The 56,102-nt window shown below is 66.7% G+C and carries 51 protein-coding genes and 1 riboswitch (2 of these 52 cut by a window edge); of the genes, 27 read left to right on the top strand and 24 right to left on the bottom strand.

Annotated features, from left to right (window positions below):
• The 3 genes from urtC to urtA form a co-directional block, all read right to left on the bottom strand.
• Positions 1–919: the 5' portion of an urea ABC transporter permease subunit UrtC gene (urtC, locus tag IE243_RS04515; protein WP_191318154.1), read on the bottom strand. It extends 338 nt beyond the left edge of the window; 919 of the gene's 1,257 nt are visible here — the first part of the coding sequence; it begins with the start codon at positions 917–919; its stop codon lies off the left edge, out of view.
• A gap of 82 nt (positions 920–1,001) precedes the next feature.
• The gene (urtB, locus tag IE243_RS04510) at positions 1,002–1,928 is read right to left on the bottom strand and encodes an urea ABC transporter permease subunit UrtB (protein ID WP_191318153.1); all 927 of its coding nucleotides are present in this window, start codon (positions 1,926–1,928) and stop codon (positions 1,002–1,004) included.
• Between the two features lie 113 nt (positions 1,929–2,041).
• Entirely contained in the window at positions 2,042–3,295 is a 1,254-nt protein-coding gene (urtA, locus tag IE243_RS04505; protein WP_191318152.1) for an urea ABC transporter substrate-binding protein, read from the bottom strand.
• Between the two features lie 414 nt (positions 3,296–3,709).
• On the opposite strand from urtA, the gene IE243_RS04500 reads away from it, so the two are divergent.
• From IE243_RS04500 to IE243_RS04470, 7 genes are all read left to right on the top strand, one after another.
• Positions 3,710–7,114, top strand: coding sequence for a hybrid sensor histidine kinase/response regulator (locus tag IE243_RS04500; RefSeq protein ID WP_191318151.1), 3,405 nt, complete (start codon positions 3,710–3,712; stop codon positions 7,112–7,114).
• On the top strand, positions 7,077–7,988 hold the full coding sequence (locus tag IE243_RS04495; RefSeq protein ID WP_191318150.1) for a response regulator transcription factor: 912 nt from the start codon (positions 7,077–7,079) through the stop codon (positions 7,986–7,988). The genes IE243_RS04500 and IE243_RS04495 overlap by 38 nt, the downstream gene beginning before the upstream one ends.
• 43 nt (positions 7,989–8,031) lie before the next feature.
• Positions 8,032–8,232: riboswitch (cobalamin riboswitch) on the top strand.
• A gap of 116 nt (positions 8,233–8,348) precedes the next feature.
• A complete protein-coding gene (locus IE243_RS04490; RefSeq protein WP_191318149.1) occupies positions 8,349–10,379 on the top strand; it encodes a TonB-dependent receptor plug domain-containing protein in 2,031 nt (676 codons plus the stop codon).
• A gap of 7 nt (positions 10,380–10,386) precedes the next feature.
• A complete protein-coding gene (locus tag IE243_RS04485) occupies positions 10,387–11,313 on the top strand; it encodes an ABC transporter substrate-binding protein (RefSeq protein WP_191318148.1) in 927 nt (308 codons plus the stop codon).
• Positions 11,310–12,317: a FecCD family ABC transporter permease gene (locus tag IE243_RS04480; protein ID WP_191318147.1), complete on the top strand. Its 1,008-nt coding sequence runs from the start codon at positions 11,310–11,312 to the stop codon at positions 12,315–12,317. The genes IE243_RS04485 and IE243_RS04480 overlap by 4 nt, the downstream gene beginning before the upstream one ends.
• Positions 12,314–13,150: an ABC transporter ATP-binding protein gene (locus IE243_RS04475; RefSeq protein WP_244642747.1), complete on the top strand. Its 837-nt coding sequence runs from the start codon at positions 12,314–12,316 to the stop codon at positions 13,148–13,150. The genes IE243_RS04480 and IE243_RS04475 overlap by 4 nt, the downstream gene beginning before the upstream one ends.
• The gene (locus IE243_RS04470) at positions 13,143–14,174 is read left to right on the top strand and encodes a DUF6925 family protein (RefSeq protein ID WP_191318146.1); all 1,032 of its coding nucleotides are present in this window, start codon (positions 13,143–13,145) and stop codon (positions 14,172–14,174) included. Before IE243_RS04475 ends, IE243_RS04470 begins: the two co-directional genes overlap by 8 nt.
• A 407-nt stretch (positions 14,175–14,581) precedes the next feature.
• Here the strand turns inward: IE243_RS04470 and IE243_RS04465 are convergent, their stop codons facing one another.
• Positions 14,582–15,367 carry an RES family NAD+ phosphorylase gene (locus tag IE243_RS04465; protein ID WP_191318145.1) on the bottom strand — a complete coding sequence of 262 codons (786 nt, stop codon included), beginning with the start codon at positions 15,365–15,367 and terminating at the stop codon, positions 14,582–14,584.
• Positions 15,327–15,710, bottom strand: a complete 384-nt coding sequence (locus IE243_RS04460; protein ID WP_191318144.1) for an MbcA/ParS/Xre antitoxin family protein — start codon at positions 15,708–15,710, stop codon at positions 15,327–15,329. The genes IE243_RS04465 and IE243_RS04460 overlap by 41 nt, the downstream gene beginning before the upstream one ends.
• A 468-nt stretch (positions 15,711–16,178) precedes the next feature.
• On the opposite strand from IE243_RS04460, the gene IE243_RS04455 reads away from it, so the two are divergent.
• The 4 genes from IE243_RS04455 to IE243_RS04440 all read left to right on the top strand — a co-directional run bounded on the left by IE243_RS04455 (position 16,179) and on the right by IE243_RS04440 (position 20,183).
• Positions 16,179–16,979 (top strand): 2-keto-4-pentenoate hydratase, encoded by an 801-nt coding sequence (locus IE243_RS04455; RefSeq protein ID WP_191318143.1) that lies wholly within the window; start codon positions 16,179–16,181, stop codon positions 16,977–16,979.
• 24 nt (positions 16,980–17,003) lie between these two features.
• A complete protein-coding gene (locus IE243_RS04450; protein ID WP_191318142.1) occupies positions 17,004–17,963 on the top strand; it encodes a D-2-hydroxyacid dehydrogenase in 960 nt (319 codons plus the stop codon).
• Between the two features lie 175 nt (positions 17,964–18,138).
• Positions 18,139–19,449 carry an ABC transporter substrate-binding protein gene (locus IE243_RS04445; protein ID WP_308432016.1) on the top strand — a complete coding sequence of 437 codons (1,311 nt, stop codon included), beginning with the start codon at positions 18,139–18,141 and terminating at the stop codon, positions 19,447–19,449.
• The gene (locus IE243_RS04440) at positions 19,440–20,183 is read left to right on the top strand and encodes an SDR family oxidoreductase (protein ID WP_191318141.1); all 744 of its coding nucleotides are present in this window, start codon (positions 19,440–19,442) and stop codon (positions 20,181–20,183) included. Before IE243_RS04445 ends, IE243_RS04440 begins: the two co-directional genes overlap by 10 nt.
• Positions 20,184–20,212: 29 nt before the next feature.
• On the opposite strand, the gene IE243_RS04435 is transcribed toward IE243_RS04440, so the two are convergent.
• The 4 genes from IE243_RS04435 to IE243_RS04420 all read right to left on the bottom strand — a co-directional run bounded on the left by IE243_RS04435 (position 20,213) and on the right by IE243_RS04420 (position 24,627).
• On the bottom strand, positions 20,213–20,947 hold the full coding sequence (locus tag IE243_RS04435) for a Crp/Fnr family transcriptional regulator (protein ID WP_191318140.1): 735 nt from the start codon (positions 20,945–20,947) through the stop codon (positions 20,213–20,215).
• Positions 20,948–21,121: 174 nt separating this feature from the next.
• A complete protein-coding gene (gene ilvD, locus IE243_RS04430; protein WP_191318139.1) occupies positions 21,122–22,810 on the bottom strand; it encodes a dihydroxy-acid dehydratase in 1,689 nt (562 codons plus the stop codon).
• 30 nt (positions 22,811–22,840) lie between these two features.
• Positions 22,841–23,563: a haloacid dehalogenase type II gene (locus IE243_RS04425; protein WP_191318138.1), complete on the bottom strand. Its 723-nt coding sequence runs from the start codon at positions 23,561–23,563 to the stop codon at positions 22,841–22,843.
• Between the two features lie 17 nt (positions 23,564–23,580).
• Complete coding sequence (locus IE243_RS04420) at positions 23,581–24,627, bottom strand: malate/lactate/ureidoglycolate dehydrogenase (RefSeq protein ID WP_191318137.1); 1,047 nt, start codon at positions 24,625–24,627, stop codon at positions 23,581–23,583.
• Positions 24,628–24,846: 219 nt separating this feature from the next.
• Here IE243_RS04420 and IE243_RS04415 point away from each other — a divergent pair, with 219 nt between their 5' ends.
• On the top strand, positions 24,847–26,007 hold the full coding sequence (locus IE243_RS04415) for an AraC family transcriptional regulator (RefSeq protein WP_191318136.1): 1,161 nt from the start codon (positions 24,847–24,849) through the stop codon (positions 26,005–26,007).
• Here IE243_RS04415 and IE243_RS04410 read toward each other — a convergent pair.
• Together IE243_RS04410 and IE243_RS04405 are read right to left on the bottom strand one after the other, a co-directional pair.
• On the bottom strand, positions 25,969–26,430 hold the full coding sequence (locus IE243_RS04410; RefSeq protein WP_191318135.1) for a PaaI family thioesterase: 462 nt from the start codon (positions 26,428–26,430) through the stop codon (positions 25,969–25,971). The two genes, IE243_RS04415 and IE243_RS04410, sit on opposite strands and share 39 nt — an antisense overlap.
• A 31-nt stretch (positions 26,431–26,461) precedes the next feature.
• Positions 26,462–27,718 carry a multidrug effflux MFS transporter gene (locus IE243_RS04405; RefSeq protein ID WP_191318134.1) on the bottom strand — a complete coding sequence of 419 codons (1,257 nt, stop codon included), beginning with the start codon at positions 27,716–27,718 and terminating at the stop codon, positions 26,462–26,464.
• A gap of 244 nt (positions 27,719–27,962) precedes the next feature.
• Between IE243_RS04405 and IE243_RS04400 the strand changes: the two genes are divergently transcribed.
• Entirely contained in the window at positions 27,963–28,589 is a 627-nt protein-coding gene (locus IE243_RS04400) for a TetR/AcrR family transcriptional regulator (protein ID WP_191318133.1), read from the top strand.
• 240 nt (positions 28,590–28,829) lie between these two features.
• Here IE243_RS04400 and IE243_RS04395 read toward each other — a convergent pair whose 3' ends face one another.
• On the bottom strand, positions 28,830–29,405 hold the full coding sequence (locus tag IE243_RS04395; protein WP_191318132.1) for a TetR/AcrR family transcriptional regulator: 576 nt from the start codon (positions 29,403–29,405) through the stop codon (positions 28,830–28,832).
• A gap of 102 nt (positions 29,406–29,507) precedes the next feature.
• Between IE243_RS04395 and IE243_RS04390 the strand changes: the two genes are divergently transcribed.
• Entirely contained in the window at positions 29,508–30,299 is a 792-nt protein-coding gene (locus IE243_RS04390) for a crotonase/enoyl-CoA hydratase family protein (RefSeq protein ID WP_191318131.1), read from the top strand.
• A gap of 166 nt (positions 30,300–30,465) precedes the next feature.
• Here the strand turns inward: IE243_RS04390 and IE243_RS04385 are convergent, their stop codons facing one another.
• Positions 30,466–31,788: an MFS transporter gene (locus IE243_RS04385; protein WP_191318130.1), complete on the bottom strand. Its 1,323-nt coding sequence runs from the start codon at positions 31,786–31,788 to the stop codon at positions 30,466–30,468.
• A 251-nt stretch (positions 31,789–32,039) separates the two neighbouring features.
• Between IE243_RS04385 and cyoA the strand changes: the two genes are divergently transcribed.
• The 7 genes from cyoA to IE243_RS04350 all read left to right on the top strand — a co-directional run bounded on the left by cyoA (position 32,040) and on the right by IE243_RS04350 (position 39,199).
• Positions 32,040–33,200, top strand: a complete 1,161-nt coding sequence (gene cyoA / locus IE243_RS04380; protein WP_191318129.1) for a ubiquinol oxidase subunit II — start codon at positions 32,040–32,042, stop codon at positions 33,198–33,200.
• Positions 33,201–33,214: 14 nt separating this feature from the next.
• Positions 33,215–35,221 (top strand): cytochrome o ubiquinol oxidase subunit I, encoded by a 2,007-nt coding sequence (cyoB, locus tag IE243_RS04375; protein ID WP_191318128.1) that lies wholly within the window; start codon positions 33,215–33,217, stop codon positions 35,219–35,221.
• A gap of 2 nt (positions 35,222–35,223) precedes the next feature.
• On the top strand, positions 35,224–35,856 hold the full coding sequence (gene cyoC / locus IE243_RS04370; RefSeq protein ID WP_191318127.1) for a cytochrome o ubiquinol oxidase subunit III: 633 nt from the start codon (positions 35,224–35,226) through the stop codon (positions 35,854–35,856).
• Complete coding sequence (cyoD, locus tag IE243_RS04365) at positions 35,853–36,230, top strand: cytochrome o ubiquinol oxidase subunit IV (RefSeq protein ID WP_191318126.1); 378 nt, start codon at positions 35,853–35,855, stop codon at positions 36,228–36,230. The genes cyoC and cyoD overlap by 4 nt, the downstream gene beginning before the upstream one ends.
• 383 nt (positions 36,231–36,613) lie before the next feature.
• Positions 36,614–37,354 (top strand): SURF1 family protein, encoded by a 741-nt coding sequence (locus IE243_RS04360; protein ID WP_210319793.1) that lies wholly within the window; start codon positions 36,614–36,616, stop codon positions 37,352–37,354.
• On the top strand, positions 37,351–38,673 hold the full coding sequence (locus tag IE243_RS04355; RefSeq protein WP_191318124.1) for an ATP-binding protein: 1,323 nt from the start codon (positions 37,351–37,353) through the stop codon (positions 38,671–38,673). Before IE243_RS04360 ends, IE243_RS04355 begins: the two co-directional genes overlap by 4 nt.
• Positions 38,663–39,199 (top strand): response regulator transcription factor, encoded by a 537-nt coding sequence (locus tag IE243_RS04350; protein WP_191318123.1) that lies wholly within the window; start codon positions 38,663–38,665, stop codon positions 39,197–39,199. Before IE243_RS04355 ends, IE243_RS04350 begins: the two co-directional genes overlap by 11 nt.
• Positions 39,200–39,302: 103 nt before the next feature.
• On the opposite strand, the gene IE243_RS04345 is transcribed toward IE243_RS04350, so the two are convergent.
• From IE243_RS04345 to IE243_RS04335, 3 genes are all read right to left on the bottom strand, one after another.
• Positions 39,303–39,638 carry an ArsR/SmtB family transcription factor gene (locus IE243_RS04345; protein WP_191318122.1) on the bottom strand — a complete coding sequence of 112 codons (336 nt, stop codon included), beginning with the start codon at positions 39,636–39,638 and terminating at the stop codon, positions 39,303–39,305.
• A gap of 226 nt (positions 39,639–39,864) precedes the next feature.
• The gene (locus IE243_RS04340; protein ID WP_191318121.1) at positions 39,865–40,647 is read right to left on the bottom strand and encodes a sulfite exporter TauE/SafE family protein; all 783 of its coding nucleotides are present in this window, start codon (positions 40,645–40,647) and stop codon (positions 39,865–39,867) included.
• 24 nt (positions 40,648–40,671) lie between these two features.
• The gene (locus IE243_RS04335; protein ID WP_191318120.1) at positions 40,672–41,250 is read right to left on the bottom strand and encodes a rhodanese family protein; all 579 of its coding nucleotides are present in this window, start codon (positions 41,248–41,250) and stop codon (positions 40,672–40,674) included.
• 100 nt (positions 41,251–41,350) lie between these two features.
• Between IE243_RS04335 and IE243_RS04330 the strand changes: the two genes are divergently transcribed.
• Positions 41,351–42,238: an MBL fold metallo-hydrolase gene (locus IE243_RS04330; protein WP_191318119.1), complete on the top strand. Its 888-nt coding sequence runs from the start codon at positions 41,351–41,353 to the stop codon at positions 42,236–42,238.
• A gap of 121 nt (positions 42,239–42,359) precedes the next feature.
• Here the strand turns inward: IE243_RS04330 and IE243_RS04325 are convergent, their stop codons facing one another.
• Both IE243_RS04325 and IE243_RS04320 read right to left on the bottom strand, forming a co-directional pair.
• Complete coding sequence (locus IE243_RS04325; RefSeq protein WP_191318118.1) at positions 42,360–43,232, bottom strand: thioesterase family protein; 873 nt, start codon at positions 43,230–43,232, stop codon at positions 42,360–42,362.
• Positions 43,233–43,391: 159 nt separating this feature from the next.
• Positions 43,392–44,195, bottom strand: a complete 804-nt coding sequence (locus tag IE243_RS04320; protein WP_191318117.1) for a hypothetical protein — start codon at positions 44,193–44,195, stop codon at positions 43,392–43,394.
• 84 nt (positions 44,196–44,279) lie between these two features.
• On the opposite strand from IE243_RS04320, the gene IE243_RS04315 reads away from it, so the two are divergent.
• From IE243_RS04315 to IE243_RS04305, 3 genes are all read left to right on the top strand, one after another.
• Positions 44,280–45,929: an acyl-CoA dehydrogenase family protein gene (locus IE243_RS04315; RefSeq protein WP_191318116.1), complete on the top strand. Its 1,650-nt coding sequence runs from the start codon at positions 44,280–44,282 to the stop codon at positions 45,927–45,929.
• An 83-nt stretch (positions 45,930–46,012) separates the two neighbouring features.
• Entirely contained in the window at positions 46,013–46,432 is a 420-nt protein-coding gene (locus IE243_RS04310) for a PaaI family thioesterase (protein ID WP_191318115.1), read from the top strand.
• Between the two features lie 332 nt (positions 46,433–46,764).
• Positions 46,765–47,679 (top strand): crotonase/enoyl-CoA hydratase family protein, encoded by a 915-nt coding sequence (locus tag IE243_RS04305; RefSeq protein WP_191318114.1) that lies wholly within the window; start codon positions 46,765–46,767, stop codon positions 47,677–47,679.
• A 176-nt stretch (positions 47,680–47,855) separates the two neighbouring features.
• Here IE243_RS04305 and IE243_RS04300 read toward each other — a convergent pair whose 3' ends face one another.
• Together IE243_RS04300 and IE243_RS04295 are read right to left on the bottom strand one after the other, a co-directional pair.
• Positions 47,856–48,638 (bottom strand): enoyl-CoA hydratase/isomerase family protein, encoded by a 783-nt coding sequence (locus IE243_RS04300; protein ID WP_191318113.1) that lies wholly within the window; start codon positions 48,636–48,638, stop codon positions 47,856–47,858.
• 314 nt (positions 48,639–48,952) lie between these two features.
• Positions 48,953–50,713 (bottom strand): acyl-CoA dehydrogenase family protein, encoded by a 1,761-nt coding sequence (locus IE243_RS04295; RefSeq protein ID WP_191318112.1) that lies wholly within the window; start codon positions 50,711–50,713, stop codon positions 48,953–48,955.
• A 75-nt stretch (positions 50,714–50,788) separates the two neighbouring features.
• On the opposite strand from IE243_RS04295, the gene IE243_RS04290 reads away from it, so the two are divergent.
• Entirely contained in the window at positions 50,789–51,685 is an 897-nt protein-coding gene (locus IE243_RS04290) for a LysR substrate-binding domain-containing protein (RefSeq protein WP_280514573.1), read from the top strand.
• Between the two features lie 9 nt (positions 51,686–51,694).
• On the opposite strand, the gene IE243_RS04285 is transcribed toward IE243_RS04290, so the two are convergent.
• Positions 51,695–52,285 (bottom strand): TetR/AcrR family transcriptional regulator, encoded by a 591-nt coding sequence (locus tag IE243_RS04285; protein WP_191318110.1) that lies wholly within the window; start codon positions 52,283–52,285, stop codon positions 51,695–51,697.
• A 220-nt stretch (positions 52,286–52,505) separates the two neighbouring features.
• On the opposite strand from IE243_RS04285, the gene IE243_RS04280 reads away from it, so the two are divergent.
• A complete protein-coding gene (locus IE243_RS04280) occupies positions 52,506–53,714 on the top strand; it encodes a YbfB/YjiJ family MFS transporter (protein ID WP_191318109.1) in 1,209 nt (402 codons plus the stop codon).
• A gap of 30 nt (positions 53,715–53,744) precedes the next feature.
• Here the strand turns inward: IE243_RS04280 and IE243_RS04275 are convergent, their stop codons facing one another.
• Positions 53,745–54,383 (bottom strand): TetR family transcriptional regulator, encoded by a 639-nt coding sequence (locus IE243_RS04275; protein ID WP_191318108.1) that lies wholly within the window; start codon positions 54,381–54,383, stop codon positions 53,745–53,747.
• A 546-nt stretch (positions 54,384–54,929) separates the two neighbouring features.
• Positions 54,930–56,102 (bottom strand): CaiB/BaiF CoA transferase family protein, encoded by a 1,173-nt coding sequence (locus IE243_RS04270; RefSeq protein WP_191318107.1) that lies wholly within the window; start codon positions 56,100–56,102, stop codon positions 54,930–54,932.
• Positions 56,099–56,102: the end of an enoyl-CoA hydratase-related protein gene (locus tag IE243_RS23840; protein ID WP_191318106.1), read on the bottom strand. 2,357 nt of this gene lie beyond the right edge of the window; only the last 4 of its 2,361 coding nucleotides appear in the window; the start codon falls outside the window, past its right edge; its stop codon occupies positions 56,099–56,101. Before IE243_RS23840 ends, IE243_RS04270 begins: the two co-directional genes overlap by 4 nt.

The raw sequence follows: 56,102 nt of genomic DNA, 5'->3' as shown, positions 1-56,102 counted from the left end.
CATACACCGCGCCGATCACCGACAGGCGGCCGCCGACCGCGCAGAAGATCACCATCTCGATCGACGGCACGATGCCGACGATGGTCGGCGACATGAAGCCGACCTGCAGGGTGAACATCGCCCCACCGACGCTGGCGAAGGCCGCGCCGAGGCAGAAGACGAAGGTCTTGAACGCGGCGACGTCATAGCCGGAGAAGCGCACGCGGTCTTCCTGGTCGCGCATGGCGATCAGGATGCGGCCGAGCTTGCTGCGCTGCACGAACAGGGCGAGGGCGGCGGCAAGCAGCAGCAGGCCGGCGCAGACGAAATACAGCGTGATCCTGGCGCTGTCCGGACGGATGTCCCAGCCGTGCAGGGTGCGCAGGTCGGTGATGCCGTTGACGCCGCCGGTGTAGCCCTGCTGGCCGATGATCAGGATGGTGGCGATGGCGGCGATGGCCTGGGTGATGATGGCGAAATACACGCCGCCCACCCGCCGCCGGAACATGGCGGCGCCGATGATGAAGGCGAAGAGCACCGGCAGGGCGATGATGGCGAAGAGGGTGAAGGGCAGCGAGTGGAACGGCTCCCACCACAGCGGCAGCGCCTTCAACTGGTTCCAGTCCATGAAGTCGGGGATGCCGGGCGTCGACTGGATCTTCGTCGCCTCGGGCGTCGAGGCCTCCAGCTTCAGATACATGGCCATGGCGTAGCCGCCGAGGCCGAAGAACACGCCCTGGCCGAGGGAGAGGATGCCGCCCATGCCCCAGCACAGCACGAGGCCGATGGCGACGAAGGCGAAGCACAGATACTTGCCGAACAGATTGAGCCGGAAGGCGTCGAGGCCGAGCGGCAGCGCGACGAGCAGCAGGGCGGCGAGGATGGCGAGGCCGATGAGCTGGCGCCTCAGGCCTGGGTCGGATGCGGAAAGGAAGCGCATGGCGGTCTCCGGAACAGGCGTTCGGTGAATTTGGGATCCCGGGCGGCGGTCCGCGTCGTCCGGGAAGGGACTCATCTGCCGTTCACTTGCGCAGCTTGAGGGCGAACAGGCCCTGCGGGCGCAGCATCAGGATGACGACGACGGAGAGCAGCGTGAGCACCTTGGCCATGGAGCCGGAGAGGAAGAACTCAAGGATCGACTGCGCCTGGCTGATGGTGAAGGCGCTGGCGATGGTTCCAAGCAGGCTGGCCGCGCCGCCGAACACCACCACGAGGAAGGTGTCGACGATGTAGAGCTGGCCGGAGCTGGGGCCGGTGGAGCCGATCATGGTGAAAGCGGAGCCGGCCACGCCGGCGATGCCGCAGCCCACCGCGAAGGTCAGCCGGTCGGTGCGCCCGGTGTCAATGCCCACGGCGCCGGCCATCGTCCGGTTCTGCACCACGGCGCGCACCTGGCGGCCCCAGGACGAGCGGTACATCATCACGCCCACCGCGATGGAGATGGCCACTGCGATGCCCATCACCAGGACGCCATTGACCGGAACCTCGATCGCATCGGTCAGCTTCAGCGAACCCATCATCCATTCCGGCATGGTCACGCCGACTTCACGCGCCCCGAAAATGGTGCGGTAAAGCTGCTGCAGGATCAGCGACAGGCCCCAGGTGGCGAGCAGGGTGTCAAGCGGCCGCTTGTACAGGCGCCGGATCAGCGCCCACTCCACGAAGGCGCCCAATGCGCCGGCGACGAGGAACGCCGCGACCATGGCCACGGGGAAATAGACGTTGAACAGCGCGTGCGGCAGTTGGCCGAAGGCGCGCGACACCAGATAGGTGACATAGGCGCCGAGGATCATGAACTCCCCGTGCGCCATGTTGATCACGCCCATCTGGCCGTAGATGATCGCCAGACCCAGCGCCATCAGCACGAACACCGAGAACAGGATCAGGCCCGAAAAGCCCTGCATCGCGAAAATCGACGCCAGTTCGGACAGGCTGTATTCACCAAACATCTTCCGTCCCCTTGTTCCGTCCCCCGGCATTGGCGAGACGCGCCGGCCGGGCGATGCTCCGGCCTGGCGGTGCATGAGGTGGCGGCGCCGATCAGACCGGCGCGCACGGGCGCTTACTGGTAGCCGGCCGGGAAGGGGTTGGGCTCGATCAGATCCTTCGTTTCGAACACCACCTCGTACTGGCCATTCTCCAGCGCCTTGCCGACGCGGGTTTTCGACCAGAGGTGGTGGTTCTTGTGGATCTTGATCACGCCTTCCGGCGCATTGGTCATCTCAAGGCCCGGCGAGGCGGCGCGCACCTTGTCGACATCGAAGGATCCGGCCTTCTCCACCGCCATCTTCCACAGCCACGGGCCGAGATAGGCGGCCTGGGTGACGTCGCCGATCACCATGTCCTGGCCCCACATCTTCCTGAACGCCGCGACGAAGTCCTTGTTGGCCGGGTTGTCGATGCTCTGGAAGTACTTCATGCAGGCGTAGGCGCCCTTGACGTTCTCGCCGCCGATGCCGCGGATCTCGTCCTCGGTCACCGAGATGGTCAGGATGATTGGCTTCTCCTTCGCCGGATCGATGCCGGCGGCGATCAGCTGCTTGTAGAACGACACATTGGAGCCGCCGACGACCACGGCGTAGATCACGTCCGGCTTGCGCAGCTTGATCTTGTTGATAACGCTGTTGAACTGGGTGTGGCCGAGCGGATAATACTCCTCGCCCACAACCTTCAGGCCCAACTTGTCTTCGATGTGCTTGCGGGCGATCTTGTTTGAGGTGCGCGGCCAGATGTAGTCGGAGCCCAGCAGGTAAAACGTCTTGGCGCCCTTGGTCTTTGTCACCCAGTCGAGGCCGGCGATAATCTGCTGGGTCGCCTCCTGACCGGTGTAGAAGACGTTCGGCGACTCCTCCAGGCCCTCATAAAATGTGGGGTAGTAGAGCAGGCCGTTGTTCTGCTCGAACACCGGCAGCACCGCCTTGCGCGAGGCCGAGGTCCAGCAGCCCATCACCGCCGGAACCTTGTCGTTGACCAGCAGCTTGCGCGCCTTCTCGGCGAAGGTCGGCCAGTCCGAGGCGCCGTCTTCCTGAATGAACCTGATCTGCCGGCCGAGGACGCCGCCCTGGGCGTTGATCTGCTCGATGGCCAGCTTCTCGGCCTGCACTGAGCCGATCTCGGAGATGGCCATGGTGCCGGTGACCGAGTGCAGGATGCCGACGGTGGCCTCCTTGTCGGTGACGTTGAGGCCGGTCGTGTTGATCTTCGCCGTCGGGAAATCCTGGGCCCGCAGGTTCTTCGGCATGAACAGGGCGGCGCCAAGCGCGGCGCCGCCGAACATCATGGCGCGACGCGAGGGACGGAAGGTTTCGTCGGTCATGGAGGCTCTCGCTGGCTCTGGCCCCGGGGCTGCGTTGCCTGGCGACGTTTGGCTGGCGACGCTGCCGCGGGGCGATTGATGCGATCCGGAACGACTGCTCTGGATTGATCTCATGCTGCCCGAGCCGCTGGCGGCCGCGCATACGTGAAATTGCGTAGCCGGCCGGGCGTAAGTTGCTGAAATTCAAGAATCACGCAGCCTCCCGCCTAAATGGCAGGCGCCGCACTTGGCTGTTCACGGGGGTTTTCAGCGCGAAGGGGGCAGGCCACGGAACAGGCGCCGTTTTGCTGGCGCGCCTGCACAAATGTTCATCACCGGGGGCGGTGGGGCGCGCCTGCCGCCCGGCTATGGTCGAGGCGAAAACGGACGCGCGTCGCGCCCGCGCAATCTGCCGTGAGGCCCGCGAAATCCGCCATGAGGCCCCTGGAAAAGCCATACGCCATCGGAGCCTCCCGGCATGTGGCCGCGACGCGGGAGCGTCGGCGCTACAACCGCTGGGTCGCCGACGAGACCATGGAGGATTTCGCGCTGCGCTTCACCGCGCGGCGGGCCCGGCGTTGGCCGGCTGGCCGGGTCGCGGCCACGGCGCTCGGCTCCATCAGCTTTCTGGCGCTGGAGGCGATCGGCGCGGCGCTGACCCTCGCCTGGGGCGCGGGCGTCGCCGTCAGCGCCATTCTCACCGTCAGCTTCATCCTGTTCGTTCTCGGTCTGCCGATCTGCCGGGCGGCGGCCCGCGCCGGCGTTGACGTGGATCTGCTGACCCGCGGCGCCGGCTTCGGCTATCTCGGCTCCACCCTGACCTCACTGATCTATGCGGGGTTCACCTTCATTTTCTTCATGCTGGAATCGGCCATCCTGGCCGAGGCGCTGCGGCTGTTTCTCGGCGTCCCGGTCTGGGCCGGTTTCCTCGCCGGCACGCTGGTCGTCTTTCCGCTGGTGGTCGGCGGCGTCAACCGCATTTCGGCGCTGCAATCGGCCACGCGCTGGCCGTGGCTGATCCTGCACGTCATTCCCTTCGCCGCCCTTTTGTTCGCCGGCGTGGCGCCGGACGCGCAAACCTGGCTGGCCTGGCGGCCGGAGGGCGCGCCCGTGTCGCCGCTCATCGCCTTCGGCTCGGCCTGCGGCGTGCTGTTCGCGCTGGTCGGCCAGATTGGCGAGCAGGTCGATTACCTGCGCTTTCTCCCCGAGGCGCGCGACGCCGCCGGGCGCAGGCGCTGGTGGGCGGCTTTGCTGCTCGGCGGCCCCGGCTGGATCATTCCTGGCGCCGTCAAGCTGTTGCTCGGCTCCTTCCTCGCCGTCATGGCGCTGAAGCTCACCGGCGTCGCCACTTCCGACCCCTCGGCGCTGTATCACACCGCCTTCGCCACGCTTGACCTGCCGGCTGGCGTGATCGTGCTGCTCACGGTCAGCTTCGTCGTGCTGTCGCAGATCAAGATCAACGTCACCAACGCCTACGCCGGCTCCATCACCTGGTCGAACTTCTTCGCCCGGCTGACGCGCAGTCACCCCGGCCGCGTCGTCTGGCTGGTGTTCAACGTCGCCATCGCCTTCGTGCTGATGTGGGGCGGGGTGGTGGAAACCCTGGAGCGGGCCCTGCTGGTCTACGCCCATTTCGCCCTGGCCTGGATCGGCGCGGTGTTTGGCGATCTCGCCATTTCCCGGCCGTTGCGGCTGGCCCCGCCCGGGGTCGAATTCCGGCGCGGCTATCTCTACGACGTCAATCCGGTCGGCGTCGGGGCCATGGCCCTGGCCGGCGTCGCGGCGTTGGCCGCCGGCAGCGGCCTCGCCGGAGAAATCGCCCAGGCGTTCTCGTCATTCATCACCCTTGGCGTGGCGATCGCCGCCGCGCCGGCGATCGCCTGGGCGACGCGTGGCCACTACTACCTTGCCCGCCAGCCAGACGCGGCGGCCATCGGCGAATCGCGCTGCTGCATCTGCAGCTATGGCTTCGATCAGGAAGATCTGCTGCATTGCCCGTTTTACAGCGGGCCGGTGTGCAGCCTGTGCTGCTCGCTGGACGCCGCCTGCCACGACGCCTGCCGACGCGGCGCCCGCATCGGCGCCCAGACCTACCGGGCCCTGCGCGCCGTGCTGCCCACGGCGGCCCTCAATGGCGTGCGCTCGCTGGTCGGCCGTTTCATCATCTTCACGGCGCTGGTCGCCACGGTGCTCGGCGGCATGATGATGGCGCTGGTCCGCGCTGGCGGCTCCGCCGATTTCAATCGCGTCGTCCTGCTGGTCTATTGCCTGGCGCTGATCTTCGCCGGCGTCGGCGTCTGGTTGCTGCTGCTCACCAATGACAACCGCATCAAGGCGTTTCGCGAGGTCCGCGATCGTACGGCGAGACTGTTGCGCGAGATTCGCGCCCACCGTCGCACCGACGCCGCCCTGCGCGAGGCCACCGAACGCGCCGAGGCCGCCAGCAACGCCAAATCCCGTTACATGGCCGGGCTGTCGCACGAATTGCGCACGCCGCTCAACGCCATCTACGGCTTCGCCCAGGTGCTGGAAAAGGCCGGCGATCTGCCGTCGGAGCGGCGCGCCGCCGCCGGGGCCATCCGCGCCTCATCGGAGCATCTCGCCGGGCTGATCGAGGGCCTGCTCGATATCTCCAAGATCGAGGCGGGACGGCTCGCCCTCAATGTCGATCTCGTCGACATCAACGCCTTTCTCGGCCAGATTCGTCGCATCTTCGTCTCCAGCGCCGCCGAAAGAGGCCTGGTCTTCACCCTGCGGCTGGAAACGCCGCTGCCAGCCCTGGTGCGCATCGACGAAAAGCGCCTGCGCCAGATTCTCATCAATCTGTGCTCCAACGCCGTCGCCTACACCACCGCCGGCGAGGTGACGCTGTCGGTGCGCTATCGGAACGAAGTGGCGCGCTTCGAGGTTGCCGACACCGGCCCAGGCATTCCCCTCGACGAACAGGAACGCATCTGGAGCCCGTTCCAGCGCGGCGCCGCTGCCCGCGCCGCCCATCACGCCGGCTCGGGCCTCGGCCTCACCATCACCCGGCTGCTGGTGGACGTGATGGGCGGTGAAATCGCCCTCGACAGTGCGCCGGGCAAGGGCTCCCGCTTCACCGTCCGCCTGATGCTGCCGGCCGAGCACGTCGCTCCGCGTGAGGACGCGCATGGACCGGTGGTGCTGCACGAACCGCCGACGCTGCAGCCGACGCCCGGCGCCGGCGACATTCTGGTGGTCGACGATGACGCGGCGCAGATACGCCTGGCGCAAACGCACCTGGAGCCGCTTGGCTTCACCGTCCACGCCGCCGCCAGCGCCGAAGCCGGGTTGGCGTTGTTGCAGGATGGCGAAAACCCCATCCGGCCGAAGCTGTTCCTGCTCGACGTTGATCTGCCCGGCATGAACGGCGTCGAAATGGCCCGCCAGCTACGCCGGAATGGCCACGGTTCAACGCCGGTGCTGTTCATCACCGGTCACGCCCGCGAGGCTGACGCGCTGGTCGGCGACGACCAGGCGCCGGAGAGCGTGCTGGTGAAGCCCTACCGGCTCGACGACCTGTCGGCGCGCATCGCCAGGCTGCTTGGCGACGGCGCGGCCGCCCAGATCCGCCCGGAGCGGGGGGCGGACGCCGGCCCGGCCTCCGCCGCCGAACTGATCCGCCTGGCCGAGGAGGGGCGCGCCACCGCCTTGCGCAAGGCCCTGGCCAATCCGCCGCCGTGGCTCGACCGGGGCGCGCTCGACAGGATCCGCGCCGCGCTCGACGTCTTCGATCTGCCGACCATCGCCCGCGCATTACGCGCATCAATGGAACGCCGCCATGAACCCGCAGGATCTGATCGTACTGGTCGTGGATGACGATCCCGCCGCCCTCAACGCCATCTGCATGGCGCTGGAGGAATCCGGCTGCGTCGCCATCGTCGCCCGCGATGGGGCAGGGGCGCTTGATCTGGCGGGGCGGGTGACGCCGGACCTGGTGCTGCTCGACGCGGTGATGCCGGGCATGGATGGTTTTGAAACCTGCAAGCGACTCAAGACCGGCCCGCAAGCCGTGGACGCGCCAGTGATCTTCATGACTGGCCTTGGCGATCCCGCAGACGTGCTGCGCGGGCTGGAGGCAGGGGGCGTCGACTATGTGGTGAAGCCAATCAATCACGAAGTGCTGCTGGCGCGCATCACCGTTCACGCCCTCAACGCCCGCCGCATGCGCCTGGCCTCTGGCGCCCTGGATCAGGCCGGCCGCCCGGTGCTGGCGGCGGAAGCGGACGGCCGGGTGGTGTGGGCGACGCCCGGCGCCGTGCAATTGCTGGCCGGAGACCGCGGCGCTGGAGCCGGCGCGGCGCTTTTGCCCGCGGCGGCCGGGCCATGGATCAGCGCCGCAGCGAGCCGGCCGGTTTCGGAGGTCCAGCCCCTGAATTGTGACGGCATGCGGCTGACCTGCCTGGGACGCGGCCGGCGCGGCGAAATCATCATCCAGGCTCATGCGGGAGACGAGGGCGACGACATCGCCCGGTTACAGGCGCGTTTCGGCCTGACTGCCCGCGAGGCCGAGGCGCTGCTGTGGTTGACCGCCGGCAAGACAAACCAGGAAATCGCCGAGAATCTCGGCCTGTCCCGCCGCACCGTCGACAAGCACCTGGAGCAGGTGCTGGAAAAGCTCGGCGTCGACAACCGCACCGCCGCCGCGATCGTCGCCGACCGCTATCTGGAGCATGCGCGCCAGCCTGCCTGAGCAGCCGCCGCCCGTGGTGCAATTGACACCGGTGGCGCCGCGTCCTACTCCCGTCAGCGACGGTTCCTTCAACGGATCAAAAGGGAACGCAGTGCGGATGGCTTGCCTTCCAAATCTGCGGCTGCCCCCGCAACTGTAAGCGGCGAATCTTCCGCCATGACGCCACTGGAGATCTCGGCTCCGGGAAGGCGGCGGCAGGTAACGACCCGCGAGCCAGGAGACCTGCCGTCAGCCGTGGTCACACGCGAGCCCATGGAGCGGGGTGCTTCCGTGGCGGGCTGATTTCTGGAACCCGCGCTCGCGGGCAACGGGGAGCCCTGTTCGCGGTGACGCGCCACAGGCGTCCCGCCGGGGTTTCAGATGTTGTTGTCTTCTTCCGATAATCGTTTCCATCGTCATGCGCGCCGCCAGGTTCTGGCCGGCTGTTCCGCCGCTGCGTTGCTGCTGGCCCTGGCGCCGGCCGCCCAGGCCGGGAACGTGCAGACCCAAAACGCCCAGCTTCAGAATGCCGGAACCCAGAGCGCGCCTGGGCAAGCTGGCGCGACCAACGCCGCCGGCGCCCTGCCGGCGGACGTGATCCAGCTCGACACCGTCAGCGTCACGGCCAACACCACGCCCACGGACATGAGCAAGGTGGGCAGCGCCGTCACCGTGATCTCCGGCGAGGAGTTGCAGCGCCAGCAGATCCGTTTCGTTCCGGACGCCCTGCGTCAGGTTCCGGGCCTTGCGGTCAGTCGCTCCGGCCCGGTTGGCAAGCAGACCCAGGTGCGCATGCGCGGCTCTGAGGCCAACCAGACCCTGGTCATCATCGACGGCGTCGTGGTCAACGATCCGGCGGCGGGCTCGGAATATGACCTGACCAATCTGCTGACCGACGACGTGGACCGCATCGAGGTGCTGCGCGGCCCGCAGAGCGCCCTGTATGGCTCGGACGCCGTCGGCGGCGTCATCAACATCGTCACCAGAAAGGGCTCGGGCAAGCCGCGCTTCAGCACCCGCATCGAGGGCGGCTCGCGCCAGACCATCAACGGCGCCTCCAGCGTCAGCTACGGCGATGAGCGTTTCAATTTCGTCATTGGCGCCAACGGCTTCAGCACCGACGGCTTTTCGTCCGCCGATCGCCGCTACGGCAATTTCGAAAATGACGGCTACCGCAACGGCGGCGGCTATACGAAGTTCGGCTTCAGCCCCAGTGAATATCTCGAATTCAACGTCATGGGCCGCTACACGAAGTTCTTCAACAAGACCGACGGCTACGCTGGCGGCGTCGGCGCCTATGACGACAACTCCGATACGAAGGGCGAGCAGGTTTTCGGCCGGGCCGAAGCGAAGCTGAAGCTGCTCGACGGCCGCTGGAACCACACATTCGCCGCCACCCGCAGCGACCAGAGCAACGAATACCGCCTGGACCGGCTGCCCCAGAGCGATTCACGCGGGACGGTCTCGCGCTACGAATACAAGACGGACCTGCGGTTCGACACGCCGTCGTTCCTCGACGCCTCGCACATTGTTACCTTCGCCGCCCAGCACAAGGACGAGCGCTACCGCACCAACAGCGCCTGGGCGAACCTTGACCAGTCGATGGCGTCGACCGGCCTCGTCGGCCAGTATCAGGGCACGTTCCGCAACCTGACGCTGACCGCCAGCGTCCGCCACGACAACAACGACGTCTTCAAGGACTCAACGACCTATCGTTTCACCGGCGCCTACCGCATCGACGAAACCGGGACCAAGCTGCGCGCCTCTTACGGCACGGGCGTCAAAAACCCGACGATGATGGAGCTGTACGGCTACACCAACACCTATCGCGGCAACCCCAACCTGACGCCCGAGAAGGCGCGGGGCTGGGATGTGGGCGTCGATCAGGAGATCTGGGGCCAGCGGGTGGTGCTGAACGCCACTTACTTCAACCAGCGCATCACCGATCTGATCACCGGGGCCGGGTATACCTCGGTCAACATGCCGGGAACCTCGGCCATCCAGGGCGCTGAACTGGGGCTGACCGTGCGGCCCATCGATGGCCTGACCATCGCCGGCTCCTACACCTATACCGATGGCAGGGATGCGACCGGGGCCGAGCTGGTGCGGCGTCCGCGCAATATTGCCAGTCTTAACGTCAATTACGCCTTCCTTGAGGGCAAGGCCAACGTCAACGTCGGCCTGGTTTACAACGGCAAGCAAACCGACTGGGCCTATGACGCCTTCTACAATCGTCAGGTCGTGACGCTGGGCGCCTATACGCTGGTCAATATTGGCGGATCCTGGCGCATCAACGAAAACGCCGAGCTGTATGTCAAGGTCGATAACCTTTTCGACAAGCGATACCAGGAGGTCTACACCTATGGCGTCGCGGGCCGCACGGCGACGCTCGGCGCGCGCATCACCTTCTGAGGGCGACATGCGCGGCGGACTGGTCAGGACCTGGACCCGGGGCGGCTGCCTGGGGCTGGCGGCTGTCGCCGCCGGCCTGCGCCTTGCGTCCGTCGCCGTGGCGGCGGGAGAGCTGGCGCCGCCGCAGCGCCCGCAGCGCATCGTCTCGATCAATCTCTGCACGGATGAACTGGCCTTGCGGCTGGCGCGGCCGGAGACGGTGGCGTCAGTGTCTTACCTGTCGCGCCGGCCCGACACGTCCAATGTCGTCGCCGAAGCGGCCGCGACGCCGGTCAATTATGGGCTGGTGGAGGATGTGGTCTCCTTCCGTCCCGATCTGGTGCTGGCCGGGCTGTATACCACCCGCAACACCGTGACGCTGCTGCGGGCGCTCGGCGTTCCGGTCGTGGAGATCGACACGCCGCCCAGCATCGACGGCGTGCGCCAGCAGATCCGCGATGTCGGCGCCCTGCTCGATGGCGCGGAGCGCGCCGAAGTCCAGATCCAGGCCTTTGACGCCCGCCTGCCCAGGGTGGACCCGCATGCGCCGCGTCCCCGCGCCGTGGTGGTGCGCGCCAGCGGATTCACCACCGGCCCCGGCACGCTGCTCAACGACATTCTCACCCGCGCCGGCATCGACAATCTCGCCGCCGCCGGCCCGCTGGCCGGGCAGGCGCAACCGCCGCTGGAGGCGGTGATCCAGGCCAGGCCCGACATGCTGATCCTCACCGACGAAGAAGGCGAAGCGCCCGCCCTTGCCGGCGAAGTGCTGGTGCATCCCGCCCTGAAAGCGCTGGCGAAACATGCGCGCGTGGTGACTTTGCCGGCGCGTTTGTGGACCTGCTCCGGGCCTGGCGTCGCCGAGGCCGTGGCCAGGCTGGCCCTGGCTGCGGACGACTGGCGCGCCGCGCACAAGGCAGCCGGGAGCGCCAGCCAGGCGAGCCACAAGCCATGATCCGCCCCGCGTTGCCGACGCCGCCATGGCCATGGCTGGTCGCCGTCCTGCTGGCCGCGACCGTTGCGCTCACCATCGCCTCCATCGCTATCGGCTACGCGCCGCTCGATCTGGGCGCGGCCATCGCCGGCGCCTGGAGTGGTCGCGACGGCATGGATGCGCTGGTGCTGGTGCAATTGCGCCTGCCGCGCGCCCTGCTGGGGGCGTTCATGGGCTTCAGCCTTGGCGTTTCGGGGGCGGCGTTGCAGGGGCTGCTGCGCAATCCGCTGGCCGAGCCGGGCGTCATCGGCGTCTCCGGCGCGGCGGCGTTCGGGGCCGTCTGCGTGTTCTATTTCGGCTTCGCCGGGGCCTTCGCCCTGGCGCTGCCGCTCGGCGGCATGGCCGGGGCGCTGATCGCCACCCTGTTGCTGTTTCGCATGGCCGGCGCCAGCCACAGCCCCACCGGCCTGATCCTCGCCGGCGTCGCCACCAATGCTCTGGCCGGCGCGTTCACCGCGCTGGCGCTGAACCTGTCGCCCAATCCTTACGCCGCGCTGGAGATCATCTTCTGGCTGATGGGTTCGCTCGCTGATCGCAGCATGGCCCAGTTCCTGCTGGCCGCGCCGCTGATGGTTCTGGGGTGGATCGCGCTGCTGGCAGCCGCCCGCAATCTGGAGGCCCTGGCTCTCGGCGAGGACACCGCCGCCAGTCTTGGCGTCAATCTGCAGCGGCTGCGGCTGCAACTGGTGTTGGGCTCGGCGCTGGCTGTGGGCAGCGCCGTCTCGGTCACCGGCGCCGTCGGCTTTGTTGGCCTGGTTGCGCCGCATCTGATGCGGCCCCTGGTCGGTCACCGCCCGGGCCGGCTGTTGCTGGTCAGCGGCTTTGCCGGCGCCATGATCGTGTTGTGCGCCGACATGGCGGTGCGGCTGCTGCCTGTCCGGCCCGAACTGAAGCTCGGCGTCATGACCGCGTTGGTCGGCGCGCCGTTCCTGATCTCGATGTTGCAGGGCAGGAGGCGGGCATGACGGCGACGATGGACGCCATCGTCGCCAGCGGGTTGAAACTGGCGCATGGAGCGCAACTCGCCCTGGACGGCGTCGATTTCACCCTGCGCCGGGGCGAGATCGTTGGCCTGATCGGGCCGAACGGCGCCGGCAAGTCGACGTTGCTGCGCATCCTCGCCGGCGTGCTGCCGCCCACGGCGGGGCAGGTTTCGTATGGCGGGCGCTCGCCGCGCGACATTGGTCGCCAGCAACTGGCGCGCGCCGTGGCCTGGCTGTCCCAGAGCGCCGATTCCATCGGCGATGACAACGGCGCCATGCGGGCTCGCGATATCGTCGCCCTCGGCCGCCTGCCGCACCGCCGCGCCTTCGCCAGCCTCACCGCCGCCGACCACGCCGCCATCGGCCGGGCCATGGACGAGGCTGATTGCCGACAGTTCAGCGACCGCCCCCTCAATGGCCTTTCCGGCGGCGAGCGCGTGCGCGTGCTGCTGGCGCGGGCGCTGGCGGTGGAGGCGCCGTTCCTGCTGGCCGACGAGCCGGCGGCGGCGCTGGATCCGCTGCACCAGCTCCAGGTGATGCGTCTGTTGCGGGCGAAGGCGCGGGCTGGCTGCGGCGTGCTGGTCACCCTGCATGATCTGGCGCTGGCGTCGCGGTTCTGCGATCGCCTGGCGTTGCTGGCGGAAGGGCGCAAGCTGGCGGACGGCTCGCCTGACGCCGTGCTCGACGACGCCCTGGCGGCCCGCGCTTTCCACGTGCGCCTGGCCCACGCCAGCCACCGGGGCGAGCGCTACGCGACGCCATGGGAGCCGGTTAACGATCGGACAAATGCTGAAACGGAGGGCGGACATGACTGACGCGCGGGGCGTTTTTGGCATGGTGCGGCGCCATGCGGGCGATAGCGCCAGCGCATGGGCGCTCGGAAGTTTCGGCGCGGTGGCCGAATTCCTGCGCGATCCCGATGAACGCGCCCATGTGCGCCTCGACGCCGATGTGGTGGAGGCGGCGACCGATCGCGGCGCCATGCGCCTCACGCCCCATCCGCTGCTGGACGCCGTGGCTTTCGAGCGGCCGCTGTCGCAGGGGCGGAGCTGGAGCCAGAGCATTGCCCTGTGCCTGCCGCGCGACGCCTGCGCCATGCACCGGCGCGCGACGTTGACCGAACTCGGGCCAGACCGGGAGGCCGTGCGCCCCCAGGACCGCGAGGCCATCCTGTTCGACCTCGGGTTGGGCGCGCTGCAGGTCGACGCCTGCATAAGGACCAGCGATGTGGAACTGATCGCCGTGCTGCGCGCGGCGGAGGGCGCTTCGGTATTCGATCCGGTGCGTTCGCCGATGGGCGCCATCCTGCGTCACGGTCCCAACCGGGTATTTTGCGGCCTGATCGGTCGCATCGAAGTGTTTCAGCCGATTCCGCCGCCCGATGGCGTCAGCCCGGAAGGGCCGCATACCCATCTGCTGCCAAAAATGCTGCGCACCGGCCGCACCCACGCCGCCACCGAGCCGATCCCGGCAGGCATGGTTCCCGTCGTTCACCTTGGCCCGTCGCACCCAACGAAAACCATGCTGGGCAAACCGCGCCCGTTCGATCATCAGGCTTATGCGGCGTTCCAGGCGCTGTTGGCCGCTTACGGCGATCCGGCGCATCAGGCGGTGAAGCATGACATCCTGGCCGCCATCGCCGACGGCGTTGGCCCCGATGACCGGCGCGAAGGCAACCGGCGGGAATCGGAAACCCGTCCCGCCCGCGCCGCCGCCCGCGTCGCCCTGGCTCAGGCCGCGGCGCTTCACGGCGAAACGCCGGCGCTTGACGCATGGCGCGCCGCCATGGGCCGCGACGAACCGGCCGACAATCCGGACGAACAGAGCCAGCATGGATGATGTCTGGTTCATGATAAAGATTATAATATTTAGATATATGTATGATTTATATTATTATTTTCAAGTTCAGGCGATGTGATCCGCCAGATCCCCGGTGATTGCCCTCCCGCTGGGGCGCGCAAGAACAAGCCACAGCATCATGCCCGCACGTGTTGCGGGCATCCTCATTCCTGGCGCGAATCCCGTCGCTGCGCGTTGTGAAGCCGAGGTTTCCATGGAGGGCCGGAACAGGTTCGGCCATGACGTTGACGAGGCGGCGGAGAAAGGCTGGAGGGCGAGGCGGCGGGAAGGCCGGACCCCATGTGCCTGCGGGGTTGCGCCCTGGGCCAGGCGATGGGCGCCCGCGCGCCAAACCGCCAGCGCAAACCCGGTCAACCGGTTGCGCGCCCCAATCCATCGATCGCGTCCTATTTTCGCGGGCGCGCCGGCCGGTCCAGGTTCACCCCGGCGATGCGGGGATCGCTGGCGAAATCCGCGTGAGAGAACTCCACGGCCTGACGGGGAAACTCGCACAGCGCCTGCACGCCGCTGGCGCTGATGCGCATGCGCCAGCTCTGGCGCTCCACCGGCGCGGGCTGGGTGAAGGCGCGGCAGGTGAGCAGCGCCAGATTGGCGCCGCCATGTGGGTCGCGCACGGCGCGGTAGCGGATGATCTCCGCATCCGCGGCGCGGGCGGCCTCGGCGAAGGCCTGGCAGCCTTCATAGACGACGGGGTCGCTCCAGATTGCTTTGTCCTGCGCCAGCGGTTGCTCCGTCAGGTCGAGCACCCGGCCGCTGGCCACGGCGACGGCGAAGGCGGTGTACTCGGAGGCGTCGGCGGGCCAGGGCGTGGCTGGCGATTCGGCGAAGAACAGCAAGCGGTAGAACGCCATTTCAGCCACCGCCGTGGCGGGCAGGTCGGCGGCGTAATAGACGCCCAGGGTCCGGCCCGCCCGGCGAAAGCGCGAGCCGGTCGGATACAGCGCGCCATAGCGGAACGGCGTCGCCAGCAGAAAATCCAGATGCCGGCATTCGGGCGGGATCGCCGGCTTCGTCTCCTCGATCAGCTCTTCCAGCAGCGCCTGCTCGGCCAGGCTGTCAGTCAGCTTCAGGGTTGAGACGTGGTGCTGCGCTTCCACCAGTCGCCAGCAGGTTCCGGCGAATGGCCGGAACTCAGACGAGAGCGCGACGCGCGTCCAGATAGGCGATGACATCGACAAGTCCGCTGATGCTCTGCAATTTTTCGATGGGGCGTGCATCCAGCACCGTGTTCGACGCATTGAGCCAGGCCGCCGCGACGCCGTCGTCGCCGCCAACCAGCGCATCGAGCGAGCGAAACAGGCGGATGAACAGCACGGCCAGTTCGAACGGTTTGGTTCCTGGCTCCAGGCTGAAAGCGCCCCGTTTCATGCGCGACGCCGTCGCCTCGCTAACGCCGATGGTTGCGGCCAGGGTGCGGGCGCTCACCCCCAGGCGGTCGGCGGCGCGGACCACGGCCTTGGTGACGACCGGTCCCGCTGCGACCTGAGCCGTCTGCCGGGATTGAACGGTCAACATGGCGATCTCCTTTCCATGGAAACAATATATAGTGAAATTTCACGAGGAAAGAAAGTAGCAGTCAGTTTCCGCCGATCGGACTGGCTTCAGGCAAGCCAGTAGATGCCTTTCCTCAACACGCAGGCCTTCATCACGCACAGGTCCGTCGTTTTGGGCTACGCCCCGTCGGGATGGCGATGGCTGAAACCCTGGCCGCAGCGCCGTCGCGTGATGGCGGGTTCACCGTCCGGTACATGGACGAGACCGGGCGGCGTCGGCGTTGCCGCGACCTTGGGCGCTGATTTCGCTCACAAGATTCATGCCATGGATTCACCCCATGTCCCGATCGGTGACAGAGCGGAAATCCGTCGCGGGGACAGGGCGCCTGAATGGATCACGGCGTCATGCCGGAATGTCGCCATGGCGACGGTTTGCGGCGCGCCACTGGTCCATGATCGGGCGAGTTGGCTGACGTAAGGGAGATGGGAGATGACGGCGCTGGTTGATGAACTGGTGGGAGCGTGGCGCAGTGGCGTCCCGCTGGATCTGGCGGAAAAGTCCGTCGCCACGCCGCAGACCCTCGACGAAGCCTATGTGGCGCAGGTCGAGCACCTGGCCCGCCGGATCGCCATCTCAGGCGGGGCGCAGACCGGTTACAAGCTGGGCGCCACCAGCACGGCGACCATGAAGGCTCTCGGGTTCGCCGAACCGTTCCACGGCCCGATTCTTTCCGCCTGGACGCACGCCAGCCCGGCGACGCTGCGGCGCGGTGATTTCTTCGTTTGCGCCATCGAGCTGGAAGTCGGTTTCCGCATCGGCGCCGATATCCTTGATCCGCAGATCGACGCGGCGGCCCTGCGCGATTCCATTGCCCAAGTGTTTCCCACCCTGGAGGTCGCGGACAGCCGGTTTCGCCAGAAGCAGCGTCCGGGGCCAGAGGCGATCGTCGCCGATCTCGGCAACGCCGGGGCGCTGGTCATCGGCGCGCCTGTCGCCAACTGGCGCGCGCTTGATCTGGAAGCCATGGCGGTGACGCTCATGGCCGATGGCGAGGCCGTCGCCAGCGGCTCCGGCGCTTTGGTGGTGGACGGGCCACTGGGGCAACTGCTGCGCTTCGCCCGCAGCCGCGCCGCCATGGGCGCCCCGTTGAAGGCTGGCGATATCGTCAGCAGCGGCTCCTGCATTCCGCCATGGCCCGCGCCAGTTGGGCCCGCGCCAGCCGGGGCCGGGAGACTGACGCTGCTCGGACATCTTCAGGGCCTGGGCGAGGTGTCGCTGACACTGACCTGAAACTGCTACGCGGGAATGTCCTTCATGCGCATCGCTGTCTGCTCGCCGATCCTTCTCGATGACATGCTGACCCTGATGGCCGCAACCCCTGGCATTGAAGCCTGGGCGTGCGAACCTGGCGATCTGCCGGCGGCGACGCGGGAGGCCGACGCCATCGTGCTTGGCAGCTTTCATTATGGCCCGGAGCTGGGGGCGGCGCTCGCCGCCCCGCAGGCGCGGACGCGCTGGCTGCAGTTGCTGACGGCGGGCTACGAAACGCTCGACATGCATGGCGTTCCGGCCAGATGCCTGGTCAGCAACGCGGGCGATGTGTGGTCGCCCAGCGTCGCCGAGCATGTCTTCTCCCTGATGCTTGGACTGGCCCGCTGCGCCCGCCAGTGCGCCGCCGACCAGCAGGCTGGTCGCTGGAATGCGCCGGTGCGCCATCAGGTGCGCTCACTGGCCGGCGCCCGTCTGCTGATTATCGGCATGGGCGGCATCGGTCGTGAAACGGCGGTTCGCGCCAGGGCCTTCGGCATGAGCGTCGCTGGCGTCAACCGCTCCGGTCGCCCGGTCGCGGAAGCGGACGTGATGTATCCGGTGGGGCGCCTGCATGCGGCGCTGGCGGAAGCCGACGTCATTGTGGTCGCCGCGCCATCGACGCCGGAAACCCGGAGCATGATCGGCCGCGAACAGCTGGCTGTCTGCAAGCCGGACGCCCTGCTCATCAATGTGGCGCGCGGGGATCTGGTGGACAGTGATGCGCTGCTTGAGGCCCTGCGCGCCGGAAAAATCGGCGGCGCCGGCCTGGATGTCACCGACCCGGAGCCGCTGCCGCAGGGTCATCCCCTGTGGGCCGAGCCGAACGTCATCGTCACGCCGCACCTCGGCGGCGCGGCATCGCCCGCATACATGACGCGGCTGGCCCGGCATGTGGCGGAAAATGCCGCCAGGTTCGCGGCCGGCGAAACGCCGTTTGCCGTGGTCAGGGTCCAGCCGGGCTGACGCCGTTGACGATAATGTCGTCCATTTGACATTGCGTCGCGCCGCTTGCGTGCATACTCGCAGCGCAACCGGAATATGCGGGCCGTTCGCGGAAGCGTGAAAGCCAGGGCGACATGGCGCCGGAAGCGCCCCGTCATGACTGTTGTTGGATAACAAAATATCGGGAGGCGTCACAATGAAATGGGGTCTATCCGCCGTTGCGGCGATATCTGTCATCGCCAGCCTCGGTCCGGCCATGGCTGAGAAACAGTATGGCCCAGGCGTTACGGATACCGAGATCAAGATCGGCCAGACGTTCGCCTACAGCGGACCAGCGTCCGCCTACAGCGTCATTCCACGCGCGCAGATCGCCTATTTCAGGATGGTCAATGAGAAGGGCGGCGTTAACGGGCGCAAGGTCAACCTGATCTCGCTCGACGACGCCTACAGCCCGCCCAAGACCTTCGAGCAGACGCGCAAGCTGGTGGAGCAGGAGAATGTCTCCTTCATTTTCAGCCCGCTTGGCACGCCGACCGGCATGGTGGTGCGCAAATATCTGAACGACAAAAAGATCCCGCAAATGTTCGTTGGCGGCGGCGCCACGGCCTGGGGCGACCCCAAGCACTTCCCCTGGAGCATGAGCTTCCAGCCGTCCTACCAGGCGGAGACGGCGGTTTACGCCGCCTATGTGCTGAAGAACAAGCCGGATGCGAAGATCGCGCTGCTGTACCAGAACGATGACGCCGGCAAGGACTATGGTTTCGGCTTCAAGAAGGGGCTCGGGCCGGACAATGTGAAGAAGCTGGTGGTCGCCGAGGCGACTTATGAGCCGACGGACCCGAGCATCGACAGCCAGATCCTGAAACTGAAGGCTTCCGGCGCCGACGTGCTGTTCATGCACGCCATTCCCAAGCAGGCGGCGCAGGCTATCCGCAAGATTCACGAAATCGGCTGGAAACCGATGTTCTTCCTCGCCGCCACCTCCACCTCAGTCTCCAGCGTGCTGAAACCGGCCGGGTTTGACGCCTCGACGGGGATCATCTCCGCCTATTACCTGAAGGACCCAACCGATCCGCAGTGGAAGGACGATCCGGAAACGAAGGAGTGGAAGGCCTTTATGGCCAAATATTACCCGGATGGAAATCTGGAAGACCAGATGAACGTCTATGGCTATGTGGTGGCCCGCGTGACGGAGAAGGTGCTGGAAAACGCCGGCGACAACCTGACGCGCGAGAACATCATGAAGCAGGCGACCAATATGAACTTCCGTGTGCCCATGCTGTTGCCCGGCATCAACGTCAGGACGACGCCGACCGACTATTACCCATTGAAAAGCATGCAGCTCCAGCGATTTAACGGAAAACCTGGGAGCTGTTCGGCGATATCATCACGCCCTGAGCCCTGCCGGTTCGCCCATGCGCCGCCGCTATGGGCGGCGCTTCCCCACGATCTTCGCAATCACATGAGCAGGCGCCGATCGCGCGCTGGAGACAGCCGATGGATCTGAAAATCGCCGGCCGCAAGGCCATCGTATGCGCCAGCAGCGAGGGGCTCGGCTTTGCCTGCGCCCGCGCGCTCGCCGAAGCTGGCTGCGAGGTGGTCATGAACGGCCGGCGCGCTGAAAAGCTGGAGGCCGCCGCGACGGAGCTGCGCCAGCGCACCGGCGCCCTGGTCCGGACCGTTGTCGCCGACGTGGCGACCGACGCCGGCCGGGACGCCCTGCTGGCCGCCTGTCCGGAGCCGGATATCCTCGTCACCAATTCCGGCGGCCCGCCGAAAAAGGATTTTCGCGAGCTGACGCGGGCGGACTGGGAGGCGGCGCTCAACACCAACATGCTGGCCGCGGTGGCGCTGATCACCCGCACGGTCGACGGCATGATGGCGCGCAATTTCGGCCGCATCGTCAACATCACCTCGATGACCAGCGTCCGCCCGGTGGTCAATCTCGATCTGTCCAACGCCACGCGGCTTGGCCTGTCTGGCTTTGTCGCCGGCGTTTCCCGCCAGGTGGCGGGCCGCAACGTCGCCATCAACAATCTGCTGCCGGGATCATTCGCCACCGCCCGCGCCCAGGCGCTGGCCGCCGATCTGGAGGCGGTGAGCCGCAGCGTGCCGGCCGGGCGCATGGGCGATCCCGACGAATTCGGCGACGCCTGCGCCTTTTTGTGCGGCGCCTCGGCCGGCTATATTGTTGGCCAGAATATACTGATCGACGGCGGGTTCTGCATGAACGCCCTGTGATCCATCAATGCCCCGTGACGGGCGCCCGTTCAGGCGACGCGGCGGCCGTATTCCCCGGATGTGGCGTCGCCACGCGCGGCGTGTGCAAGCGCCGCCCGGTCCACCACCGTCACCGCGCCATAGCCCAGCCGGATGATGTTGCGCGCCTGCCAGTCCCGCAACTGGCGGTTCACGGTCTGACGGGTGGCGCCCACCATGCCGGCCAGCAGTTCCTGGGTCAGGCGCGGGGCGGGGCTGGCGACGGCGGGCGCGGAGACCGCGCCCGACATGTCGAGCAGCGTCGCGGCCAGCCGGCTGCTCAGTGGGCTTGTGCGGCTTTCCACCAGCATGCCCAGCAGCACCCGGACGCTGCCGCACAACAGCAGGGCGAAGCGCGCATGATAATCCGGATCGGCGCGCAGGATGCGCCGGAAGGCGGACTGCCCAAGGCACAGCAGCTCGGTTGGCCCGGTCGCCGCGGCGTCCTGAAAGCGCGGCTGGGCGTCGAGCATGGACAGATAGCCGAACCAGGTTCCCGGCCGGTGCAGGTTCTGCATGACCTGGCGACCGGAGCTGCTGTTGTTCACCAGATTGATCTGGCCCGAGAGCAGGGCGAACAGCCCGTTGGGTTCATCGCCGGTGGCGAACACCAGTTCGCCGGTCCGGTAGCCGCGCACGCAACTGTTGCTCACGATCGCGTCTTTCAGCGGCGCGGGCAAAGCGGCGAACCAGTCGTCCTGCTCAAGCAAGCCGGCAATCCGGCCCCGTGTCATAGGCTGCTTCATGGGAGTTCCGCTGCTTCCTGAGGGCATGTCCGTGGAGGCCGCCTCCACGGACATGCCCTGTCCCCTTGGCCTGATGCGTGGTTAGCGCGCGCGGTTTCGCGAAATGCCGGCGTCGCGTTTCACGAAAATTCACCAAACACCGGCGCGCCGTCAGCAAGATGGCGCGTCAGGTTTTCACGCCCGCGCCGGCGTCGTCACGGCGCCCGTGGAGGCCGAGCTGACGTTGCGGGCGTATTTGTCGTAGACGCTGGTGCTCGCCGGGCGGGTTACGGGGCGCCATTCCGCCCGGCGGCTGGCGAGCGCCTCTGGCGATACTTTGAGATCAATGCGCCGGGCGTCGAGGTCCACAATGATCTCGTCGCCATCGCGCACCAGAGCGATTGGTCCGCCGAAGGCCGCCTCCGGGCTGACGTGACCAATGGCGAGACCGTGCGAAATGCCGGAAAATCGTCCGTCAGTAATCAGCGCCACGCTGTCCTTGAACCCCTGGCCGACCAGGGCGGCGGTGACGCGCGCGGTCTCGCGCATGCCAGGGCCGCCGGCCGGGCCTTCGTTACGGATCACCATCGTGTCGCCGGCGACGATTTGCCGGGCCATCACCGCCGCAAAGGCCGCCGGTTCGTCCTCGAACACCCGGGCGCGGCCGACGTGACGGCGCAGTTCTGTGCCGGTCGCTTTCAGCACCGCGCCTTCCGGCGCCAGATCGCCGCGCAGGATCACCCAGCCGCCATTGGGGTGCAGGGGCGCTTGCGGAGGGGCGATCACGTCCTGCTCCGCCGGAAACGCCACGTCGGCGAGACGCTCCGCCAGCGTGCGCCCGTCGACGGTGGGGGCGTCGCCATCGAGCAGGCCCATTCGATGCAGCGCCTGCATCACCACGGGCACGCCGCCAATCTGGTGCAGGTCCTGCATGTTGTATTTGCCGGAGGGGGTGAAATTGCCGAGGTGAGGGGTGCGGTCGCTGACCTGCTGGAACTCCTCCAGCTCCAGTTTGACCCCCGCCTCATGGGCGATGGCCAGCAGATGCAGCACGGCGTTGGTGGAGCCGCCCATCGCCGCCACCACGGCCATGGCGTTGTGCAGCGCGGCGCGGGTGATAATCTGGCGCGGTCGCACGTCCCGGGCGAGCACATCGAGGATCAGCTGGCCGGTTTCATGGGCGATGTCGCCGCGCCGCCCGCTCACCGCCGGGGCGCTGGTGCAATTGGCCGCTGTCAGCCCCATCACCTCGATGGCCGAACCCATGGTGTTGGCGGTGAACATGCCGCCGCAGGCGCCAGGGCCGGGCAGGGCCGTCTCCACCAGTTCGTCCATGTCGGCGCGGCTCACGGCGCCGGCGGCGAAAGCGCCGGACATTTCCGCAAGGGTCTGGATGGTGACGTCCCTGCCGCGATAGCGCCCTGGGGCGATGGCGCCGCCGTACAGGTAGATCGACGGGATGTTGAGCCGCGCCATGGCCATGACGCAGCCGGGGTTGGTCTTGTCGCAGCCGCCGATCGCCACCATGGCGTCGAAGGCGTAGGCGGTCGCCGCAAGCTCGATGGAGTCGGCGATCATCTCGCGGCTGATCAGCGAAGCGCCGCCGACCGCCAGCACCGCGTCGCTCACCGCCACCGTGTTGATCTCAAGCGGCACGCCGCCGGCGGCGCGCACGCCGTCGGCCACCCGCGCCGCCAGATCGCGCAGATGGATATTGCACGGCATGGCGCCGCTCCAGGTGTTGGCGATGCCGATGATCGGCTTGCCGAAATCCTCCGCCTTCACGCCAGCGGCGCGCAGCATGGCGCGGGTGGCGAAGGCGTTCGGCCCGGTGAGGCCGGCGCTGCGCAATTTGCGGGCGGGGGGCTGGTCGGATGCGGTCATGGGTTACCCCGGGTTGTGCTGGCGGCGGCTTCAGGCGCAGCCGGCCTGGCTGGCCAGATCGGTGATGGATTCGGCGACGAAGTCCCAGTCGGCGGCGGGCTGGAGATCGGTGCGCTGCTCCGGCCCATATTCCGTGCGCCGGTAAATGAACGCCGTGCGCAGGCCGCAGGCGCGCGCCGCCTGCAGATCGTCGTTATGCGCCGCCGTCATGCAGACTTCATGCGGTTGCAGCGACAGCAGTTCAGCGGTGCGCAGATAGCTGTGCGGCGTCGGCTTGTAGGCGCCGACCACCTCGGCGCCGAGGATGGCGTCCCAGGGCAAGCCGCCATGCTTCGCCATCTCCAGCAGCAGCCGCAGGTTGCCGTTGGAATGGGGGGCGATGATGTAGCGGGTTTTCAGGCGGGCCAGGCCTTCCACCGAGTCCGGCCATGGCGGCAGGCGACGCCAGGCGGCGTTGAGCCGCTCCAGCTGCGCCGGAGCCAGACCTGAGGGATCGACGCCGAACTCCGGCAGGGTCTCCAGCAGGTTCTCCATATGCAGCGCGTCGAGCTTGACGAAGGGACGCTCGCCCCGGTTCACCTTCATGAACGACGGCGCATACCGCCGGCGCCAGGCGTCGGCGAAGCGCAGCCCCAGGCTCGCGTCCGCGCCAGGGACCAGGCCGCTGGCGACAAACTCCCGCGCCACGCCTTCGCGCCAGTCAACCACCGTGCCAAAAACGTCGAAGACGAACGCCCTGATTTGTCCCCGCATCGCGCGTCCTCCCGGATTCAGACCGGCGCCCGCAAGCCGTAGGGCGCGGCGCAGGCAAGGATTTGTGACCATGTCTTGGGGTCGATGGGAATGCCGTTGCGCCGGCGCTCGGCGCGCATCAGTTCTTCGGCTTCGCCAGGAACCTGCACCGGCGCCTGCGGATCGGCGGCGGGCGAGGCCTTCACGTAATCGGCCAGCGTGGCCATGGCGGCGTCCAGCCATTGCGCGTCGACGAGGCGGGCGGGATCGATGACAATCGACATGATGCCATTGACCAGGCCGCGCTCGCCGGCGAAGCCATCGCCGGAACGGGGGCCGCCGGTCATGACGCCGCCGAGCGCCTCCGCCATGAAGGCCAGCGCCCAGCCCTTGTGCAGGCCGAAGGCGGTTTGCGCCCCGCGCGGCTCCTCGAACATCACCGCCGGATTGGTGGTCGGCTGGCCCCGGTTGTCGATCAGGCTGCCTTCCGGCGCCGCGACGCCCTTGTTGTAGGCGACGCGGACCTTGCCAAGGGCGATGGTCGCGGTGGCGAAATCCAGCAGCAGCGGCGTTGCGCCTGGCACGCCGATGCAGACCGGGTTGGTCATGACGCGCGCGTCGCTGCCGCGGTAGGGCGCGACGGTGGGCGTGTGATAGACGGCGTTGACGAAATGCAGCGACATCAGCCCTTCGGCCTGCAACCGCTCGGCGTAGGCGCCGACGCGGCCGATATGCTGGGCGTTGCACAGGGTCGTCACCGCGACGCCGTGGGCGCGGGCGATGGCGGCGGCTTCCTCCATCACCCGGTTGGCGGCCGGCTGGCCGTAGCCCATCAGGCCGTCGAAGCGGGCGAAGGCGCCGTCGCCGCCAATACGTTGCGGCGTCTGGTTGGGTTTGACGTGGCCGGCGCGCAAGTGAAGGAAATAGGCCGGGATCATGCCGACGCCATGGCTGTCGTGTCCGGCCAGATTGGCCTCCACCAGATGGTCCGCGATCTCCAGCGCTTCCTGGCTGTTTGAACCCACCGCCTGAAAAAGCGTGGTGACAAAGGACTTCAGCCGTTCGCTATCAGCGACCGTGGTCATGGGCGTTCCTCGCTAATTGCCGGTATCTGCGTGGCTTTTGACGCCGCAACGCCCGGTTGATCCAGGCGCGCTGCGGGAGCGCCGCTTTTGCAGTCCGTCCTTTCTGGAATGATGTTAGATTATGCCGGCTGTCTCCAAGTCGCCTTCGCGGACATTCGGAGACGTTTGGCGGACACGCCGCGTGTAAAATCCGGGCGCGCGACCAGGACGGGAGGAGCCATGCTGGAAAGGCCGGAACCGGGCCGCGCCGGCCTGCCGATGCTGCGCACGTTGCCGTCAGCGCTCGATCCGGCCGTGCATCCCATGCACAAGGTTCGCGCCCTGGTGGCGTTGCTTGACGCAGCCGGCGTTGACGGCGCCAGCACCCTGGCCGGCGTCGGCCTGCAGGCGCGCGATCTCGACAATGTGGCGGCGCGCATGTCGATCCGGCAACTGATCGGCGTGTTTCGCAACGCCCACGCGCTGGTCGATGACCCCCTGTTCGCCCTGCGCGGCGGCCTGCAATGTCACCTTCCGGTGCTGGGCTATTTTGGCCTGCTGCTGCTGACCTCAGCCAACTGGCGGCAGTTGATGGGCTGTTTCGAGAAGCACCGCCAGCTTTCGACGCCGGCGCTCGGCGTCAATGTTTCCGTGTCCGACGCCCATTGCGTCATGACCTATTTCGACGCTCACGATCTCGAACCGGAGCTGTTCAGTTTCATTCTGGATTTCCATCTGGGCATGGCTCTGACCTACCAGCGCGATCTTTACGGCGAGGGTTTCCAGCTCGCAGGCGTGCGCCTGTCGCGTCCAAAGCCGCGCCATGCGGCGGAAATCATGGAGCTTTACGGCGCTCCAGTCCGGTTCGGCGCGGCGCGGGACGAGATCTTCTGGGAGCGGACGTGGGTCGACAAGCCCATGCGCATGGCCGATCCGCTGACGGCGCAGGCGCTGGAGGAAATTTGCGGCCAGCTTTGCGAACAGATCGCCGCCGGCAGCGGCGTCGCCGGCGTCGTCACCCGCATGCTGGAAGAGGCGCGCTATGATTTTCCCGGCATCGATGAGGTGGCCGCCCGCATGCATGTAACTTCGCGCACCCTGCGGCGCTGGCTGCTGGCGGAGGGGGCGTCCTATGCCGGCATTCTCGATACGGTGCGCGCCCGCATGGCGATCCGCTATCTGCGCGCCACCCGCATGAAGACTGATGAAATCGCCCGCGTCCTTGGCTTTGGCGCCACGGCGAGCTTCCGCAGCGCCTTCCGCCGCTGGACGGGACGGCAGCCAAGTCATTTCCGCCCCCACAGCCGGGGGCGGGGCGACGTGCCTTGGGTCGGCCAGTCCGTTGGCGCAGCCGGGGCGGCCTCAGGCGACGGGCTTCAGGTCGAAAACCAGCAGGGTTGAGGTGGCCGAGGCGCAGACCCGGCCGCGCGCATCGGTGAGCTTCGCTTCGGCGAAGGTGACCCGGGCGCCCATCGACACCACCACGCCTTCGGCCTTCACCGGGCCGCTCGCCGGCGTCAGGGCGTGATGATACGCCACCTTCAGCTCCAGCGTGGTGAAGCCCTGATGGGCGCCCAGCCTGGTGTGGACCGCGGCGCCACAGGCGCTGTCGAGCAACGTGGCGGCGTAGCCGCCATGCACCGAGCCGATCGGGTTGAGCGTTTCCGGTCCTGGCGAGCCTTCGAACACCACCTTGCCGGGCTCGACCATCGTCGGTGCGAACGACAGCGTCCGCATCATCGGCGGCGGCGTTCCCGCCGCCACGAGCCCGCGCAACTGCTCCAGTCCGCTCAGTTGCGTCGGGTTGTTTCGCAATACGTCCATGGCGCTGTTTCCTGTGGTGGTGGGCGGGCGGTTATCCTTCCGCCGCGGCGATGGCCGGCGCCTTTCTGGCGGCGCGGGCCAGTTGCCCGAGCAGGGCGAGAGCGGCCAGCCCGCCGCAGAGCTGCATGGCGCCGAGCACCGTCGCCGTGGCGAGTGGCAGACTGGAGGCGAGCGCCGTGGTCGCGGCGGCGGCGGCCATCTGCAGGAAGCCGATCAGCGCCGAGGCCAGTCCAGCCCGCTCGCCGAAGGGCCGGAGCGCGATGGCGGTCCCCAACGGATTGGCCATGCCCATGCCGAGCAGGAAGATGACGATTGACGCCGTGTAGGCGACCAGGTTCGGCTGACGGTAGGTGAGCAGCAGCAGCAGCCCGCCGGCGGCGGCGAGGACGGCTCCGGCGTGGGCCATGGTGAGCGCGCCAAACCGGGCGGCCAGTCGCGGCGCCGCCAGTCCGGCGCCGAACACCACGAACACGGTCGCCGCCGTGAACAATCCATACTGGATCGGCGTCATGCCGATCTCCGCCATCAGGATCACGGGAGCGGCGGCGAAGGTGGCGTACAGGCCGCCGATAATCAGGCTGACGGCGAGCGCCGGGCAGATGAAGCGCACGTCAACGGCCAGCGCCGCGTAGGCGCCAACGACATTCGACAGGGAAAGCGGCGCGCGGCGATCTGGCGGATGGGTTTCGCCCAGCTTCGACACATAGGCGACGAGCAGGATCACGGCGACGATGCTGACCAGCAGGAAGATCATGCGCCAGTCAAAGAAGGTGGCGATGAGACCGCCGACCAGCGGCGAGAAGCCCGGCGCCGCCGCCATGGCCACCATGATCATCGACAGCGCCTTGGCCAGCATGTCGCCGTCGAAAAGATCGCGGGCGATGGCTCGCGCCAGCACCGAAGTGGCGCAGACGCCCAGGGCCTGGATCACGCGGCCGGCGACGAGAACCTCCAGCGAAGTGGCGACGCCGCAGATGGCCGAGCCGAGCAGAAACAGTCCAAGTCCGCTGACGATCACCCTGCGACGGCCAAAACGGTCCGAGACCGGACCGACGAAAACCTGGCCGAGGGCGAAGACGATGAAGAAACTGGACAAAGTGACGCCGAGATCGCGCGGCGCCACGCGCAGCGCCGTGGCGATGGCCGGAAAGGCCGGCAACATGATGTTGGTTGACAGCACGCCGACGGCGGCGAAGCCGGCCAGCAGCGCAATGAGGCCAGGGGACAGGCTTCTTGCCGGAGAAGATGCGCCGGCAACCTGCGGGTGGTCAGGGTTGGGTCTGGCCATGGCGGTCACTCCGCTGGCCGATATGCCGGCCAGCTTTGGGCGACCGGCGCCAGGGGATCTGACGCGGCAGGGCCCGCGCGCCGGCTGTTATGGAAAATGGGGCTCATGGCTCGTTCCGTCCCGATGAAGCAGGGGCGATCTTCACAACGTCGCCCTGCCGTGATTAGATGCTATGCATCATCCAATTTCATAAGGATGATGATCGACATCTATATTGTCAACGGTCGAACAGGAGGCAGGCGTCATGCGACGGTCCCGGGCCGAAAAGGCCGAAACCCACGAACGGATTCTCGATGCGGCGGCGCGCCGTATCCGCGCGCATGGGCCGGAAGGCGTCAGCATCAGCGAGCTTATGAAAGCCGCCGACCTGACCCATGGGGGCTTCTACAAGCATTTTGGATCGCGCGACGCCCTGATTCACGCCGCCGTGGCCCGCGCCGCGGCGGCCAGAACGGGACTTTTCAGTGAGGAGACGCAGGCGGGCGGACCGGAGGCTGTGCGGAAGGTTGTCGGGCGTTACCTGAGCGAGGGCCATCGCGACAACATTGCCGCGGGTTGCGCCATCGCGGCGCTGGCGGGCGATGTCAGCCGGCAGCCGGACCCGCAACTGTCAGGGCCGGTGCGAGAGCTGGCCGAGCGCGGTTTCGCGCGGATGAACGCGGCTTTTGGCGGCGATGCGGCGACGGAGGAAGACGCGGTGTTCGCTTGGTGCGCCATGCTCGGCGCCCTGACCCTGTCGCGAGTGTTCAGGGGGGAAGCGCGGTCAGGCGAGATTCTCGACATCGCCCGGCGGCGGATCGCGGCTATGGCTGACATGGAGGAGCGCGCCGCCGACGCCGGTGAAGGCGCTGACGGAACTGGCCGCCCGTAAACGCAGGTTGCGACAGCGAGTTGTGGCGACACGTTGCGATGGCCGGCCTGGCGCGTGAGCGACCGGTCAGCGCGCCGGGGCGACGTTGGCCCTGTACAGGGCCGGCCGCAGCCCGCGGGTTTCTTCCCGCCAGATGTACTTCTCACCAGGTCCCGCGCCGGGGAACCCTGGCGTCAGGGGGGCGGCAGGGCTGGATGGCGGCTCACGAGCCCTCGGGCCAGATGGCGCGTCCCATGACGATCAGTCCGTCACAAGCATCCGCATGTGCTCCCGAACCGCCTTCAGAATCGCATCCGAACGTTCCGCAGAAGTCGCGACGCGGGCTAGCGCCAGCGCGCCGACCATGGCGCTGACGGCGACCATGGCCTTCTCCTCGTCGCCGTCCAGCATTTCCGCAACGGCCCCGATGAAGGCGTCCACATGCCCGCTCATGACGTCGCGGCACTCCGGAGCGGCGCGCCCCGCTTCGGCGGCCAGCGCGGCGATGGCGCAGCCGCTTTCAGGCGCGTCCCGATGGGTGCGGCTGAGGTAGCTGCGGGCGAATCCGGGCAGGTCTCCGGTCGGCGTCTCCTGTCCTGTAGCGTGCTCCTGACTTTTCGCATGCTTCTGGCCGTCGGCCAGCGCCCGCGCCAGCGCCTCGGCCAGCAGCGCGGCGCGGCTGTTGAAATGCCCGTAAAAACCACCGTGCGTCAGGCCAACGCTCTTCATCAACTCGCCGACGCTGACTGACTCAAGACCGTTCTTCCGCACCTGCCGCGACGCTTCCGCGAGGATGCGCTCGCGGTTTTCCGATTTTCCAGCCTGCGAATGACCCATGCCTGTAACTCACGCTTGACGATCAGCATGATGCCTATCATCGTGATGAATGTCGATCATCATCCAGATCGCCGGGGACCATCCGGCGACAGGGAGGACACAATGACCGCAGCAACGTCTCCGACAGCGCGCGTGCGCAGTGAGCGCCACGATCACATTCTGAAAATTATCATCGATAATCCCACAAAGAAAAACGCCTTCATCCCCGAGATGATGACGCAGCTCTCTGACGCGCTGACCGGGCTGGACCAGGATCCGGAGCTGTGGGTCGGAGTGCTCTGCGCGGAGGGAGACAATTTCACCGCCGGGCTCGACATGCCGAAGTTCTTCGGCCCTGGCGCGACGCCGCGCGAATTGCCGCCAGGGGCCATTGATCCGTTCGGCCTGCGCAACCAGTGCCGCAAGCCCATCGTCACGGCGGTTCAGGGCATCTGCTTCACCGTCGGCATCGAGATCGCGCTTGCCGGCGATATCGTGGTGGCGGCGGATGACGTGCGCTTCTGCCAGATGGAATCCCGCCGGGGCATCGCGCCGCTTGGCGGCGCGCATTTCCGCTTCATCACCCGCACCGGGTGGGGCAACGCCATGTATCATCTGATGCTGTGCGATGAGTTCGGGGCCCAGGAGGCCCTGCGCATTGGCCTGGTGCAGGAAGTGACGCCAGCGGGCGCGCAGACTGACCGCGCCATGGAGCTTGCCCGAATTATCGCCGCCAATGCGCCGCTTGGCGTGCAGGTGACGAAGGAGGCGGGGCGCAAATTCATCGAAGCGGGCGAGCGGGCGGCTATCGACGTCATTCCCGCGATTCGCGATCGCGTCATGCAAACGGAGGACGCCGCCGAGGGCATCCGCTCGTTCGTTGAGCGGCGGGCGGCGGTTTTCCGGGGACGTTAAAGCGTCCGCCGGGAGACGCCGTGAACCGGACGGAGCAGCGCTTCGCCCGGATTTTCGCCCTGGATTGATGGCGTCCTGCGCCATGACGGCCCACCGGCAAAAAGAAACCGCCAGGATCTTTCCGATCCTGGCGGTCTGTCTGTTCCCGATGCTCTCCTGGTCAGGATCAGGGGGAGGGCGTCGACCGGTGGTGCGCTTCCCAGCGGGTGTTCATTCGCAGGGCGACCAGAGTGCAGATGGCGCCCGACAGCAGATAGGCGCCGGAGGCCAGCAGTCCAAACTGGCTGGAGAGCACCAGGGCGACCAGCGGCGCGAAGCCGGCGCCGAACAGCCACGCCAGATCAGAGGTGATGGCCGAGCCGGTGTAGCGGTAGGCGGGCGAGAACGCTGACGCGACGGCGCCCGACGACTGGCCGAACGACAGGCCCAGAATGATGAAGCCCACGATCATGAAGGAAGCCTCGCCAACCGGGCCCGCGTCCAGCAGCTGGGGCGCGAAGCCGGAGAACGCGGCGATCGCCACGGCGCTGACGCCGAGCAGCACGCGCCGGCCAACCCGGTCGGCGATAACGCCCGAGGCGATGATGGCCACCGCGCCGAACACGGCCGCCACCATTTCGATGACCAGGAAGTTGGCCGGGTTGTCGCGGGTGAACAGATACACCCACGACAGCGGGAACACGGTCACCATGTGGAACAGGGCGAAGCTGGCCAGCGGGGCGAAGGCGCCGATCGCCACATTGCCGCCCTCGGCGCGCAGCGTCTCGGAGATCTTCTTCGGGTGCAGGTCCTGGTTGTTGAACAGCCGCTGGTAATCCGGGGTGACGACCATGCGCAGGCGGGCGAACAGGGCCACCACATTGATGGCGAAGGCGACGAAGAACGGATAGCGCCAGCCCCAGCTGTAGAAATCTTCCTGCGACAGGTAATGGATGAAATAGGCGAACAGGCCGCTGGCCACGATCAGGCCGAGCGCGGCGCCCAGCTGCGGAATCATGGCGTACCAGCCGCGCTTCTCCGGCGGCGCGTTAAGGGCGAGCAGGGAGGCCAGGCCGTCCCACGTCCCGCCAAGCGCGATTCCCTGACCGATGCGCGCCAGCGCCAGCAACCAGATCGACAGGGCGCCGACGGTCTCATATCCGGGCAGGAAGCCGATGGCGCAGGTTGAGGTGCCGAGCATGACCAGCGCGATAGTCAGCTTGGCGTTCTTGCCCGCCGCCCGGTCAATGGCCATGAAAATCGCCGTGCCGATGGGGCGGGCAATAAAGGCGAGAGCAAAAATCGCGAAGGAATACAGCGTTCCCCGTAGCGGATCCGCAAACGAGAACACCAGCTTCGGAAACACGACGACCGAGGCGATGGCGTAGACGAAGAAGTCAAAAAACTCCGACGTGCGGCCAATAATAACGCCAATCGCGATTTCCCCGGGGTTCACGTGGCCGTGACTCTCCGGGAGGCCGCCATCGGCGGTAGTCAGGGTCTGCGCCATAGGATCCGTCCGTTGAAATATCAGTCAGTTTCGCGGCGTCGCGCCGTAATTCCAGCGAAAGCGGACGTCGCTCCCACGCCCGGAAACGCTCCAACGCAATAGTGAGGCTGTGCGCGCCTCAGGGTTGAATTGGCTCTGGCCTCATGCAGCATAGCTCCCGATGACGGCATTGGACAAATTGTCCAATGTCATGTTCGCTAAGGGGTGATTAGCAGCTCCCTGAACGAGCGTATTTCGGGAAGGATGGCGCCGTGAACCGTTTTCGCATTGTCGCGTTGCTGCCGGTGCTGGCGCTCCTGGGCGGCTGCAACTTTGTCGTGCTTCATCCCGCGGGCTTCATCGCCGAACAGCAACGGGACCTCGTCATTATCTCGACGCTGCTGATGCTTGTCATCATCATTCCGGTGATGGCGCTCACGGTGCTGTTCGCCTGGCGCTACCGGGCGGCGAACAAGAAGGCGAACTACCAGCCGGACTGGGACCACTCCACCGGGCTGGAGCTGGTGATCTGGGCGGCGCCGCTGCTGATCATCATCTGCCTCGGCGCCATCACCTGGATGGGGACCCACCTGCTGGACCCGTACCGGCGGCTGGAGAAAATCGCGGCCAATACGCCGGTGGCGAAGGACGTGAAGCCGCTTGAGGTGCAGGTCGTCGCGCTCGACTGGAAGTGGCTGTTCATCTACCCGGAGCAGGGCGTGGCCACGGTCAATGAGCTGGCGGCGCCGGTCAACCGGCCGGTTCACTTCCGCATCACCGCGTCCTCGGTGATGAACTCCTTCTATATTCCGGCCCTGGCGGGCCAGATCTACGCCATGCCGGCCATGCAGACCCAGCTGCACGCGGTGATCAATCACCCGGGCAACTACAAGGGCTTTTCCGCCAACTACAGCGGCGCCGGCTTCTCTGGCATGCACTTCCGCTTCCACGGCATGGACGACGCCGGCTTCGAAACCTGGGTGAACGAGGCGAAGGCCTCTGGCTCCCGGCTTGATCGCGCCGCCTACATGCAGCTGGAGCGGCCGAGCGAGAACGTTCCGGTTCAGAAATTTGGCAAGGTGGAGCAGGGCATTTTCGACCTGATCCGCAACATGTGCGTCGAGCCGGGCCGCATGTGCATGAGCGAGATGATGGCGCTCGACGCGGGCGGCGGCCTCGGCCTCGCCGGCATTCACGCCACCCTGCCGCTGCCCCGGGACTACCGGGCGCGCGTCAGGAGCGGCGATCGCGTCATCGCCAGCATCTGCACGCCGGATGAGGCCGAACAGATGGCGTCGCGCGCGCCGCCGGTGGCTCCGGTCAGGTCGTCGACGGCCATCACCGGCTTTGGCCTGCCGCACCCCGGAAGCATCTTCCGTCGTTCCGAACCCACGCCGCGCGGTATGCAGACGGCGCGTCCCACGAACTCCTGACGCGGGTGGCTTCAGTGACTGTCGCTTCTACATCCCAGTCGATCCTGTTCGGCAAACTGTCGCTCAGCTCCTTGCCGCTGAACGAGGCGATCGTGGTCTGGACCTTCGTCGTGGTCGCCATCGGCGCCGTGGCGGTGCTGGCCGCGCTCACTTACTTCCGCCTCTGGGGCTACCTGTGGCGTGAGTGGTTCACCAGCGTGGATCACAAGAAAATCGGCGTCATGTACATGGTGCTGGGCATCATCATGCTGCTGCGCGGCTTCGCCGACGCGGTGATGATGCGCCTGCAGCAGGCGTGGGCCTTCAACGGCTCCGAGGGCTATCTCAACGCTCACCACTATGACCAGATCTTCACGGCGCACGGCGTCATCATGATCTTCTTCGTGGCCATGCCGCTGGTCACGGGTCTGATGAACTATGTGGTTCCCCTGCAGATCGGCGCGCGCGACGTGTCGTTCCCGTTCCTGAACAATTTCAGCTTCTGGATGACCGCCGCCGGCGCCGTGCTGGTGATGATGTCGCTGTTCATCGGCGAGTTCGCCCAGACCGGTTGGCTGGCCTATCCGCCGCTGTCGGGCATCGACGGCAGTCCGGGGGTCGGCGTCGATTACTACATATGGGCGCTGCAGATAGCGGGCGTCGGCACGACGTTATCGGGCATCAACCTGATCTGCACCATCATCAAGATGCGCGCGCCAGGCATGGACATGATGAAAATGCCCGTGTTCACCTGGACGTCGCTGTGCACCAACGTGCTGATCGTCGCCACGTTCCCGGTGCTGACCGCCGTTCTGGTGCTGCTGTCGCTGGACCGTTACGTGGGAACCAACTTCTTCACGAGCGATCTCGGCGGCAACCCGATGATGTACGTGAACCTGATCTGGATCTGGGGTCACCCGGAGGTCTACATCCTCGTCCTGCCAGCGTTCGGCATCTTCTCCGAGGTCACCTCGACCTTCACCGGCAAGCGCCTGTTCGGCTACACCTCGATGGTTTACGCCACGGTGGTCATCACCATCCTGTCGTACCTCGTCTGGCTGCATCACTTCTTCACCATGGGCTCCGGCGCCAGCGTGAACTCGTTCTTCGGCATCACGACGATGATCATTTCGATCCCGACGGGCGCCAAGATGTTCAACTGGCTGTTCACCATGTATCGCGGCCGCATCCGTTTCGAGGCGCCGATGATGTGGACCATGGCGTTCATGCTGACCTTCGTCATCGGCGGCATGACCGGCGTGTTGCTGGCGGTGCCCCCGGCGGACTTCGTGCTGCACAACAGCCTGTTCCTTGTGGCTCACTTCCACAACGTCATCATTGGCGGCGTGCTCTACGGCCTGTTCGCCGGCATGATCTACTGGTGGCCCAAGGCGTTCGGCTTCCGCCTGCACCCGCTGCTCGGCAAGTTCTCGTTCTGGTTCTGGGTCATCGGCTTCTGGTTCGCCTTCATGCCGCTGTACATCCTCGGCCTGATGGGCGTCACCCGCCGCCTGCGCGTCTTCGACGACCCGTCGCACCAGATCTGGTTCCTCATCGCCGGCTTCGGCGCCTTCCTGATCTTCCTCGGCATCGTCTGCTTCCTGCTGCAGATCGCCTACAGCATCTGGAAACGCAACGAGCTGCGCGACGAGACCGGCGATCCCTGGGACGGCCGCACCCTGGAGTGGGCGACCTCGTCGCCGCCGCCAGCCTACAACTTCGCGTTCACGCCGGTCGTGCATGACAATGACGCCTGGTCGGACATGAAGAAGCGTGGTTACGCGCGGCCGCTCACCGGCTACCGGCCGATCCACATGCCCAGGAACACCGGCGCGGGCGTCATCCTCGCCGGCATCAGCCTGGCGCTGGGCTTCGCGCTGATCTGGCATATCTGGTGGCTCGTCGCCGTCAGCTTTGTCGGCCTGATCGTCACGGCCATCGCCCACACCTTCAACTACAACCGCGACTATTACATTCCGGCTGAGGAAGTGACGCGGACCGAGGAAGAGCGCACGCGCGCCCTCGCGGCGGCGGGAGTCTGACGATGGCGAACCAGGCAATCATCGTGGGCGCCGGTCAGGCTCCGGCGTTCCATCTGGCGGAAGAGCCGCACCACCCCGAAGGGCACAGCACCGCTCTGGGGTTCTGGCTCTATCTGATGAGCGACTGTCTCATCTTCGCCATCCTCTTTGCGGTCTTCGCGGTGCTCGGCGGCAATTTCGCCGCCGGCCCGGCGCCGAAGGATCTGTTCGATCTCAACCTGGTGGCGCTGAACACGGCGATGCTGCTGCTGTCATCGATCACCTTCGGCTTCGCCATGCTGTCGATGGCGCGACAGCGAAAGGGCGCGACGCTCGCCTGGCTGGCCGTGACCGGCCTGTTCGGTCTGGCGTTCCTCAGCATCGAGCTTTACGAATTCCACCACATGATCCATCTGGGGGCGACGCCGCAGCGCAGCGCCTTCCTGTCCGCCTTCTTCACGCTGGTCGGCACGCACGGGCTGCACGTGACCTTCGGCACGATCTGGCTGGTGACGCTGATGGTGCAGATCGGGCGCTTCGGCCTCATCCCCGCCAATCGCCGCCGCATGACCTGCCTGAGCATGTTCTGGCACTTTCTTGACGTCATCTGGATCGGCGTCTTCACCATTGTCTATCTGATGGGAATGCTGCGATGAGCGCTGAAACGCACGCGGACCATGGCCATCACCACGACGGCCACGAGGAAACGCACGGAAGCCTGCGGGATTATGTGATCGGCTTCGTGCTTTCGGTCATCCTGACGGCGATCCCGTTCTGGCTGGTCATGGCTGGCCCTATCGAGAGCAAGACGGTCACGGCCGTCGTCGTGCTCGCCCTGGCGGCCGTGCAGATGGTGGTCCACATGGTCTACTTCCTGCACATGAACGGCCGCTCGGAAGGGGGCTGGAACATGATGGCCCTGGTCTTCACGGTGATCATCGTGGTGATCGTGCTGGTTGGCTCGCTCTGGGTGATGACCCACCTCAACGCCAACATGATGGCGACCCACGAGGAGATGATCCGCCGGTGAGCCGGAACCCCGGTCTGGCGCGCGTCAGCCCGGGGTTTGATAATACTGGCGGGCTGTTTCCGACATCCGCATCCCTCGCCGGCGAAGCGGGGTGCGGAAACATGGAGTCGCCAGCAACGTATTGATTCTTTGTGGAATTTATAAATTTGACATTGCTTTCCATATGATCTGGAAGTGGATGCAAATGTTAAATTGGTCCACCAGTGCATTTTGGTGAAAGCCAGTTCGCCTGAAATGCTGCATCTCTTTCATTTGACGCATTTTCTTCACGAAGGTGGGCTCCGCTTTTCCTGAAAATGCGCCAGCGGGCCTGAAGCGCCTTGCCCACGCAGGTCCGCGACAGCGCCGCGTGAATGCGCCGTAGCAGGGAGACGCGCCTGACGATGAAACGGAGCGGCTTCCGGTTGCTGGCCATCCTGACGCTCGCCCTGGCGGGCGCGCTGGGTTTTGGCGCCCTTGGCGTCTGGCAGATCCGGCGCATGACGTGGAAGCACGAGCTGATCGCCAGGGTGGAAAGCCGGGTCAACGCGGCCCCCGTCGCCGCGCCAGGGCCGGCGGCCTGGGGGAATGTCGCCAGCGAGGAATACCGGCGCGTGCGCGTCGCAGGCCAGTTCCTCCATGATCGTGAAATCCTGACCCAGGCTGTCACCCGGCTTGGCGGCGGCTTTTGGGTGCTGACGCCGCTGCGCGCCGACGCCGGCTTCATCGTGCTGGTCAATCGCGGTTTCGTTCCGCCGGAGCGCCGCGCCCAGGCCATGCGCCAGGAGGCCCTGCCAGCGGGACGGGTGGAGGTGACGGGCCTGTTGCGCCTCACGGAACCAGGCGGCGGTTTTCTGCGCAACAACGATCCCGCCGCCGGCCGTTGGCACTCCCGTGATGTGGCGGCCATTGCCCGCCAGCAGGGGCTGGACCGGATGGCGCCAGGCGCCGTCGCGCCCTATTTCATTGACGCTGGTTATGTCCCCAACCCTGGCGGCTATCCGGTTGGCGGCCTCACCGTCGTGCGGTTCAGCGACAACCATCTGGTCTACGCCGTAACCTGGTTCGCCCTGGCGCTGATGACGGCCGCCGCCGCCGCGTTCGCCATTCGCCTTGAAGGGCGCGAAGGCGGAGAGCGCCCGTGAACGCCACGGCCAATCCAGATGATCTCGCCAACCGGCAGAACCTGCTCCTGCTCATTCATCTGCGCTGGATCGCCGCTTGCGGCCAGATCGCCACCATTCTGGCGGTGCATGTCTGGCTTGGCGTCCGCCTGCCGCTCGCGGGCATGCTGGCGGTGGTCGCTTTCCTCGTTTGCGTGAACCTGGCCAGCGTCTGGCGCAGCCGCTGGCCGGGGGGCATCAGCTCGTCCGGCCTGTTTCTTGAACTGCTGGTCGACGTCGGAGCCCTGACCCTGCAGCTTTATCTGAGCGGCGGCGCCGCCAACCCGTTCATCTTCCTGTACCTGTTGCAACTGATGCTCGGCCTCGTGCTGCTGCGGGCATGGGCCGTATGGGCCCTGGTGGTCATCACCAGCCTGTGCTTCATCGGGCTGATGTTCTTCCGCCGGGAGATCGTCATGCCGCCGGGCGAGGGCGAGGCCGCCTTTTTCCGGCTGCACCTGCAGGGCATGTTCCTGTGCTTCTTGCTGGCGGCGGCGCTGCTGGCCATCTTTGTCGGCCGCATCCAGCGCAACCTGCGGGCGCGCGATGCGCGGCTTGAGGAACTGCGCCAGCGTTCGGCTGAGGAGGAGCACATCGTCCGCATCGGGCTGCTGGCCTCTGGCGCCGCGCATGAGCTGGGCACGCCGCTGTCGACCCAGACGGTCATTCTTGATGACTGGCGTCATGCTGCGGCCTTCACGGGCGATCCCGGGATGATGGAGGAGCTGGAGGAAATGCAGGAGCAGCTCGACCGCTGCAAGGCTATCGTCTCCAGCATCCTGACCGCTTCGGGCGAGGTGCGCGGCGAGGGCGCGGCGCACACGCGCCTGTCGGCCTTTATCGACAATACCGTCGGCGAGTGGGCGTCATCGCGCAAGCCGGCGCATTTTTCCTTTGCGGGCCTGGAGGGCGGCGATTGCCCCATTGTCACCGACATGGCGTTGCGACAGATGGCGTTCAATGTGCTGGACAATGCGCTGGAGGCCTCGCCCCAAATGGTGCGACTGCGCGTGCGCAACAGCGGTCAGGAGCTGGAAATCGAGGTCAGCGACGCCGGACCGGGCTTTTCGGAACAGATGCTCAAGGCGCTCGGTCTGCCGTATCATTCCACCAAGGGACGACCCGGCAGCGGGCTCGGCCTGTTTCTGGTCTCCAACGTCGTGCGCCAGCTCGGCGGCCGTCTTGATGCATATAACCGGGCGGAAGGCGGCGCCTGCGTGCGCATGACGCTGCCGCTGACGGCCCTGACCTTTGGTCCGCCGATGAACGAAGACGTGGAGGGGCGGCTTCATGGAGACTGATGCGGGCGACCTGCTCATCATCGAGGACGACGAGGCTTTCGCCCGCGCACTGAAGCGGTCCTTCGAGCGTCGGGGATATGTGGTGCGGCGTCTCGATGGCGTCGACGGCCTGGGCGCCATGCTGGAAGACGGCGCGCCGGAATTTGCCGTCGTTGATCTCAAGCTGGCCAGCGGCTCCGGGTTGGAGTGCGTGCGCATCCTGCACGCCAACGACCCGGAAACCCGCATCGTCGTGCTCACCGGCTTCGCCAGCATCGCCACGGCGGTGGAGGCGATCAAGCTCGGCGCCTGCCACTATCTGCCCAAGCCGGCCAGCGCCAACGACATCATCGCCGCGTTTGATCGCGGCGAGGGCGACGCCTCCATCGGCGTCACCGCCCGGCCCACGTCTCTCAAGAATCTCGAATGGGAGCGGATTCACGAGGTGCTGATCGAGACGGATTTCAACATCTCCGAAACGGCGCGTCGTCTGGGGATGCATCGGCGCACCCTGGCCCGCAAGCTGGAGAAATCACGGGTGAAGTAGCAGGCGCCAGAACGATTCTGGCGAGGTCGCCACGTCAGGACAACGCGCTCAATCGGGCAGCGGCAGCCGAACGGCCGTTCAGCGTGAACGGAATTCGCGCGGCTCAGTCGCCTGTCGCCCCGTCCGGGGCGGCGCAATACAGCTGGTAAAGGGTGTTGAACAACTGCTCGATACGGTGATCGGCGATCCGGTACCAGATCGTCTGGCTTTCCCGACGCGTGGCGACAATGCCTTCATCGCGCATACGCGCCAGATGCTGCGACAGCGCCGACTGCGACAGGCCAACCGCCTCGGCCAGGGTGGTGACGTTGGCCTCGCCCCATTCCACCAGCTTGCACAGGATCATGAGCCTTCGCTCGTTGGCGAGCGCGCGCAGGACATTGGCGACGTCCGTAGCCTGTCGCTCAAAGGCGTCGAGCGCCATCTGTGGATGTGACATGTGCCGTTCGCTTCCCAGGCTGCCCTGACCCGTTGCCTGGAGCATTTCGGTGAGAACCAGTTCACCCAACATGCTCCGCCTCTGTAACTTGACAAACGTGGGCTCTGCTTTTCTCGAAAATGCTCTGGAGCAATTCCCGATCTACATGGATCGGGGATTGCTCCAGTTTCGCTTGTTTTGAGCGAATTCTGATCGACCAGACGATTCCGTCTGGTCGGAAAACGCTCTAGTGCAGCCCCGACGCCTGCGCCAGCATGAACAGGGCCACGGCCATGACAATGACGGCGAACATCCGGTTCAGGGCGCCCCTGCTGGCGGCCAGCCGCCGCGCCGCCCAGGCCCCTGGCAGGCCGCCGATAACGCCGCCGCCAATGAACAGGGCGGCGAGTCGCCAGTCCACCAGACCGGAGACAGCGTAGCTGATCGCTGTGGTGAGGCCAAAGGCGGTGACCGCCACCAGGGACGAACCGATCGCGAACACCAGCGGCATGCCCGTGGCCGCGACCAGCCCGGGGGCGATCAGAAAGCCGCCGCCAATGCCAAAGAAGCCGGATAGCGCTCCGGCGCTGGCGCCGGTAGCCGCCAGCTTCGGAAAATTACTCCGGTTGAGACGCACGGATGGCTCGCCGGCGGCGGCGCGATCGCGCAGCATCATCACGCCTGTCGCCAGCATCAGCGCCGCGAACAACGCCAGCAATCGGGCGCCGCTGATCGACTTGCCGAAGGCCGCGCCCGCCGCCGCGCCGGCGACGCCCGCCACGGAAAATACTGCGGCGCAGCGCCATTTCACGTTTCCGGCCCGGGCGTGGTTGAGCAGGTTGACGAAGGCGTTGACGGTGACGATGACCGCGCTCGTGCCGATGGCGACATGCGGATTGGCGACTCCGGCGAGATACACCAGCAGCGGCGTCGCGAGAATCGAGCCGCCGCCGCCAACAAGTCCGAGCGTGAAGCCGACCAGGCCGCCGGCGCCCAGGCCCGTTCCCGCGTCAAGCAGGGTCAGCGTCATGGCGTGATTCCCCGGCCGGCGTCATCAGTTTTTCTGCGAGGCGCAGCATGAAGCCGCCTTCGCCGGACGTAGCGCCCGGTTCCATGGCGCGCGCCTCAGCAGACGGGCCATGCCGCAGAAACCGGTCGCTCCGGCCATGATCAGGCCAGCCCCGACCAAGCCCGACAGGGCGAAGAACCCTGGCGAAACCAGAAAGCCAAGCAACACGCCGGCCAGCACCATGGAGCCAGCGCCGATCTGCACCTGGCGCTGCATTTCCAGCGGCTGGCTGCGATCCGTCGCGACCGGGAGGCCGGCTTTTTTCCACGCATCCAGGCCACCTTCGAGGACATAAGCCTCGCAACCTGGCGCAATTCCGGCGGCCAGCTGGTCGGCGGCGCTGGCCGTGCGCATGCCGCTGCGGCAATGGAAAATAACCGCAGCGCCCCTGGGCGTGATCAAGGGCGACGCCGACGATGAAAGAGGGCGGGAGTGGGCGCCGGGAATATGCTCCCGGGCGTGCTCGTCCGCTTCGCGGATATCGACGGGGATCGCGCCCTCCTGCAGCAGGCGCCGGGCGCGTTCAGGGGAGATGGCGGGCAGGAATGCGGTGGTCGGAGACATGGCGGCCTCGCAGGGTTGTTAATTAAGATATTGCTTATTTAGTTAATTCTTATATATTGTCAATATCCTTTTCGCAAAGCCATTCAGGAAGAGGCCCTGCATGTCCGTCCAACCCATCATTCAGGCGTTTTTCGATGAGCCCACCAACACCGTCAGCTATCTGGCGGCTGATCCGGTGACGAAAGCCGCCGCCGTCATCGACCCGGTGCTGGACTATGACCATCCCTCCGGCGCGGTTGATACGCGCTCGGTTGAAACCATTCTGAAGGCGGCGGCCGCCGCCGGTTACCGGATTGAATGGGTGCTGGAGACGCACGCCCACGCGGACCATCTGTCCGGCGCGCCATGGATCAAGGTCAGAACCGGCGCGAAAATCGGCATCGGCGAACACATTCGCGACGTGCAGCGGATATTCCGGCCGGTGTTCAACGCGGAAGACCTGCACGCGGACGGGCGCGATTTCGACCATCTGTTCAGGGACGGCGAGCGGTTTCGCATCGGCGAACTGGAGGTGGAGACCCTGCACACGCCGGGCCACACGCCGGCCGACGTATCATGGCGCATCAGCGACGCGGTTTTCGTTGGCGACACCCTGTTCATGCCGGATTACGGCACGGCGCGGGCTGATTTTCCTGGCGGCGACGCCCGCCAGCTCTACCGGTCCATCAGGCGTCTGCTGGCGTTGCCGGCGGAAACGCGCCTGTTCATGTGTCACGACTACAAGGCGCCAGGCCGCGACGCCTATGCCTGGGAAACGACCGTGGCGGCGCAACGCGCCGGCAATGTGCATGTGAGGGAGGGCGTCACGGAGGAAGATTTCGTCAGCATGCGCAACGCCCGCGACGCCACGCTGTCGGCGCCGCGCCTGCTGCTGCCGTCAATCCAGACCAATATCCGCGCCGGCCGGTTTCCGCCGGCCGAGGCCAATGGCGTGCGATACCTGAAAATTCCGGTGAAGATGAAGGGCGCCGACGGCGCTTCAGCGTAGCGCCCGACCCGTTCATCATGGACGGCTGCCGCGATCCCGGATGAACGGCGGGCCTGTCTCCCCTTGGCCGGGGAGCGGGTTTGCCGGATCGGGCGCTTCCGCCGCCTTGCGCGGCGCGGTTTCATGCGGCGTTTTTGCGCCGGGTCTGGGCGATGGCGGACAGGTTCACCGTGCCGAGCACGCCTTCAACGTCATGCATCCAGCAGCCGCCGATGCCCACGCCGTCCCGCGCGTTGTGGCTGACCAGCTCCAGGCCAATCCATTCGCCCACGGGTTCGCGGTGCAGATACAGGGTGAAATCGGTGTTGATGAAATCGATGCCGAATTCGCTGCTGTGGGTCATCGGGCTGGTCATGTCGCCCATCATCGCCGCGCGCATGAACGGCGTCAGCGGTACGCCGGCAATCGCCAGACGCTGGGGCTGGAACCAGGCCTGGCGGCAGGCGACCGGGGCCATCGGGCCAAGCACCTGCGCGTTGCCCCGGCCGCTGTCCGTCGCGTCGGGCGCGACCCGGTCGATGCGCGCATGTTCCGCCGCAACCGGTTTGACGGCGGCAAGGCCATAGCCTTTTCCCGGCTCCAGCTCGTCTGGCAGGGGGGAGCGCCAGGCCGGCGTCTGCCAGGTCGGGTTGTCCGGGTTTTCGGTTTTGCGGATGAACTGGGCGCTGGCCCGGGCCAGCAACTGGCCGTTGGCGCTGATTGACGCCTCGGCGAGTTGCAGCCGCTTGCCGCTGCGCAGCATCCGGGTTTCCACGCTGAACGGCTCGGCCCGGATCATGCCGAGCAGGTCAACGCAATACCGCGTCACGATGTAGTCTGGACCACCGAACTCCCGCTCCAGGCAACAGGCCAGCAGGCTGGCGACGGCCGGGCCGGTCAGCGTGTTGTCCAGCCAGTATCCAAGGCTCCGTTTCGTGGGAACGAACAGGTCGCCCTGCTGGATGAAGTAGGCTTCTGGCGACGATTCCGGAGACTGGTTTTCTGTTTCTGACATCGTGTCTGGAGTTTCTGAACCTGAGAAAGACGCAACATTTCCGCCCGGGCGCGGTCATCATCGAAACACGCTGGGGCAGGGATGGGACGCCACGTCCTTCCTCCCGCCGCCGCCCGGAGTCAAGCCGGAGGGCGTTTCGTCCGATGCAGGCGCGCCGCATCAAAGCTGATCCATGAAATCCGTCCAGGCGCTGCGCCCGAAAGCGTCATAGGCGTCCATGCAGGCGACGAGCCGGTCGAGGGTCGCTGTTTCGGCGATTTCCGCCGGCAGCAGCGGATCGCGCAAAATCCGCCGTATCGCCTCGCGCCCGGTCAGCAAGGTCTCGACGGCGGCGGCCTCGCCAGCGCCCATGTGCTGCAGCGAGCGCTCCAGCATCCCGATGGCGTCCTCGTGGGAACGGGCAAGGCCGTCGCGATCCCACAGCGCGCCGAACCGCCGTGCATGGGCCGGCGATACGTGATCCAGCTGCGCCGTCAGCATGGCGCTGGCGGCGCCGAGGGCGACCAGATCGCCGGCCATCTGCCCGGCGCCGCCGCGCAGGTTGTTGGGCCGCACCCACATCCCGGTTTCATCCTGCCGGAAACCATTGAATTCCAGCGCCCATTGCGTGCGGCGCCAGCGGGTGCGCGGCAGGCTGGTCGGCTTGATGGCGGCGCAGATCCAGCTTCCGTCCCAGGCAATGCGCCGCCGCGGATGGGTTCGCCACACCGCGGCCCGTTCGCGCACCGGGTCCTCCATGGCGCCCGCCGCGTAGATCCCGCGACCAGCCGTGCTCAGCTTGCCCTCGGCCCGCAGCCGCGTGAGCGCCGTGCGCAACGCCAGATCGCTCAGCCCAAAGGCGTGGCCGATCTTGCGAATATCGTTGGAGGACAGCGTGTTGCGCACGCCCGTGGTGAACAGGTCGAGCACAAGGGCGCGGGCGGAGATCTTCTCTTTGTTGCGATTGTTGACAGGATCAGACAAATTTAGCAACTTTCTCGAAACGACATCTGGCCGGCCCACAGATCCACTCTGCCTGATCCGCGCTGCTTGCCCCTGGAGGAATCCATGTCCGTCTACGCGCCCCGCACCAGTCTTGCCACGCACGACGTCGCCAACCAGCCGCCGGAATTCGCCGACGTCAACCTTTATGCGATCGACACGCCGCTGCGCGAGGCCGTCGCCCGGGAAGCCGGCGAGTGGGCGGAGAAACCGCTGCTGGAGCTTGGCGCGGATATGGGCTCGGAGCGCGTGCTGGAGCTGGGCGCCCTGGCCAACCGGTTTCCACCGGAGCTGGCGCAGTTCGATCGATATGGCCGGCGCATCGACGAGGCGCGCTTCCACCCCGCCTATCATGAGCTGATGGCGCTGGCGATGAAGCATGGCCTGCATGATCTGCCCTGGCGGCAGGAGGCGCGTGGCGGCCATGTGGCGCACGCCGCGATGATCGCCGTGTTCACCCAGGCCGAGGCGGGCGTGCTGTGCCCGGTCGGGATGACCTACGCCGCGGTGCCCGCCCTGAGGACGTCGCCCGAGGTGACCCAGCCATGGCTCGACCGGCTGATCGGCGGATCTTATGACGCCAGGCTGCGGCCGTTCCAGCAAAAATCCGGCGTGACCATCGGCATGGCGATGACCGAGAAGCAGGGCGGCAGCGACGTGCGCGCCAATTCCACCCGCGCCTGGCCGCTTGACGAGGCGCGCCGCAGTTTCCGGCTGGTTGGCCACAAATGGTTCTGCTCGGCGCCCATGTGCGACGCCTTCCTCACCCTGGCCTATACCGATCGCGGCCTGTCGTGCTTCCTCGTTCCGCGCATCAAGCCGGACGGCGAGCGCAACACGATGCAGGTCATGCGCCTGAAGGACAAGCTCGGCAACAAGTCCAATGCCTCCAGCGAGATCGAGTATCACGACGCGTACGCGGAACTGCTCGGCGAGGAAGGGCGTGGCGTCAACGTCATTATCGATATGGTGCACCACACCCGCCTCGACACCATGGCTGGCACCCTTGGCATCATGCGCATGGCGCTGGCCCAGGCGCTGCATCACACCCGCAACCGTCGCGCCTTCCAGAAAACCCTTGCCGACCAGCCGGTGATGGAGGGCGTTCTGGCCGATCTGGCGCTGGAATATGAGGCGGCGGTGGCGCTGACCATGCGCGTCGCCCGCGCCTTCGACGCCCCCGACGGGGCGGAAAAAGCGTTCGCCCGCCTCGCCGTCGCCGTCGGCAAATACTGGCTGACCAAGCGCAACGCCAACTTCGTCTACGAATGCATGGAGTGCCACGGCGGCGCCGGTTACGTGGAGGAAGGCATGATGCCGCGCCTGTATCGCGAGGCGCCCCTCAACGCCATCTGGGAAGGCTCGGGCAACGTTATCGCCCTCGACATCATGCGCACCCTGGCGCGTGAGCCCGCGTCGCTTGACGCCTTCGCCGCCGAACTGGACCGGGCCAGGGGGCTCAACGCCGTCTTCGATCGCGCCAGCACGGAGCTGGTCGAGCGCCTGCGCGCCGGCTCGCAGGAACGGGACGCCCGCATGAACGCCGAACGCATGGCGCTTATGCTTCAGGGCGCCGTGCTGCTGCAGCACGCGCCGCACGCCGTGTCGGACGCTTTTGTCGATACCCGCATCAATGGCGCCAGCGGCCGCACCTTTGGCGCGATTCCGGCCAGCGTCGACGTCCGGAGCATTCTGGCGCGGCATCCGTCGCTTTGAGCGATGCGCGTCAGGCGAGAGCGGTTTCGCCTGGCGCGCGGGAAATCGGGAAATTGGGGGGGCGACATTCAGGAGGCAGAGCCATGTCCCACGTCACGTTCGCTGTAGCCCGGCAGGTCTTGCAATCCCAGCCCTTCAGCCGCTTGATCGGAGCTGAACTTGTCCGCTACGCCGATGACGGCGTCGAACTGCAACTCCCTGTGACCGACGAGATCAGGCAGCAGAACGGTTTCGTGCATGGCGGCGTGGTGTCCTACGCCGCCGACAACGCCCTGACCTTCGCCGGCGGCTACGCCCTGGGGCAGGCGGTTGTCACCTCAGAATTCAAGATCAATTACGTCCGGCCGGCGCTCGGCGCCAGGTTGTCGGCGCGCGCCGGCGTCGTGCACGCTGGCAAACGTCAGGCCGTTTGCCGTTGCGATATCTTTTGTATCGACGCCGACGGTGAGAAGCTTTGCGCCGTCGCCCAGGGCACGATCACCGCTATCAGCGAACCTCGGTGAGCCAGCCCGGCGTCGTTCGCGCTCCCGGGGAAGGCTCCCGAAAGAGGCTTCCGGCGGAAGGCGGACAGGCTGGGCGAACAGACCGGGCGAACAGACTTGGCGAAGACACCGCGGCAACGCCCGTGCGCGGCGCCTTCGCGTTGATCGCGTCGCGCGTCCGCCCTGGCCGAACAATCCGGACCACGCCGTCCTGCCGGGGTTTGGCCAGCCCAGAAGCAGCAGCCCCAGAAACAGCGGAGCAGCGAGCCGCAAGCCAGGCCGCCCGCCAGAAAGCGCCGTCGCCACGCCGACCCACGACCGGGCCCATAAACCACATACGGGAGGATGCCCAGATGCCTGAATTCTCGACCCTGCGCATAGATCACGATCCCCAAAATCCGCGCATCGCCCGGCTGTTGCTCAACCGGCCGGAGCGGATGAACGCCATCAGCGACGCCATGCCCGGTGAAATCCGCGCGGCGGTGGCGTGGGCGGAGGCCGATGAGCAGACCCACGTCATTATCGTTGAGGGCGCTGGCAAGGGGTTCTGTGGCGGCTACGATCTGGCCAGCTCCGCCGAGCAGGTGATCGAGCATCCATGCCAGCAGGAAAGCTACCCTTGGGATCCCATGGTGGACTACGCCTACATGAAGCGGAACACCGAGGATTTCATGAGCCTGTGGCGCTGCTCCAAGCCAACCATCGCCAAGGTGCATGGCGCGGCGGTGGCCGGCGGCACGGACATAGCCCTGTCGTGCGATCTGCTGGTGGCGGCCGATGACGCCCGCATCGGCTACATGCCGACCCGCGTCTGGGGCTGCCCGACCACGGCCATGTGGACTTACCGTCTCGGCCCGATCCGCGCCAAGCAACTGATGTTCACCGGCGACATCATCTCAGGGGCCACGGCCGCCGAATGGGGCCTGGCCAATGTGGCGGTTCCGGCGGCGGAGCTTGAAGCCGCGACCATCAAGCTGGCCGCGCGCATCGCCGGCGTGCCAAAAAGCCATCTGGCCATGCACAAGCTGGTGGTCAATCAGGTGATGCTGAACATGGGCCTGGAGCAGAGCCAGATGATGGCCACGCTGTTCGACGGCATCACCCGCCACAATCCGGAAGGTTTGTGGTTCCGCCGGTACGCCCAGCAGCACGGCTTCAAGGACGCCATCGCCTGGCGCGACGGCGGCCAGCCGATCCCCGAGGGTGAGGAAGCCCGCGCCGCCATCCGCGAGCTCGACGCCCAGGCGGCTGCAAAGCAGTCCGCCTGACAGGGCGTCCCGCCGGGAAGCCCGCCGGCGCGACGCAACACGGCTTGACATATCCCGGCCCCTGGCGGTCGGGATAGGTCGCGGCAAACGGCGCCTGCCACCGGCAATCCGGGCGCAGCTCCGCCCGGACGGATGTCGCGTCCTTTGGCGGCTCCGCCTGGCCGCCGGCGTCCTCGTCAGGCGGCGGGCAGCTTGCCCTTGCGCCGGGCGAACGCCTCCAGCTCAGCCCGCGCTTCAGGGATGGCGAAGGCGTTGCAGAAATCCTCCACCGCCACGGCGATGCTGCGGCGATAGTCGAGGTCGTTCTGGCGCATGAACGCCGCCCGCGCCATGGTGACGCCGCGCGCTGGCTTGCCTGCCAGCTCCTCTGCCAGCAGCCCCGCCGCCGCGTCCAGTTCATCCGCGGGAACGATGCGGCTGACAAGGCCCAGTTCGCGGCCTTCCTGGGGCGTGAAGGAGCGGCCGGTGAACAGCAGTTCGAACGCCCGGTGGCGACCGACGATGCGCGGCAAATGAGCGAAATGGATCGCCGGCGGCAGGCCCAGATCGATTTCCGGATAGCCCAGGGTGGCGTCATCGGCGGCGATGATGATGTCGCAGGAGATGGCCAGGGTCATGCCGCCGCCGCGCGCCGTGCCATTGATGACAGCGACCGAGGGTTTCCCCAGATTGTGCTGGGCGTCATGGAGATTGATGTAGAGGTCCTGCAGGGTCTGGCGCACCTCATCGGGCGAGGCGGTGAGCATCAGCGGCAGATCGAGCCCGGCCGAAAAGCGCCCCGGAACGTCGCTGGCCAGCAGCACGACCCGCACGGCCGGATCGGCAGAGGCGCGCTGCAGGGCGCCAATCAGGCTTTTGAGCAGCGGGATGGTCAGGGCGTTGACCGGGGGGCGGGCAAGCGCGATGCGCGCCACGCCATTGCTGACGCTGTAGTTGACGTTGTCGGATCCGTTGCTCACGTCGTTTCTTCCTGTTCCGTTATTCTTGTGCTGGTCCGGCCAGACTGTCAGGCCGTCGCGCCGTCGCGACAAGGGCTGGCGGCGAAAATTCGCGGCCAGCGCCCGGCGCCAGGCAGGCGCTCCTCCGGCAAAACGGACGCCGCCGCCGGCTGGTTCGCATGACAACGCGGGCCTGGCGAGCGCCTGGCGATCAGACGGAATTGCCGGATCGCCAGGAAAGCGCTCAAAACAAGCCAAGCCGGAGCACTATCCGATCAACATGGACCGGAAAATGCTCCGGGCGCGCGCTGTGCATGAGGCGGGAACGGCGCCCCTCAGGCCACCAGGAGCGACGCCGCCTGCGCCAGCGACACGGGCGCGTCGTCGAGCAGCAGGTCGGTCGCCTCATCCTCCCAGCGCAGGGCGTCGAGCGACGCCGGATCAGAACGGCCGAGGCGGTGCTCAAGCACGAACCTGGCCAGCAGCAGCCGTCGTGCGTCGCCGCCCGCCGCCGCGATGGCCAGCCCCTCGCTGACCATCAGTGCGGCGGTCGTCGCGTGGTAGAGCTTGCCAGCGGCCACGCGGCAGAACCGTTCGTTGTCCGGATGCCGGGCCACCTCTTCGGCGAAGCGGAAGGCTTCGCCCATGACCCCATCCAGCCGGGTGCGGAACTGACCGGGCAGGCCGGGGGTCTGCTCCAGCCTGGCGTTCAGATCATCGCGCAACGCCCCATGCGCCGCGACCTTGCCAACCGCGCGCTGGATGGCGTCGAGGGCGTTGATATTGCTGGTGCCCTCCCAGATCAGGCCGAGGTGGGCGTCGCGCACCAAGCGGGCGTTGGGCCAGTCCTCAATATAGCCGTTGCCGCCGCGCGCCTCCATGGCGCCGGTGGCCACCGTGACATTGTCGCGGCAGGCGCGATATTTGGCGATCGGGGTCAGCAGCCGCAGCGCTGTTTCCGGCGCGGTGGCGGCGTAGAGCAGGGCGGAGAGCGCCTGCTCCGTCGGAACCATCAGCTTGAGCATCTGGCGGCGCATCAGCGGATGATCGATCACCGCCTTGCCGAAGGCGTTGCGATGGCGCGCGGCCTGGAACGCCTCGTTGAGGCAGCGCCGCATCATGCCCGCGGCGCGGGCCAGGTGGGACACGCGGCTGGAATTGACCATGACCAGCATCTGCTTCAGGCCCTGGTCGAGTTCGCCAAGCTGATATGCGACCGCGCCCTCAAACACGATTTCGCCGCTGGCCATGGTGCGGCTGCCGAGCTTGTCCTTCAGCCGCACGATCCGGTAGCCGTTGCGTGAACCGTCCGGCAGGGTTTTCGGCATCAGGAACAGGCCAAGCCCGCGCCCGCCGCTCCCGGCGCCTTCCGGGCGCGCCAGCAGAACCGCCAGCTCGGCGTCGACGTTGGAGCAGAACCATTTTTCGCCCCACAGCCGCCAGTGATCGCCATCGCGCACGGCGGTCAGGTCGCCGGCGCCGACATCGGATCCGCCAGCCTTCTCCGTCATGAACTGGGCGCAGCGAAGCAACTCGCCCATGTCCTGGCTCCACATGCGGTCCAGGTAGCGCGCTTTCACATCGTCGTCGCCGAAACGGCGCACCAGCTCTGACGAACTGTCGGTGAGATTGACCGGGCACAGCAGGCCAAACTCCGCCTGCGAGAAGAGGTAGTGGAAGACATATTTGGCGATGGCGGGCATGCGCTCCGGCCAGCCCATGACGCCGCCACGGTTACTCATGGCGTGCATGCCGAACTGCCCGAAGGCGATCTGTTCCATCTCATGATAGGCGGGGTGGAACTCCAGCCACTCCTCGTCGCGCCCTCTGGCGTCGCGCGGGTGCAGCACCGGCTGGCGGCGCTCGGCCGTTTCGGAAAGGTCCGACAGCCGGTTGCCCGCCAGTTCGCCCAGCGCCGACAGATGCGGCGTCAGGTGGGCCAGCAGCTTTTCTTCCATATACAGCGGCGCCAGCGCGCGCAGGCTGCCGTCGATATCGAAGTAATTGAGACCGCGCGTGGTCGGAGCCAGCGCTTCGGAACGCCGGGCGCTCGCGGTTCGCGAGGCCAGGGCGTATGGAGATTGGGGCGCGTTCATGGGGCCAGCTTAGGGGCGGCGCACCGGCGCGGCCAAACGACTTGTTCGCCCATCGCCTTGAGTTAAACTCAATCCATGTCATGGCGACGATTGCCTCCTCTGCACGCCGTTCGTGCCTTCGAGGCCGTGGCGCGCCATCTTTCGATGACCCGCGCCGCCGGCGAACTGGGGGTGACGCCGGGCGCCGTCAGCCGTCACATCCGGTCGCTGGAGGAGCACATGGCGACGGCGCTGTTCGTCCGCCGTCCCTCGGGTCTGGTCCTGACGCCGGCTGGCGAAACCCTGGCGGAGGCCACGCGCGAGGGGCTGGACCGCATCGCCGACGCGGCCGGCGGCCTGAAGCTGCGCCGTTTCCGTCGCCTGGCCATTGGCGCCTACGGCTTCTTCGCATCGCGCATGCTGCTGCCGCTCTGGCCAGCCCTGCGCGCCGCCCATCCGGATCTCGAAATCGATCTCCACACCAGCCTGAACCCGCTGGACCTGTTGCCCGGCCGTTTCGACGCCGTCATCGCCGTGTCCGACGCGGCCCCGCGCGCCGGGCTGGTTACCCTGCTGCTGGCTCCCATTCGCACGCTTCCGGTCTGTGCGCCCGAATGGCTGAAGCATGGCGCGGTGGATTTCCCGGCCACGCCGCTGCTTCACGCCCGGGCGCGGCCGGACGACTGGCGACGCTGGCTTGATCACGCCGGCTTCGGGGCCATGTCCGCCCAGAATGGCGGCGGCTTCGAGAGCATCGGCATGGCCATTGAAGCCGCGGCGGCGGGCCTTGGATGCGCCATGGCCATCGAGGCGCTGCTGCCGGTTGACCTCGCCACGCGCCATATCGTGGTCGCGCATCCCGTTGTGCGGCCGACGACGCGCTACTTCGTCCTGCAATATGACGCGCGCTTCGAGGGCGATGCAGCCGTGAGCGCTTTCGTCAGTTTTCTGCGTGAACGCCTGCCGTCGTTCGGCCAGATGCAGGACGCCTGACGGGCTTCGTCACGGTCTCTTCGCGTCTGGCGCGATGGCGCTGATCAGGCTGCCGGCGCTTCGCAGAAGGGCGTCCCGGTCACCGTAAACCCGCTCCATCACCGCAAGGCCACGGGTGAATGTGACCACCAGCTCCGCTGCTTGCGCCGGCTCCAGCGTCAGTTGCTCCGGAACGCCTGGCCGCGATAGCGCCTCCGTCACAATGGCGATGAAATCGCCCAGCATGTGGCGGATGCGCTCGCGGATTGGCTGGCTCGCCAGGCTGCCATCGCCAGCCGTGCGGGTCGTCAGGCAGCCGCGCGCCGTTTCCCCCGCGAACATGCTGTCGATCACGGAGTCAAACAGGCGGCGCAGCATATGGCCGGCGTCGTCGCCCGTCAGGCTGGCCCGCGCGCTCTCCAGAAAACGCTCCGCGTAGCGATCGTAGGCGCGCAGAAAGATTGCTTCCCGGTCGCCATAGGCGTTGTAAAGCGATCCCCGCTGCACGCCCGTCGCGTTCGCCAGATCGACCATGGAGGTGGCGGCGACGCCCCGGCTCCAGAACAACGCCAGCGCGTCTTCCAGCATGGTGTCCTCGTCAAACTGCCTGACGCCAGCCAAACCCGCCTCCGGATGGTTATTGACACTCATGTCAAAAATGACATGCTTGTCAAAGATAGCAGACCGCGCTCCGGGTCTCCAGAGCCGGCTCCGGTTGCAGGAAGCGTGCGCCACCCGGCCTCGATCGCGCCAGCGTCGCGACGTTTTGCGCATGGGGCGCGGGTTGTTTCAGGATGACAAAGCGTTGCCGATCGGCGGTTGCCGTGAACGGGAGGGCGCCATGAGCCTTGAGGTTACGTCGGAGAGCGGTGAAGCAGCCTCGCGGTTTCGTGGCCAGGTCCTGACCGCGCTGGGCCTGTCCGCCGGCGCCGCCGTGGCCCTCGGCCTGTCGCGCTTCGCTTATGGCCTGCTTCTGCCGCCCATGCGCGCCGATCTTGGCTGGACTTATGTGGAGGCTGGCGCGCTCAACACGGCCAACGGCGCCGGCTACATCGGCGGCGCTCTTGTCGCCGCCCTTGCGGCGCGCCGATGGGGCGCGGCGCGCGCCTTCATCGCCGGTTACGCGGTCAGCGTGCTGATCCTGCTGCTCACCGCCGTCACTGGCAATTTTCTGGCGCTGTTCGCCCTGCGCACGCTGGGCGGGTTTTCAACGGCGTTCACATTCATCCTCGGCGCGGCGCTGACCTCCGCCATCTGCCCGGCGGAAAATCCGCGTCGACGCGGCCTGCTGGTCGGCCTTTATGTGGCGGGCGTCAGCATCGCCGTATTGCTGTCCGGAGCGGTGGTTCCGTTCGTGCTGCAAGAGGGGACGCACCGCTGGCCCCAGGCGTGGGCGGCGCTGGGCGTCCTGGGCGTCATCGGTCTGCCATTTGCCTGGGCCGCGGCGCGCCGCATCAGGGAGCCGGCCGGCGGCGCGGCGGCGACGCTCGACAGGGGCCAGTTGCGCCAGCTGGCGCCCACCGTCATTGGTTATGGCCTCTTCGGCGCTGGCTACGTCGGCTACATGACCTTCATCATGGTGCTGCTGCAGAGTCAGGGCGGCAGCAGCGGTCAGATGATCTGGTTCTGGTTCGTGCTGGGCGCCGTTTCAGCCGTTTCGAATCTCATCTGGGGCAGGGTGCTCGGCGCCTTCGATGATGGGCGGGGGCCGGCTCTGGTGTTCGCCATCGCCATGATCGGCGCCTTGCCGGTATTGCTCTATCCCGGACCGGCGGCGATGTTCCTGTCGGCGGTCATATTCGGGGGCAGCTTCATGGCCGGCCCCTCGTCGATCACCATCGTGGTCCAGCGTCAGCTGGCGCCCGGATCCTGGACAGCGGCGATCTCGCTGCTCACGGTGTCCTTCGCCTTCGGGCAGGCTGTCGGGCCGATCATTGGCGGGGCCATTTCCGACTCCACCGGCAATGTCGCGGCAGGCTTCTGGACGACGCCAATCCTGCTCGGAGCGGCCGCTTGCGCCAACCTGCTGCAACGCCCGCCGGCCCGCTGAGGCGCTGACGCGATCGCGCTGTCGCCTGCGTCAGCTGGCTGGGGCCGGCGACGGAACTGTCAGTCCATTGACGACAAGCTCTGAAACCTCCCGGGCGTAGCGGCGCACCAGCGCGTGGTCCAGGGCGCCGTCGCCAAGAATGGTGCGCCGGGACTGCTCGGAGGAGAAGATATGCGCGCAGGCGCCGTCGATGGCGAAGCCGATCAGGCCCGGGTCAACCGGGCGGAAGGTCCCCTGCGCCACGCCCTCGGCGACGATGGCCCGCCGCGCCTCGGCAACAGGCTGGACCAGGGTTTCAGCCACCCTGGCGGAGGCGGCCGGGGAGCCCTCGCGCAGCAGTTTTTGCAGCAGGCGGTGCAGATATGGGCGGGCGTAATAGGCTTCGACGAGACCCCGGACATGCGCGGCGATCTTGGCGGCCGGCGTGATGTCCGCCGCCAGCAGGCGCTCCAGATGGGCGGCCGCCTGTTCGGCGTCTGCCTCGACAATGGCGAGCATCAGCCCTTCGCGATTGCCAAAATAATAGCTGACGAGGGCGACATTGGAGCCGGCCCGCTCCGAAATATCGGCCAGGGACACTTCGAGCACCCCGCGTTCGGTCATCAGCGATCGCGCCGCCTCAACGATGCGTTGCGGAGTCTGTTGCAGCAGGGCGGGAGCAGGCTTCATCTGTAACCTGTCGGCTGGTGGAACGAATTTAACATTTGCATCCACCTTCACATCATGAGGCGAGTAACCGTTAAACTCATGGTTTTCATCACGAAATCAACGGGTTGCTGGTGGTCTTCCTGTTTCTGACATTCGCTCCGCCGCTCCGTATCGAAGGATGCGAACGTCGGAAACAGACCACTAGAGCATTCTCGAGAAAAGTGGAGCCCAGTTTTCGTGAAGATAACGCGTCAAATGCAAAGAGATGGAGCGTTTTCCAGCAAACCGGACGCCGCCTCACGTCGGGAAGGCGCGTAACCTCAAATGGATAGAACGACATCCGGTTCAGTGTGAGCGGATTTTACCCGAGCAAGCGCGTTCCGGCGATGGCGCCGCCGTCCGGTTTCACAGCCGGGTAGAGGCGGCGCGTCACCAGAACCAGGCGTCTGGCCCCCCCTGGCGCACCCCCCAACTGTTACTCACGCCCGGCGGCGTCGCCAGCCCCCGCCGGCATCAGCGGATGCTGGCGGAGACCGTCTTTTTGCCGGCGCGCAAAAGCTCTCGCCCTCAGGACCCGGCTTTCGCGCGCACGCTTTGGGTGTGCTCGCCCAGTTGCGGAACGGGCCGTTGCTCCGAGGCCAGTGGCTCCGCGAAGCGCACCGGGTGCTTCATGGCGTAGTACGCGCCTTCGACCGGATGCTCCTGGCGGGAGAAGAACTCCGTTTCCGCCAGATGGGCGTCATTCATGATGTCGCCGATATCGCGCACGGCCTGCGCCGGGATCTGGGCCGCGCGGCACATCTCCAGCAACCGGGCGGTGGTGAAGCCGGCGGTGAGACGCGCCAGCTCGCGGTACAGCAACGCCAGGTTCACGCCGCGCAGCTTGCGGGTGGCGAAGCGCTCATCGTTCATGAAGCCCGGATTGCCCAGGGTCTCGAAAACCGTGAACCAGGCCTCATCGGTATAGGGCACGATGCTGATGTAGCCGTCGCTGGTCGGGAACGGCTGCCGGTCCGGATCGATCTGGCGGAAATAGCCGACAGGCCCGTTGGGCGGATCAAAAGTGAGCCCCCCGAGATGCTCGATGAGCATGAAGTGGGAGAAGGCCTCGAACATCGGAATTTCGATCTTCTGTCCTTCGCCGGTGCGGAGCCGGTGAATGATGGCGGCGAGCACCCCATAGGCCGCATGCAGGCCGGCGACCTTGTCGGCGATCAGCGACGGCAGGTAGCGGGCGCGCGGATCGCCATCGACCCGCGGCAGCAGACTCGCGGTTCCGGTCGCCGCCTGGATGACGTCGTCATAGGCCTGGAGGTCCGCATAGGGGCCCTCCTGACCGAAGCCGACGCAGTGGGCGTAGACGATGCCCGGGTTGGCGGCCCGGACCGTTTCGTAGTCCAGCCCCAAGCGCTCCATGGCCTTGCCGCGCACGTTGCAGACGAAAACGTCGGCTTCCCTGAGCAGGGCGTTCATGCAGGCGAGGTCATCGGGGTTCTTGAGGTTGAGCGTCACCGACTGCTTGCCGCGATTGATCGCCATGAAACCGGGGCTCATGCCCGGCGTCTTCCCGGCCTTGCCGGACCAGCGGAAACTGTCGCCGCCGGCCGGGTTTTCAATCTTGATGACCTCGGCGCCCAGCTCCGCGAGAATGTGCGTGCAATAGGGGCCGAACACCACGCTTGTCAGGTCGATGACCTTGACGCCCGCCAGCATCGGCTGGCCGTCCGCTGCGCTGATCAT

Source organism: Camelimonas fluminis, from assembly GCF_014656355.1.
GTDB lineage: Bacteria > Pseudomonadota > Alphaproteobacteria > Rhizobiales > Beijerinckiaceae > Camelimonas > Camelimonas fluminis.
The sequence above is the reverse complement of the archived record's forward strand: the minus strand, read 5'-3'. Positions and strand labels throughout refer to the sequence as shown.

Excerpts from the sequence above, each read along its gene's own strand:
- urtB (WP_191318153.1), bottom strand. The coding sequence starts at position 1,928 with ATGTTTGGTGAATACAGCCTGTCCGAACTGGCGTCGATTTTCGCGATG.
- urtA (WP_191318152.1), bottom strand. The coding sequence starts at position 3,295 with ATGACCGACGAAACCTTCCGTCCCTCGCGTCGCGCCATGATGTTCGGC.
- IE243_RS04500 (WP_191318151.1), top strand. The coding sequence starts at position 3,710 with ATGAGGCCCCTGGAAAAGCCATACGCCATCGGAGCCTCCCGGCATGTG.
- IE243_RS04495 (WP_191318150.1), top strand. The coding sequence starts at position 7,077 with ATGAACCCGCAGGATCTGATCGTACTGGTCGTGGATGACGATCCCGCC.
- IE243_RS04490 (WP_191318149.1), top strand. The coding sequence starts at position 8,349 with ATGTTGTTGTCTTCTTCCGATAATCGTTTCCATCGTCATGCGCGCCGC.
- IE243_RS04485 (WP_191318148.1), top strand. The coding sequence starts at position 10,387 with ATGCGCGGCGGACTGGTCAGGACCTGGACCCGGGGCGGCTGCCTGGGG.
- IE243_RS04480 (WP_191318147.1), top strand. The coding sequence starts at position 11,310 with ATGATCCGCCCCGCGTTGCCGACGCCGCCATGGCCATGGCTGGTCGCC.
- IE243_RS04475 (WP_244642747.1), top strand. The coding sequence starts at position 12,314 with ATGACGGCGACGATGGACGCCATCGTCGCCAGCGGGTTGAAACTGGCG.
- IE243_RS04470 (WP_191318146.1), top strand. The coding sequence starts at position 13,143 with ATGACTGACGCGCGGGGCGTTTTTGGCATGGTGCGGCGCCATGCGGGC.
- IE243_RS04465 (WP_191318145.1), bottom strand. The coding sequence starts at position 15,367 with ATGTCATCGCCTATCTGGACGCGCGTCGCGCTCTCGTCTGAGTTCCGG.
- IE243_RS04460 (WP_191318144.1), bottom strand. The coding sequence starts at position 15,710 with ATGTTGACCGTTCAATCCCGGCAGACGGCTCAGGTCGCAGCGGGACCG.
- IE243_RS04455 (WP_191318143.1), top strand. The coding sequence starts at position 16,179 with ATGACGGCGCTGGTTGATGAACTGGTGGGAGCGTGGCGCAGTGGCGTC.
- IE243_RS04450 (WP_191318142.1), top strand. The coding sequence starts at position 17,004 with ATGCGCATCGCTGTCTGCTCGCCGATCCTTCTCGATGACATGCTGACC.
- IE243_RS04445 (WP_308432016.1), top strand. The coding sequence starts at position 18,139 with ATGAAATGGGGTCTATCCGCCGTTGCGGCGATATCTGTCATCGCCAGC.
- IE243_RS04440 (WP_191318141.1), top strand. The coding sequence starts at position 19,440 with ATGGATCTGAAAATCGCCGGCCGCAAGGCCATCGTATGCGCCAGCAGC.
- IE243_RS04435 (WP_191318140.1), bottom strand. The coding sequence starts at position 20,947 with ATGAAGCAGCCTATGACACGGGGCCGGATTGCCGGCTTGCTTGAGCAG.
- ilvD (WP_191318139.1), bottom strand. The coding sequence starts at position 22,810 with ATGACCGCATCCGACCAGCCCCCCGCCCGCAAATTGCGCAGCGCCGGC.
- IE243_RS04425 (WP_191318138.1), bottom strand. The coding sequence starts at position 23,563 with ATGCGGGGACAAATCAGGGCGTTCGTCTTCGACGTTTTTGGCACGGTG.
- IE243_RS04420 (WP_191318137.1), bottom strand. The coding sequence starts at position 24,627 with ATGACCACGGTCGCTGATAGCGAACGGCTGAAGTCCTTTGTCACCACG.
- IE243_RS04415 (WP_191318136.1), top strand. The coding sequence starts at position 24,847 with ATGCTGGAAAGGCCGGAACCGGGCCGCGCCGGCCTGCCGATGCTGCGC.
- IE243_RS04410 (WP_191318135.1), bottom strand. The coding sequence starts at position 26,430 with ATGGACGTATTGCGAAACAACCCGACGCAACTGAGCGGACTGGAGCAG.
- IE243_RS04405 (WP_191318134.1), bottom strand. The coding sequence starts at position 27,718 with ATGGCCAGACCCAACCCTGACCACCCGCAGGTTGCCGGCGCATCTTCT.
- IE243_RS04400 (WP_191318133.1), top strand. The coding sequence starts at position 27,963 with ATGCGACGGTCCCGGGCCGAAAAGGCCGAAACCCACGAACGGATTCTC.
- IE243_RS04395 (WP_191318132.1), bottom strand. The coding sequence starts at position 29,405 with ATGGGTCATTCGCAGGCTGGAAAATCGGAAAACCGCGAGCGCATCCTC.
- IE243_RS04390 (WP_191318131.1), top strand. The coding sequence starts at position 29,508 with ATGACCGCAGCAACGTCTCCGACAGCGCGCGTGCGCAGTGAGCGCCAC.
- IE243_RS04385 (WP_191318130.1), bottom strand. The coding sequence starts at position 31,788 with ATGGCGCAGACCCTGACTACCGCCGATGGCGGCCTCCCGGAGAGTCAC.
- cyoC (WP_191318127.1), top strand. The coding sequence starts at position 35,224 with ATGGCGAACCAGGCAATCATCGTGGGCGCCGGTCAGGCTCCGGCGTTC.
- cyoD (WP_191318126.1), top strand. The coding sequence starts at position 35,853 with ATGAGCGCTGAAACGCACGCGGACCATGGCCATCACCACGACGGCCAC.
- IE243_RS04360 (WP_210319793.1), top strand. The coding sequence starts at position 36,614 with ATGAAACGGAGCGGCTTCCGGTTGCTGGCCATCCTGACGCTCGCCCTG.
- IE243_RS04350 (WP_191318123.1), top strand. The coding sequence starts at position 38,663 with ATGGAGACTGATGCGGGCGACCTGCTCATCATCGAGGACGACGAGGCT.
- IE243_RS04345 (WP_191318122.1), bottom strand. The coding sequence starts at position 39,638 with ATGTCACATCCACAGATGGCGCTCGACGCCTTTGAGCGACAGGCTACG.
- IE243_RS04340 (WP_191318121.1), bottom strand. The coding sequence starts at position 40,647 with ATGACGCTGACCCTGCTTGACGCGGGAACGGGCCTGGGCGCCGGCGGC.
- IE243_RS04335 (WP_191318120.1), bottom strand. The coding sequence starts at position 41,250 with ATGTCTCCGACCACCGCATTCCTGCCCGCCATCTCCCCTGAACGCGCC.
- IE243_RS04330 (WP_191318119.1), top strand. The coding sequence starts at position 41,351 with ATGTCCGTCCAACCCATCATTCAGGCGTTTTTCGATGAGCCCACCAAC.
- IE243_RS04325 (WP_191318118.1), bottom strand. The coding sequence starts at position 43,232 with ATGTCAGAAACAGAAAACCAGTCTCCGGAATCGTCGCCAGAAGCCTAC.
- IE243_RS04315 (WP_191318116.1), top strand. The coding sequence starts at position 44,280 with ATGTCCGTCTACGCGCCCCGCACCAGTCTTGCCACGCACGACGTCGCC.
- IE243_RS04310 (WP_191318115.1), top strand. The coding sequence starts at position 46,013 with ATGTCCCACGTCACGTTCGCTGTAGCCCGGCAGGTCTTGCAATCCCAG.
- IE243_RS04305 (WP_191318114.1), top strand. The coding sequence starts at position 46,765 with ATGCCTGAATTCTCGACCCTGCGCATAGATCACGATCCCCAAAATCCG.
- IE243_RS04295 (WP_191318112.1), bottom strand. The coding sequence starts at position 50,713 with ATGAACGCGCCCCAATCTCCATACGCCCTGGCCTCGCGAACCGCGAGC.
- IE243_RS04290 (WP_280514573.1), top strand. The coding sequence starts at position 50,789 with ATGTCATGGCGACGATTGCCTCCTCTGCACGCCGTTCGTGCCTTCGAG.
- IE243_RS04280 (WP_191318109.1), top strand. The coding sequence starts at position 52,506 with ATGAGCCTTGAGGTTACGTCGGAGAGCGGTGAAGCAGCCTCGCGGTTT.
- IE243_RS04275 (WP_191318108.1), bottom strand. The coding sequence starts at position 54,383 with ATGAAGCCTGCTCCCGCCCTGCTGCAACAGACTCCGCAACGCATCGTT.
- IE243_RS04270 (WP_191318107.1), bottom strand. The coding sequence starts at position 56,102 with ATGATCAGCGCAGCGGACGGCCAGCCGATGCTGGCGGGCGTCAAGGTC.